The organism is Mycobacterium sp. Panama NTM2, from assembly GCF_054355555.1.
Map to the genome: position 1 here is coordinate 4045297 of NZ_CM135953.1, position 54705 is coordinate 4100001.

The following is a 54705-nucleotide window of genomic DNA, read 5'->3' on the forward strand; positions in this document are numbered from 1 at the left end:
CACAGCACCGCGGATTCGGCATCGACGTCGAAGGTGAACACCGCCGCCGCGAGTTTGCCGCTCGGCCAGGCGAATTCGCTCATGTCACCGGCCCGCCATCAGGGTGATCAGTTCGTAGGCGAGGTTGGCCGCCGCGACAGCGGTCACCTCGGCATGATCGTAGGCCGGCGCGACCTCGACGACGTCGGCCCCCACGATCGGCAGCTCTCGCATCGCTCGCAGAACGGCGACCAGCTCCCTGCTCGTCATTCCGCCGATCTCCGGAGTGCCGGTGCCCGGCGCGAACGCGGGATCGAGGACGTCGATGTCGATCGACACGTACACCGGATGGTCGCCCACCCGCTCCAGGATCCGTTCGATCGTGCCGTCGACGCCGATGCGGTCGATGTCGCGGCAGTGCACGACGGTGAAGCCGAGCTCGGCGTCGTCCAGCAGATCGGCACGATCGTAGAGCGATCCGCGAATACCGACGTGTGCCGATCGGTCTTTGACCAGCAGACCCTGCTCGGCGGCCCGACGGAACGGTGTGCCGTGGGTGCACGGCGCCCCGAAGTAGGTGTCCCAGGTGTCGAGGTGGGCGTCGAAGTGCACGAGCGCGAGCGGTCCGTGCACCGCATGCAGGGCCTGCAATGACGGCAGGGCGATCGTGTGGTCCCCGCCCAGGAGCACCACTCTCTGGCCGTCCTCGACGAGCAGATCGGTCACGCCGGCGCGGATCTGGTCGACTGCGGCGGAGATGTCGAACGGGTTGGCGGCGATGTCGCCGGCGTCGACCACCTGGGCGGCGGTGAACGGAGCGACGTCGAGCGCCGGGTGGTAGGGCTTGAGCAACCGCGACGCCTGCCGAATCGCGGCGGGGCCGAACCGCGCCCCGGGGCGGTAGGTGACCCCGCTGTCGAACGGCACGCCTGCCACCGCGATGTCGTAGCGCTCCACCTCGTGGCGCTGCGGCAGCCGTGCGAACGTGCCCAGGCCCGCGTAGCGGGGCACCTGCTGGGCGTCGACCTGTCCGAGCGTGCCGTTGGCAGTGCGCACATGAGATCCCTGTGCCATGAGATGTTCTCCTTTCACACCCGTGACCGTGTCGACCCGCCGTTGCAGGACAACACCTGGCCGACCACGGCGGACACCTCGAAGTCGGCGAGCAGTTCCACCGCCGCCGCGATCTCATCCGGATCCCCGATGCGGCCCAACGGGATTGCGCCGGCATAACGGGCGTGCACGGTAGCCAGGTCCACCCCCGCGGCGGCGGCGTCGACCTGCAGTTGCGGAGTGTCGGTGACACCGGGCGCCACCCCGTTGACGATGATCCCCTCCGGGGCCAGTTCTCGGCCGAGGGTCTTCACCAGCGAGATCAGGCCCGCCTTGGACGCCGCGTACGCCGTCGCCTCGGGCCAGCCCGTGACACCCCACTCGCTGGTGATCACGACGATGCGCCCCTCTCCCCGGCGACGCATGTGCGGCAGCACCGCTTGGATCAGGAAGAAGGTGCCGCCGAGATTGGTGTCGACGACGTTCCACCAGTCGGCGCCATCGTGGTCGAGCAGCGGTGCCATCGTCATGTAGGCGTGGTTGGCGACGAGCACGTCCAGTCGGCCGCACTTGTCAGCGACGGCGTCGGCGATACGCACACATTCGGCCGGATCGGAGACATCGCCGGGTACTGCGAATCCGCGGATGCTGCGGGCCAATTCGATCAGCTCGGCAGTCTCGTGCAGATCGTTGACGGCCACGGTGGCGCCGGCGGCCGCCAGTCGGCGGGCATGCGCGACCCCCATGCCCTGGCCGGCTCCGGTGATGAGCGCGACGCGCCCGGTCAGAGAGGTCGTCATATCACCGCTCCCGAGTTGACGTTGACCACGTCGCCGACGCTGAATCCCGCGTCGCACACCAGATACTCCACACATCGGGCGACCTCGGCTGGCAACGCCAGCCTGCGCAGCGGCAGCGTGGCAAGGTAATCGGCTGCGCGCCAGGGGGAATCGGCGGCCAGCAGAGGTGTGTCGGTGGGTCCGGGTGCGACGGCGTTGACCCGCACCCCGGTGGGCGCGACCTCGGCGGCGAGGCTGCGCATCGCGCCCAGCAGGGCGCCCTTGGCCGCGGCGTAATGCGCGTCGTGCTCACCTCCCCCGACCGCGAGTTCACTCGCGATGGCCACCAGCGAGCCCTGATTCGCCTCCAGGTCGGGCAGGCACGCCCGCGCGAGGTTGACGAAGCCGCCCAGGTGCACCCGCAGCATGCGGCGCCATGCCGTCGCGGTGATCTCCTCGACCGGCGCCATCGCGTAGTGCCCCGCGACGCTGACGGCTGCGGCCACCGGTCCCAGCCGTGCCCGTACCCCGTCGATGGCCGCCGCGAGTGCCGCGCCGTCGGACACATCGGCACGCACCGCGAGGTCGACACCTGCGGCATCGACGAGGTCGACGCCGGCGACGGCGAACCCGCGTGCCCGCAGGGCGGAGACGACCGCTGCGCCGATGCCGCTTGCCGCCCCGGTGACGACCGCCGTTCGACGGTCACTCACTGCGGGCGCCCCGCCTCGTCGGCGCGCTCGTCGAGGGATTCCGCCTCCTCGATGACGCTGACGGCGACGATGCGGGATCGCACCGCGGCGAAGATCGCGGCACCCAAGAGCGCCAGCGCCAGCACGCCGATCCACACCGACCAGTCGAGGTAGCGCTGTTCGTAGACCGCGCGGGGCCAGGAGATGTTGAGCATCTGCAGCACCGCCCACACCACGGCGACGGCCGCCACGGGGAGCGCCAGCCGGCCGAGGGAGAAGGACGGCGCAGTCCAGGTGCGGCGGACGAGGACGACCAGGAACCCGATGAGCGGGAACAGGAACGCGAGATAGAAGCCGCCGGTGGTGAAGTTGACCATCAGGGAGTAGATGTCTCCGGCAACGATCGACAACCCGAACAGTGCGCCGCCGACGACGGTGGTCACGGCGATGGCGGCCACGGGCATCCGGTTGACCCCGCCGAGACGGGCCAGTGTCCTCGCTGCCGGCAGCGCACCGTCGCGGGCATAGGCCCAGATGACGCGCGACGCTGCGGTCTGCAACGCCAGGAAGCTGGCCAGGAAGCCCACCACGAACAGCACCTCCACCGGTTTCGCGATACCGGCGCCCAGCGCAGTGGTCAGGGTGTCGTACACCGGGTCGGCGACCGAGCCGGCCGTGACGGCAGCCATGTCGGGGATCGCCAGGATGATCGCCAGACTCGAGTACGCGACGACGAGCGCGATGAACGTCAGTGAGAAGAGCACCGCCTTGGGCAGGTCGCGGCGTGGCTCGTGCACCTCTTCGGCGATCGCGCCCGCGCTCTCGAATCCGACGAACGAGAAGCCGATGAACGCGACCGCGATCAGGAACGGCCCGGACAGGTAGGACCCGATGTCGACGCCGCTGCCGCCACCGTCGAACAGCACCGACAGCGAATTGTTGCGATGGAAGACCAGCAGCCACGTACCCAGCCCGATCGAGCCGAGCACCTCGGCGACGATGCTCGCGGTCATGAACACCTTGAGCGCACCACGGCCGATCAGGTTGATCACCGTGCCGCACAACAGGATCACCACCGCGATGCCCGCCCGCAGGCCGCCCGACGGCGCCTCGACACCGGCGATGTTCGCGATGAACCCGGCCGCTCCCAACGCGACCGTCGCCATCGCGATCACCAGCGTCCACATGTAGAACCAGCCGGCGAACCAGCCGTAGCCGGTCCCCATCAGCCGTCGCGACCACTGGTAGATCGAGCCTTCCAGCGGCCATCGGGACACCAGCGTCGCGAACACGAACGCCACGAGCAGCTGTCCGCCGAACACCAGCAGGAAGCCCCACCAGAAGCTGGGGCCCGCAGCGCTCAGCGCCAGCCCGAAGATGCCGTAGAGGGCCACGATCGGAGAGATGAACGCGAACGCGAAGGCGAACGCCGACCAGAGCGAGAACTCGCGCCGCAGCGCGTACGGCGAGTCGACGCTGTCAACCGAAGACGTCATGATTGCTCCCATCCGGTTCCGGGTTGGATGAACTATGGGTCCGCGTTGTCGTGATCACCACCCATCGGACCGAAAACGCTGCGATCGCACCCACCGCGGGGTGTCGCGTTGGACGATCGCACAACGGACGGCGGGCCACGATGTGTCGGCGGCGTTACGCTCAGGGCCATGACCGACCCGCGGGCCCCGGGCGCGGTGGCGCCGACGGTGCGCGACCTGCTGGCCGGTTCCCCGCTGGGCCTGATCGAGCCGCCGGGCGCCCCGCAGGATCTGGACCGCGAGATCAGCTGGGTGCACACGACCGAGATCCCAGATCCGGCCCGCTATCTCCAGGGCGGGGAACTCGTGTGCACCGTCGGTCTGTCGCTGCACACCCGGCAGGATTGCGACGTTTTCGCCGACGCGCTGGCCCGCTCCCGCGCAGCGGGGGTGTGCTTCGGCACCGGTGACGGGCACGACGTCGTGCCGGCCGAGCTGCTGGCCAGGTGCCGAGCGCACGGTCTGCCCGTGCTCATCGCTCCGCGGGACGTCCCTTTCGAGAGCATCAGCCGCTTCGTCGCCGACTATCGACTCGGCACCGAACTCGTCACCGCCCGTGCGACCGCTGCCCTGGTGCCCGAGATGATGGCGGCGCTGCGCAGGCGCGATCCGGTCCGCCTGCTGCTCGACAGGGCGGGCGAATTGCTGGGCTGCTACTTCATCCTCGACGAGGCGCAGAGCCGCCCGCCGATCGACGACGAGCACACCGAGGCCACCGTCACCATCCCCGGCCTGGGTGCGCTCGTGTGGATCGGTCGCGGCACGCCGCCCGACCCGTCGTTGCTCGAGACGATCGGCCGCTTCGTCGCGGCCGCGCAGAACGAGCGCGACATCGAGGCCGCGCTCGCCCGGGAGCGCGTCGGCCAGCTGCTCTCCCTCGTCGAACGCCGGATGCTGCTACCCGATGCGTTGAGTCAACTCCTGCGCTGGCCCAGCGCGCCGTCGGCGACGGTGCGGGTGTCCGCATGGCCCGGCGGAGCCGGCGCCCTGCTGTCCCTGGCGTTTCCCGAGGCCCTGGTCGGCGATGCCTCGGACGTGTGCCTGGTGCTGCACGACGCCGCGCGCGCCGACACGACCGCCGACACGCTCTCCTTGCCCTCCGGCCATTCGGCGGACGTGCCGATCACCGAACTGGGGCCGGCGATCACCCAGTCGCGGATCGCGTTGAGCCTGGCCCATCAGCACGGCGGCAGCATCGGACCCGATCAGCTCAGCACGCTGACCAGCCTGATCGAGCAGCTACCGGTGGCGCAACTGACGCCGTTCGTGACCCAGCTGATCGAGCCGCTGGATCGGCTCGACCGTGAGCGCGGCACCCAGCACGTGCGGACCTTGCGTACCTTCTTGGCGGCCAACGGTTCCCCGTCCGACACCGCGCGCGAGCTGTTCCTGCACACCAACACCGTGCGCCACCGGTTGACGCGGATTCGCGAGATCACCGGCCGCGACCCGCTGCACTTCGACGATCAGACCGCGTTCGCGATCGGGCTGCGCGCCTTCGACCGCGCCACGGGCGGGGTCATCCGCGCGCCGGGATAGGACAGCGCGTCAACAGGCCATCGGGAACAGCGGGGGGTTGATGCGGGCGAAGCCCTCCTGGCGGTGGTACGGAAAGTGGGGATAGGGCTGCTCGCGGTTGCTGACCGCGTCGAGCCGCGCAATGTGGTCGTGGTCCAGCGCCCATCCGACGGCACCGAGGTTCTCCTCGAGCTGTCGCGCATCCCGCGCGCCCACGATGACCGATGCGACGGTCGGACGGCGCAGCAACCAGTTCAGCGCGACCTGGGGAATGGTCTTGCCGATCTCGCCGGCGATGGTGTCGAGTTCGTCGATGACGGCGTGGAGCAGGTCGTCGTCGACCGGCGGTCCGGCATCCGCTGTCGCGTGCAGACGGCTGCGCGTCGGCATCGGCGCGTTGCGACGAATGCGGCCGGTCAGGCGCCCCCAGCCCAGAGGACTCCACACGATCGCGCCGACTCCCTGATCGACGCCCAGCGGCATCAGCTCCCATTCGTAGTCACGCCCGATCAGCGAGTAGTAGACCTGGTGGGCGACATACCGTGGCTTGTGCGCGACATCCGCCGCCGACAGCCCCTTCATCAGTTGCCAGCCCGCGAAATTCGAGACCCCGCTGTAGCGGATCTTTCCCTGCCCGGTCAGCACATCGAGGGTGTCGACGACCTCCTCGACGGGGGTCCGCGCGTCGTACCCGTGCAATTGGAACAGGTCGATGCGGTCGGTGCCCAACCGACGCAACGCCTGCTCGACGGCGGTGATCAGACGTGTCCTGGACGTCCCGGCATCACTCGGTCCGTCCCCTGTCGGGAGCGCGGCCTTGGTCGATATCAGTACGTCGTCGCGTCGGCCCGCCAACGCCTGACCCAACACCTCCTCGGACCGGCCGGCCGAGTACACGTCGGCGGTGTCGAACAACGTGATACCGGCCTCGCGACAGAGGTCGACCAGTCGGCGGGCCTCGTCCACACCCGTGTCGCCCCACGCGCTGAAGTACTCGCCGCCTCCGAAAGTTGCTGCACCGAAGGCCAATTCGGAGACGACGAGGCCCGAGTTTCCCACTCGACGATACTCCATGCTTCTCCTTAACGGGAATTTTGTCTCGATAAGGAACCGTACCAGTTCACGACCCTTAACGCGACATTCGTCGCGTTAAGATGGCTGGATGGCATCCTCGCGACCCGGCGGCAGAACGGCGCAGGTGCGCGCAGCCGTCCTCGAGGCGACAGCCGACCTCCTCGTGGCCGGCGGCCTGGAGGGTGTGGACCTGACCGAAGTGGCCCGACGGTCGGGCGTCAGCAAATCGACGGTGTACCGGCGCTGGGGCACGGTCTCAGCGCTGGTGACCGACGTGCTCTCGGACATGGCCGACACATCCTCGCCGCGCCCGGCCACCGGCAGCGTGTCCGGCGATCTGTCCGCCATCGCACGGCTGATCCAACGCACCCTGGCCGATCCCCGGCAGGGGCGCCTGTTCGCGGCCATCATCGCCGCGGCGACGTGCAACCGCGACACCGCAGCCGCTCTGGCGCGGTTCTACCGGACCCGCACCGACGTGTTCGCCCCCGTGATCACCGAAGCGATCGGCAGAGGGGAGGCCCCCGAGGGCACCGACCCCGGCGACGTGATCAGGCACCTGTCGGCGCCCCTCTACTACCGCATGCTGACGGGCAACGGAGCACCCGACGTCGACGACGCCGACCGCACGACCCGAGCCACGCTCGCAGCCCTCGCCGAAGGCGTGTTCATCCGCGATGCCCATCGCCATGATTAGTGACGCCCGGCCGCAGTAGGGCCGCCAAGTCCGGCAGCCACGCGCGATCGGCAGGCACCCAGTCCAAGGCGTCGAGCTCCCCGGCGCCAACCCAGCGCAGCGCCCGGTGATCGTGCGGATGCAGCACCCCGCCGGTGCGGGTCACCAGGTACGCCCGTAGCGTCGCCGCCTCACCCAGCGCGACGTCGCCTCCGAGGCGGGCACCAACGGTCACCTCGATACCCAACTCCTCCAACAACTCTCGCCGCAAGGCCCCGGCATCGTTCTCGTCTGTGCCCACCTTCCCGCCGGGCAGCTCCCAGCGTCCGGCCAGTTCGGGTGGGCGAGCCCGCTGCGCGACGAGCAGCGTCCCCTGCTCGATCAGCGCTCCGGCGACGACAACCAGGGTGGGCACGGGCGGACACGGTATACCGTCGAGGGCATGGCCGTGTTATCAGACGACGATGTCGATGCTGCCCTGCCCGAACTCGACGGCTGGGAGCGCGCCGACGGCGCCCTACGCCGCAGCGTGACGTTCCCGGCGTTCCTCGACGGCATCGAGGCCGTCCGCCGGGTGGCCGAGCGCGCGGAGGCCGCCGACCATCATCCGGATATCGACATCCGTTGGCGCACGGTCACTTTCGCGCTCGTGACCCACTCCGAGGGCGGTATCACCGACAAGGACGTGGCGATGGCGCGCGAGATCGACGGCCTCCTCGGCTAACGATCCAGCCCAGCGTCGCCAACGTGGCGACGATGTAGATCAGACCTGCCCATGCCAGATACCAGGGCCGGGAGATCTCCCAGATGGTCGGCTGAGCGAAGCTGAGCAGCCACGGCACGCCGATCAGCGTCAGCGCGAGCCACCCCCACCCGAGGATCCGGGCGCCCAAGTGCGCGCGCAGGGGGCCGTGTAGCAGCCAGATCATCAGCGGGATCAGCCACACCCAATGGTGGGTCCACGAGATCGGCGACAGCAGTAGTCCGAACAACGACACGATGACGATGGCGCCGAGCCGGTCGTTCGCACCGCCGATGGCGCGCCAGGCCAGCACCGCCAGCACAGCCGTCACTGCGATGCCGGCGAGCACGGCGGGGCCGTAGCCGGCGTCGTGTCCCAGGATGCGCGAGACGCCGCCGCGCCAGGACTGGTTGAACGACGTGCCGACCGGGCCGACGCGCCTCGCGTCGCCGAGCAGGTCGGTGAAGTAGAACCGGGCCTGCTCGCCGATCACGAGCATCGACAGCCCGATCGTCGCGAAGAACACCGCAGCGGAAAAGGCCACCGTCGCCCAGCGGCGGGCACCGGCGAAGTAGAGGCCCGAAACCGCCGGGGTCAGCTTGATCCCCGCCGCCAGCCCCACCAGCAGCCCGGACAACCACCACCGGCGGCTTCTCACCGCGAGCAGGATGGCCAGCACGAGCACGACGTTGACCTGGCCGTAGTCGAACGTGCTGCGCAGGGGTTCGGTCCAGATGCCGACCGCGGTCCACAGCATGGCGACACGCCGGTCTCCGGCGGTCTCGGTGTCGATCTCGCTGTCGGTCAGCAGACCCTGGCTGATCCGCACGACGCCATAGAGCGCCGCCACGATCCCGATCGTCCACAGAAACGCCACGATGCCGAACGGCAGCAGGTGCAGCGGATAGAACACCACCGCCGCGAACGGCGGATAGGTGAACGGCAGCGGGAAGTCCGGGGTCTGGTCGGCGTAGACGTAGTCGTAGAGGGTGCCGGGCCGGTCCAGCGCGGACGCACCACCGACGTAGACGTGCAGATCGACGAAGTTCGCGCCGTTGGGCAGCAGGTAGGTCCACGCCAGCCGGGCGCCGATGCTCAGGATCAGGAGCGCAGGGGCCGCAGCGGACAGCCGGGCTGCCCACCGTGAGCCCGCGGCCGTCTCGATGGTGTCGATGGCTGCGACTTTAGCGACGAGGGTGCCCGGTCACCGTCTGCCTTCACGTCCGTAACGGTTGAATAAATGCCACTCATGTCACTTGAGTAACTCTAGTAACAGGCTAGCTTCGGGTTCAGGCGTGCCACTACACCGATTGGGAGACCTCATGCACCGCACCCGGAAACTGTTCGCCACCACGATGATTGCTGCGGCAGGAGCGGTGACGGCTGCTGTCGCCCTCAGCGCGGGAGCCGCCGCTCAACCCGCGCCGGCCCCGGCGCCTGCCCCGGCACCCGCCGTGCCCGGACTGCCGTTCCTGCAGCAACTCGCCGCCAACCCGGCGGCCGCGACGCAGCTCATGCAGGGCTTCGCCAACCTGATGGGCGGCGCCCCCGCCGCCGCCAGCGCGACGACGAGTGCCGCCACCGCCCCGCTGGCCCCCGCCCCGGGAGCCACCGCGTCGCTGACACTGCCTCCGAGCGTGAACGCGCTACCCGGCGCCGTCGCCGCGCTGCCGGAGACGCTGCCCGCGGCCATGCCGACGGTGACCGCCACCCCGGGCACCATCCCGGCCGGCAACACCACCACGGTCCCGCCGGTCAACACGCCGGCCGCCGCATCCCCGCTGTCGGGGCTGACCGATGTGCTCGGCGCACCCGGCAGCCTGGCGTCGCTGCTGCCCGGCGGGTCCCCGCTGGCCGGCCTGCTGCCCACCGGCGGCGCTGCCACCACACCGGCTGCCCCCGCGGCACCGGCCGCTCCTGTCGCGGCACCGCTGCTCTCGGCCCTGCCCTGACGCCGCTCGCCCGTTAACCGCCCATCCGACACGAGGGGAACCATGTCAACGATCAGGACGATGCTCACCACCGCCTTGGCGGTGAGTTCATCGACCGCGTTGCTGGCGGTCGGCGTGACCGGCGTCGCTCACGCCGACCCGGCGGCGCCGCTGCCGATCGACGGGCTCACGGCGCCGGGCCTGCCCGCGGTGCAGAGCCTCGGGCCGGTGATCCAGCAGGCCGCCGCGGACCCGTCGAACGCGGCGTCGATGTTGATGGCCGCAGCGGCGGTCTTCGCCGGCGACGCCGCGGCGCCGGCGCCGTCGCGTGACGTGGCATCGGCGGTCAACCAGTTCGTGCAACCCGTCGCGCACGTCCCGGCGGCGGGAGCCGTGCCCGGCGCCGAGGCCCATCTGCCGGCGGGCGTCAACCCCGAGTTCGTCGTGGGCCCGGCTCCGGACACCGCACCCGAGGTGGCACACATGGTGACGCCGCAGGCGGCACTGCCCGGGCCTGCACCCGACGCCGTGCCCGCGCCGGCACCCGATCCGGCGGCCCCGCCCGCGCCCGCGCCGGCACCGGCGCCCGCGCCGGGTCCCGCCGCCACACCCGTCGCGGCGACCAACCCGGGCGGCGGCGCGTTCGGCCCGAACACCCCTGTGACGCAGGACTTCCTGTATCCGTCGATCAGCAACGGCTGCCTCGCCGATGGCGGCAACGTGTTGGCGACCGCCATCTCGGTGGCGGGCCCGGCAGCGATCCCGCTGCCCGGACCCGGGCCCGGCCAGACCGCCTACGTGTTCACCGCCGTCGGTACGCCCGGGCCTGCAGCCGAGCAGAAGCTGCCGCTGAACGCCACGTGGGTGAACCTCACCACGGGCAAGTCGGGCAGCGTCACGCTGAAACCCCGGCCCGACATGAACCCCCAGGGGCCGACGACGCTGACGGCCATCGCCGACACCGGTTCCGGCAGCATCATGTCGACGATCTTCGGCCAGGTCACCACGACCGAGAAGCAGTGCCAGTTCATGCCGACGATCGGCTCGACCGTCGTCCCCTGACCTGGCTCCTCCAACCGCGAAGGTGCATCCTCGGTAGCGGCAACCACGCCGCGACTACCGTGGGTGCACCTTCGCGGCTTTGTCAGTAGGCCATGAACAGGATGGCGTCGCGGTCGTAGTCGCGGCCGGGGTGCACCTCGGACAGATGGGCCTTGGCCTTCTCGACCAGATCGTCCTCGTCCTTGCCCTGGATCGCCTCGCCGCACGGGCAGCTCAAGTGAGTCTTCATGACATCACAATGGCACACGCGGACACCTACGAGGAGATGCGTTCGGCGCGCTCCGACGGCGTGCCCCTCACCGGGGACGGCGCGCCCGTGAGACCGTGACGAGGTGACGGTGACGCTGGGGTACGCGACGGCGAGCGCGCCGTCGGGGGACCTCACGACCCAACTCGCCGACCTGGCCGCCTCGGGCGTCGACTCACGACGCATCTTCACCGATCGGGCAGTGGGCTCCGCGGACAAGATGCGGCTCGGGCTGCTCGCGCTGCTCAGCTATGCCCGCCCAGGAGACGTCGTCGTGGTCGCGGGCCTCGACCGGCTGGGCCGTTCGGCGGCCGAGGTGGCGCACATCGTGGCGGATCTGACCCGCCGCGCCATCACGCTCCGCTGCCTGTCCAACGGCTTGGACACCGCGAGCGCGACGGGGCGCGCGGTGGCCGAGGCGCTCACCGAGCTGGCGGCGTTGGACACCGTCCTCGACGCCGAGACCGCCCACAGATCGTGATTCGGGGCTTTGCCTCGATCTCCCCGCAGTCTCGGCGCGCGCAGGGTCAGGCCTTGGCCGCCTTGGACGTCTTGGCCTCCTTGCTCCTGGCCTTCATTTCCTTTCTGTACGAGCGCACCTTCGCCAGCGTGCCGGCGTCTCTCACGTCGGCCACCGACATGTGCGCGCCGGCCTTGCCGTAGTCACCCGCCGCGGCGCGCCATCCCGAGGGCGTCACGCCGTACTGCTTGCCGAGCAGCGCGAGGAAGATCTTCGCCTTCTGCTCGCCGAAGCCGGGCAACGCCTTGAGCCGGCGCAGCACCGTCGCACCGTCGGCGCCGTCGGACCACAGCGCCGTGACATCACCGCCGTACTCGTCGACGACGACCTGCGCGAGCGCCTGCACCCGTGTGGCCATGGACCCCGGAAACCGGTGTACCGCAGGGGTTTGCGCGCACAGCTCGGCGAACTGCTCGGGGTCGTAGTCGGCGATCGTCGCGGCGTCGAAACCACCGACGCGGTCGGCGATCTTCTTCGGACCGGCGAACGCGACCTCCATCGGTATCTGCTGATCGAGCAGCATGCCCACCAGCAGCGCCAGCGGATTCCCATCGAGCAGGGCGTCGGCGTCTGCGTCCTGCGCCAGGCACAACGTCGTGGTCATGGCAGCAGCTTAAAACGGCAGGCCTTCGTTTGACCGCTCAGGCCTCGGGTAGCAGCCGCGGACACACGAGATTCAAAGGGAGATCATGAAAGCTGTTGTATGGCACGACGTCGGCAAGATCGCGATCGACGACGTCGCCGAACCCAAGATCGAACAACCCACCGACGCCGTCATCCGCATCACCGCGACGGCCATCTGCGGCACCGACCTGCATCTGGTGCGCGGCACGATGCCCGGCATGCAACCGGGCACCGTCCTCGGCCACGAAGCAGTCGGAGTGGTCGAGGAGGTCGGTGACGCGGTCCGGGGGTTCTCCCCCGGCGAGCGGGTGGTGGTGTGCTCGACGGTGGCGTGCGGAACCTGTTCGTACTGCCGCGCGGGCTACTTCTCCCAGTGCGACAACGCAAACCCGAACGGTCCCGCCGCGGGCACCAGCTTCTTCGGCGGACCGCAAGCGACCGGTCCGGTCGACGGGTTGCAGGCCGAGCGGGCCCGTATCCCCTACGCGATGACGACTTTGGTCAAGGTGCCCGATGCGGTCACCGACGACCAGGCCATCATGGTGTCCGACGTGCTGCCGACCGGGTGGTTCGGCGCGCGACTCGCCCAGGTCGGTGAGGGTGACACCGTCGTGGTGTTCGGTGCGGGCGTGGTCGGGCAGTGCGCGATCGCCTCGGCCAAACGACAGGGTGCGGCGCGGGTGCTGGTGGTCGACGGCATCGCCGAGCGTCTGGACATCGCGCGGCGCCAGAACGCCGAGCCGATCGATTTCAACGCCGAGGATCCGATCGCGGCCATCCAGGAGCTGACCGGGGGAATCGGAGCCGATCGTGTGATCGACGCGGTCGGCGTCGATGCGCAGCGCCCCAAGGAAGGCCCGGCGGCCGAGAACCTGCCGGTCGACGAGGAGACTTTCGAGCAGGAGCGCAAAGCTGCTGCGCCGCAGGGCAATACGGACTCCGGGCAGTGGCTGGCAGGAGATGCGCCGAGCCTGGTGGGGCGGTGGGCGGTGAAAGCGGCCGCAAAGGCCGGCAGCGTGGGCGTGATCGGCGTCTACCCGCCCACGTTCTCGGCCTTCCCGCTCGGCGAGGTGATGAACCGGAACCTGACGGTTCAGGCCGGGAACTGCCCGCATCGCCGCTTCATCCCGAAGCTGCTGGCCATGGTCGGCTCGGGAGCGCTGGATCCCACCGAGTTCATCACGCAGCTCAGCGACCCGATGTCGATGGTCGATGCCTACGAGAGGTTCGACCTGCGCCAGCAGGGCTGGCTCAAGACCGTGGTGCCGATCAGCTGAGCGCACGACGTGTGGGCGGCCGCACGTCGGGTAGATGGCCGCCATGGCATATCAAGTGACTGAAGTACAGAAGTGTCTCAAGGGATTCGACTACCCCGGATCGCCCGAACAGCTCGCCGAGCACGCCAAGAGCAACGGCGCAGACGACGACCTCGTGCAAACCCTGAGCGGGTTGTCCAAGGACAGCTTCGACGGGCCCAACGCGGTGATGGAGGCGTTGGGCTCGCAGAACGCGCTCGGCAACGGCTGACCGGCCGCGGCTCGGCCTCCCCACGGTGGTCGAGCCGCGTCCTACCATGAACAACTGAACATCTCGGTGGGCCCATCAGCACGCGAGGAGCGTGAACCATGTCCGGCCAGCTCGCCATCGCCCTCACCGCCGCGCTGATCGTCATCGCGGTGGCGGCGGTGGTGCTGGCGCTACGCACCCGACAGGTGGTCGCGACCCCGACCGAGCGGGCCGTGCACGCCGCCTTGCACACCGCGTCGCTCGCGGCCCGCGCGCTGCGTCAGGGCCTGTCGGCGGACTCCGCCCGGGAGGCCGCGCCGTTCCTCCGGGAGCTCACCGGCACCGACCGTCTCGCCCTGTTCGACGGCACCGGCGAGCTGCTGGCCTGTGATCCCGACGATGCGTGGGACGCCGACGTGCGCGACGCGTGCGCGAGCGCGGCCGGCGATTCACTGTCCGGGCAGCGCCGGGTGATGGGCCACACCCCGACGTCGGCGGTCATCGCCCAACCGCTGCTCGCCGATACCGGCGACGTGCTCGGCGTCCTGGTCGTGGTGACGACGCGCTCCCCCGGACCGGGCCTGCTGGGCGCCGTCGGCGAAGTGGCCCGCTACGCCGCCAGCCAGATCGAACTCGCCGAGCTCGACGCCTCGCGGGCCAGGCTGGACCGCGCCGAGGTGCTGGCGTTGCGCGCTCAGATCAGCCCGCACTTCCTCTACAACTCGCTGAACACCATCGCCTCGTTCGTGCGCACCGACCCGGACCGCGCCCGTGAACTCGTGCTCGAGTTCGCCGACTTCACCCGCTACTCCTTCCGCGCCGCGGGCCAATTCACCACGCTTGCAGAAGAATTGCGCAACATCGACCGCTACCTCACCCTCGAGCGTGCCCGGTTCGGCAACGCGCTGCGGGTCACGCTGCAGGTGGCCCCCGAAGTACTCACCGTCACGGTGCCCTTTCTCGCGCTACAACCGTTGGTGGAGAACGCCGTTCGGCATGGCTTCGCCGGCCGCGGCAGCGGCTCCATCGAGCTGATCGCCCGCGATGAGGGCTCCGACTGCGTCATCTCGGTCGAGGACGACGGGGTCGGCATGGATCCCGAGGCGCTGCGCGCCGGCCCGGGTGACGCACTCTCGGCCGGCGAGGCCGACGGTTCCTCGGCACACGTCGGACTCACCAATGTGGACCATCGACTGCGCGCGGCGTTCGGCAACGATTACGGTCTGGTGGTCGAGACAGGGATCGGTGCAGGCACCAAGGTCATCATGCGGGTGCCCAAGTTCCGGTCCGGCGTGCGGGCCGACGGAGGGACGTTCGGGGTGGGCCGAAGTGGGTAGGACGTGAGCAGAACCCTCACCGTGCTCGCGGTCGACGACGAGGCACCGGCGCTGGACGAGGTGGCGTTCCTGCTGAACCGTCATCCCGACATCGGCGAGGTGGTCCGCGCCGGGGACGCGACGTCGGCGTTGCGGGAGCTCAATCAGCGTCGCATCGACGCGGTCTTCCTCGACATCAACATGCCCGGCCTGTCGGGCATCGAATTGGCCGGGGTGCTCGCGCACTACGCGCAGCGGCCGGCCATCGTGTTCGTGACCGCCCACGACGACAAGGCCGTCGCCGCGTTCGATCTCGGCGCGGTCGACTACCTGCTCAAGCCAATTCGTGAGGACCGCCTCGACGAAGCAATCCGGCGCGTGGTGACCTCCCGGCCCGCCGAGGCGCCGCCGGAGCGCGACGACACCGACTCCGACGTCGTTCCCGCCGAACTGGCCGGCGTCACCCACCTCATCCCCCGGGACAGCATCAGCTGGGTGGAGGCCGAGGGCGACTACGCCCGTCTGCATTCGGCGTCCGGCGCGCACCTGGTGCGCATCCCGCTCAGCACCCTGGAAAACCGTTGGCGCGAGCACGGTTTTCAGCGGGTGCACCGGTCCTACCTCGTCGCGCTGCCGTTCGTGACGGGCCTGCGCAGCGCCGACGGGGCCGTCCTGGTGCGGCTGCGCGACAACGGTGCATCGCCGGCGGTGGAGTTGCCCGTCAGCCGGCGTCAGGCGCGCGAGCTGCGGGACCGGGTGGTGCGCACCCCGATGCGCAGTCTGCGGCCGGGCGGCGCCGATGAGTGAACGCCCGCAACGGCAACGGGTGGTGCTGGCCCACCGCCGCGGTGCGCGCATGGTGCGCACCCGGGTCGAGGTGCAGGAGCAGACGCCGGTGGGCGATGCGTTGGTGCGCGGGCTGGTGCGTGCACAGTTGGGCCTGGCCCTGCGGCTCGGTGCGGTGGTGGTGTGTCTGGTGGGCGCGATCCCGCTGTTGAACGCTCTGTTCCCCGGCCTGGGCGCGGTCACCGTGTTCGGTATCAGGCTGAACTGGCTGGTGCTGGCGGGTCTGGTCTATCCGCTGCTGTACGGCATCGGCTGGGCCTACGTGCGGCTCGCCGAACAGGGGGAGCGGGATTTCGTCGGCGTGGTGGACGCCGAACCGTGACCGGTTCGCCGCTGACCGCCGCCGCGCTGCTGGCCGCGGCCGGTGCCACGATCGCGATCGGCGCCTACGGGGTTCGCTTCTCCCGCACCACCTCCGACTTCCTCGTCGCGTCGCGCACCGTCGGGTCGCAGTGGAACGCCGCCGCGATCTCCGGCGAATACCTCTCCGCGGCATCGTTTCTCGGCGTGGCCGGGCTGATCGCCAAGTACGGCGCCGACGCACTGTGGTACCCGGTCGGTTTCACCGCGGGCTATCTCGGGCTGCTGCTGTTCGTCGCCGCCCCGCTGCGCCGCTCGGGGGCCTACACCGTGCCCGACTTCGCCGAGTTCCGGCTCGGCTCGCAGCGGCTGCGCAAGATCGCGATGCTCGTGGTCGTCGTGATCTGTATCTTCTACCTGGTACCGCAGTACCAGGGCGCGGGCCTGACGCTGAGCACGTTGCTCGGCACGCCGGTGTGGTTGGGGCCGTTGGCCGTCGGCGCGATCGTGCTGACCAACGTCGTGGCCGGCGGTATGCGTTCGATCACGTTCGTGCAGGCGTTCCAGTACTGGCTCAAGCTGACCGCGGTGGCGATCCCCGCGCTCGCCCTGGCGGGACTTTTTCTCGGCGACCGCGGCGGAGAGCTCGGCGGTCCGCTGCCTCCGACCGTCGCGCAGGACACCACCGTGACCATCGACACCGACGTGGTGGTTCAGGTCGTCGCGCCCGCGGGCGTCACCGTCACCGGCACGCTCGACGGACGTCCGGTGGCCGACGCGCCCGTCGGCGCCGCCGGCCGGCACACTCTCGACGCCGGCAGCACGCTGCGGCTGGCCGCCGGCGCGGCGACCCCGGTCGTCGCGGGCACCCCTGCAGCCGGAGCCGATTGGATCGCCTCGGGCGGCGGCTTGGGGGGTGCCCACCCGATGTACCAAGTGGTGTCGATCATGGTGGCGACGTTCCTGGGCACCATGGGGCTGCCGCACGTGCTGGTGCGCTTCTACACCAATCCCGACGGCCGAGCGGCGCGGCGCACAGCCCTTGCGGTCATCGCATTGCTGGCCCTGTTCTATCTGTTCCCAACTCTGCTGGGCGTGTTCTCCCGGCTCTACGTGCCGCAACTGTTGATCACCGGGACCGCCGACGCGGCCGTGCTCCTCGCGCCGGGGTCGGCGGTCGGCGGCGCGGCCGGCCAATTGCTGGCGGCGCTGGTCGCCGCGGGCGCGATCGCGGCGTTCCTGGCCACCTCGTCGGGTCTGCTGGTCAGCTTCGCCGGCGCACTGGCCACCGATGTGCTGGGCGGCCGCGTTCGGGACTTCCGGGTGGCGGCGGTGATCGGCGGGCTCATCCCGATCCCGTTGGCGCTGGCCGCGTCCGGCGGACTCGAGTTGTCCCGCAGCGTGGGGCTGGCGTTCGCCGTGGCCGCCTCGACACTGTGCCCGCTGCTGGTGCTGGGCATCTGGTGGCGGGGGCTGACCGGCGCGGGCGCGGCGTGGGGGCTGGTCGTGGGCGGGTTGCTGTCCGGGGTGGCGGTGACGGTGGCGGTCGCCGGGGGTGTCGACGACGACGTCGCCGGAGGGTGGCCGGCGGTGCTGATCGGATATCCCGCCGCGATCAGCGTGCCCCTGGCGTTCGCGACGATGATCCTGGTCAGCCGGTTCACGCGCGCATCGGTGCCTGTCGATGTGGCGCAGACGTTCGCGCGGATGCATCTGCCGGAGAACCTGGGGATGGTGGTCGACCGCGTGCCGGACACGTAAGCCGTTCGTCGTCGTCGACCGACCGCTCACCGCAGCGCTGACCGACCTCGTCGTGTCAGGGCAATTGTGCCTGTTTCTGTGACCCACATCTCAACTACCGTCGCGTGCACAGCCGGTTCACAGCAGTCAGGAGCGTCATCACCGTGTCCGACACCGATCTACCCATTCGTCCCGACGCGATAAGCGGGGAGCGTTACCTCGAGGTGCAGGCCAGCCCGGAATTCCAGGAGCTGCGAAATCGACTGCGCCGGTTCGTGTTCCCGATGACGGCCATCTTCCTCGTGTGGTATGCCGTCTACGTGCTGCTGGGCGCCTTCGCCCATGACTTCATGGCCACCCGGGTGTGGGGCGACATCAACGTCGGGCTGATCATCGGCCTGGGCCAGTTCCTGTCGACCTTCCTCATCACCGGCCTCTACGTCCGCTTCGCCAACCGCGAGCTCGACCCGCGCGCCCAGGCGATCCGCACCGAACTGGAAGGCGACCTGCGATGACCACCCTCCTGGCGCAATCCGCGACCGTCGGCAACCCGGTCGCCAACATCGGCATCTTCAGCCTGTTCGTCGTTGTCACGATGATCGTGGTGATCCGGGCGAGCAAGCGCAATGCCACCGCCGACGAGTTCTTCACCGGCGGCCGCGGCTTCTCCGGACCGCAGAACGGCATCGCGATCGCCGGTGACTATCTGTCGGCGGCCAGCTTCCTCGGCATCGCCGGCGCGATCGCGGTCTACGGCTACGACGGCTTCCTCTATTCGATCGGCTTCCTCGTGGCGTGGCTCGTGGCGCTGCTGCTCGTCGCCGAATTGCTGCGCAACACCGGCAAGTTCACGATGGCCGACGTGCTGAGCTTCCGGCTCAGACAGCGGCCGGTGCGGTTGGCCGCGGCCACCAACACACTGACGGTGTCGCTGTTCTACCTGCTGGCCCAGATGGCCGGCGCGGGCGGGCTGGTGGCGCTGCTCCTGGACGTCAAGAGTCGCACCGGCCAGTCGGTCGTCATCGCCGTCGTCGGCGTGCTGATGATCGTCTACGTTCTGGTCGGTGGCATGAAGGGCACCACCTGGGTGCAGATCATCAAGGCCGTGTTGCTGATCGCGGGCGCGGGCTTCATGACCGTGATGGTGCTCGCGAAGTTCGGGCTGAACTTCTCAGAGATCCTCGGCTCGGCGCAGTCTGCGATCAGCGGGTCGACGACCACCGGCGTCGCCAGCCGCGACGTGCTCGCCCCCGGCGCGCAGTACGGCGGGTCGCTGACCTCGCAGATCAACTTCATCTCGCTGGCGATCGCGCTGGTGCTCGGCACCGCAGGTCTGCCGCACGTGCTGATGCGCTTCTACACGGTGCCGACCGCCAAGGAAGCCCGGCGCAGCGTGGTGTGGGCGATCGCACTGATCGGCGCGTTCTACCTGTTCACGCTGGTGCTCGGGTACGGCGCGGCCGCCCTGGTCGGCCCCGACCGCATCCTGTCCGCCGCAGGTGGGGTGAACTCGGCGGCGCCGCTGCTGGCGTTCGAGCTCGGTGGCGTGATCCTGCTCGGTGTCATCTCGGCGGTGGCGTTCGCGACCATCCTCGCCGTCGTCGCCGGCCTGACCATCACCGCGTCGGCGTCGTTCGCCCACGACATCTATGCCAGTGTCTTGAAGTCCCACAAGGTGACCGAGGCCGAGCAGGTGCGGGTCTCCCGGATCACCGCGGTGGTGCTGGGCGTGTTCGCGATCGGCCTGGGCATCCTCGCCAACGGCCAGAACGTGGCGTTCCTCGTGGCTCTCGCGTTCGCCGTCGCAGCGGCGGCCAACCTCCCGACGATCGTGTACTCGCTGTACTGGAAGCGGTTCAACACCCGCGGCGCGCTGTGGAGCATGTACGGCGGCCTGATCTCGACGATCGTGCTGATCGTGTTCTCCCCCGCGGTGTCGGGCGCCAAGACCTCGATGATCTCGAGCGCGGATTTCGCCTGGTTCCCGTTGGCCAACCCGGGCATCGTGTCGATTCCGCTGGCGTTCGTGCTGGGCATCGTCGGCACCTTGACCTCCTCGGACCGGGGCAACCCGGAGATCAACGCCGAGATGGAGGTGCGATCGCTGACCGGTATCGGCGCCGAGAAGGCGGTCGCGCACTGACCTGGTCTGCGGAATAGCCTCGGCGGGTATGCCGCTGAGAATGACCGTGCACCGTTACTCGATGGCCATGCTGGCCTACGCGTTCACCGCGATCATGGTCGGCACGACCCTGCCCACGCCGATGTACGCGTTGTTCGCCGAGGAACTCCACTTCCACGTCCTGACGACCACGATCATCTTCGCCGCGTACGCCGGCGGGGTGCTGGCCGCGCTGCTGCTGTTCGGCCGCTGGTCCGATGTGGTGGGCCGGCGGCCCGTGCTGCTGGCCGGGATCGCGATGGCGGCGGCCAGCGCGGTGGTGTTCGTACTGGCCGATTCGGTGCCCGAGCTGCTCGTGGGTCGCGTGCTGTCCGGGTTGTCGGCCGGCCTGTTCACCGGAACGGCCACCGCGGCGGTGATCGAGGCGGCGCCGGAGGCGTGGCGGGGGCGCGCTGCCGCGGTCGCCTCGGTGGTCAACATCGGCGGGCTGGGTCTGGGTCCGGTGCTGGCCGGGGTGCTCGTGCAGTACGCGCCTCGGCCGCTGGATCTGAGTTTCGTCGTGCATCTGGCGTTGACGGTCGCCGCGGCGGTGGCGGTGCTGTGCTCACGGGAGACCTCGCCACGGCAGGGTCGACTCGGACTCCAGCGCCTCGCCGTGCCTGCCGAGGCGCGCTCGGTGTTCGTGGTGGCCGCGCTGGCAGCGTTCGCCGGGTTCGCCGTCACCGGCCTGTTCGCCGCGGTGGCGCCGTCCTTCCTGGCAGAGGTGATCGGCATCGGAAATCACGCTCTCGCGGGACTCATCGCCGGCACCATCTTCCTCACCTCAGCGGTCGCGCAGGTGGTGGCGCGGTCGATGAATCCCGAACGTGCGGTGGCGCTGGGCTGCGCGATCCTCATCGGGGGTATGGCGACGCTCGCGGTGGCCCTGCACGTCGGCTCGCTGCCTGGGTTGATCGCGGCAGCCGTGGTCTCCGGCATCGGCCAGGGCATCAGCTTCAGCCGCGGGCTGGCCGCCGTGTCCGAGCGCACCCCGCCCGACCGTCGTGCCGAGGTCAGCTCCACCTATTTCGTCGTCGCCTACGTCGCGATCGCAGTCCCCGTGATCGGCGAGGGACTGGCCGCCCAGGCGTGGGGACTGCGCACCTCGGGGGTGGCGTTCGCGATCGCGGTCGCCGTCCTGGCCGCCGGCTGCCTGATCGCGATCCTGAGTGCTTCTACTCATTCGAAGGATGCCGCGCCGCAGCTAGTTTCGGAGCATGAGTCTCCGGACGCCGTTTCCCCGCCCCGATGAGGTAGAGGCAGCCACCCCGCCCGAACGGGACCGCGCGATCGACGTCATCCGCATCACCGCGCTGGTGGGCGTCGTGGTGGGCCACACCGTGATGGCGACCAGCACGATTCGCGACGACGTGTTCGTCTGGACCAACCTGCTGTCGGTGTCGCCGGTGTTCCAGGCGTGCACGTGGCTCTTCCAGATCATGCCGCTGTTCTTCTTCGCCGGGGTGGCCGCGTCGGTGCAGACGTGGACACCCGGTACGAGCTGGGGCGACTGGCTGATGCGCCGCTGCACCCGGCTGTACCGGCCGGTGTTCTCCTACCTGGCGTTCTGGGGCGTGACGCTGGTGGTGGCGAAGCAGGCGCTGCCCGTGCACGTGTACGAACCCGTCGCCGGGATCTCCATCCAGCTGCTGTGGTTCCTGGGCGCCTACGTCCTGGTGCTCGCCACGGTGCCGCTGCTCGCGCGCATCACCACCACCGCCCGCTTCGTCGCGACGGTGGCTGTGCTCTACGGCGTGGTCGCCGTGGTCGACCTGGTGCGTGTCGGCCGCGAGGGCTGGACTGGGCTGGGGTATGTGAACTTCGCGATGTGGTTGATCCCCGGCGCGTTCGGGGTCGCCTATCGGCGCGGCCTCCTGAGCGCGCGCGCCGCGCTGACGACGGCGGTCGTCACACTCGGCGTCAACGTGGCGTTGGTGGGCTTCGGCCCGTACGAGCTCAGCCTGGTGGGACTGGAGAGCCAGCAGCTGAAGAACATGACGCCGCCGTCACTGCTGTTGGCCGGACACGCAATCATGATGTGCGCGTTGGCGATCGCGGCCGCGCCCGCGATCGGCCGGTGGGCGCGCCGACCTCGGGTGTGGTGGGCGACGGCGATCGGCAATTCCGGTGCGATGACGCTGTACCTGTGGCACATCCCGCCGCTGCTCGCCATGCACCTGGCGTTCGACTACCTCGGTGTCCCGCGCTTCGATCCTGCTGAGCCCGACTTCCTCGTCGTGTCCGTGCTCCAGGTGGCGATCATGGCGGCGGTGGTGGCCGCGGCGTTCGTCGCGTTGCGACCGCTGGAGAACGGACCGCTCCCCTTCTGGGACGGCGGCCGCGTCGCACGACCCGGGATGCGCAGCGCCGCGGTCGGATCGCTGCTGTGTGTCGCGGGGGCGGCGACGCTGGCCTCGGTCGGGTGGGGTCTGAAGGATCTGGGCCTGCCGCTGGTGGCGGTGATGCTGGCCGCTCTGGTGGCCGCGCGGGCGCTGGCCGACGACGGACGTGCGGTCATCGTGCCGCCGCGTGAAGCCGCCGCCGCGGGCGGGTGAGCTAGCCGCTCTTGCGGCGGAACTCGCGCCGGTTCTCGACCGGGCCGTGCGCCCGGGGTTGTTTCGTCCCGCCGTCGCGGTGGGAGGAGCCGCCGCCCGCCTGGGCCTTCTTGCGCTCCAGCGCCTCACGGAACTTGCGCTTGTTCTCGTCCTCGGGAGTATCCGACGACCCGGCCGACCCTTGGGATGCCATGGCGGAAGCTTAACCGCTCGAGGAGCCGCTCAGCGCTTGCCGGGCGGCATGCCGTAGAGGTGGCTGATGGGCAGGCGCATCAGTACCCGCCGATCGTCGACCATGGCGCGGCGGTAGTCGTCCCAATCGGGATGCTCACCGGCGATCTCGCGGTACAGCTCCACCAACCCGGCCACGGTGTCGTCGTTCGGATCGGCTGCGGGCGGGGTGAGCACGGCGTCGCCTTCGGCCACCGCGTAGGCCCATCCGTCATCGGAGCTGACGTGGATGGCCGCGCGCGGATCACGGCGCAGATTGCGGGTTTTGGCCCGCGGCTCGGTGATCGACACCGAGATCGTCAGTGCGCGCGGGTCGAAGTGGTAGGACACGTTCGACAGCTGCGGTCTGCCGTCGCGTTTGAGAGTGGCCAGCACGCCGAGTGAGTTCCCGGCGATGAGCGCCAGCAGCTTGTCGTCGAACACATCGCGTGTCATCACCTGAGGGTACGTCGGTGTGGGGAGTGGAATGATCGAACAGGTGGACCTCCTGGCAGAGTGCGGCGACTCCGCGATGATCCCCCGATGACTCGATACGTCGCGCTGCTGCGAGGGGTGAACGTGGGCGGTGTGACACTGAAGATGCCCGACGTTGCGCACACCCTCGAGCAGGCCGGCTTCACCGACGTGAGAACGGTGCTCGCGACGGGCAACGTCCTGCTGACCAGCAGAGCTGGAGCCGCCGGCGTGCGCACGAAAGCCGAGAAGGCGCTGCGCGACGAATTCGGTTACGACGCCTGGGTTCTGGTCTACGACATCGACACGCTGGCCGAGATCTCCGCCGCCTACCCGTTCGAGCGCGAGCGCACCGGTCACCAGTCCTACGTGACGTTCGTCAGTGACACAAAGGCCTTCGACGAATTGGCGGGCCTCTCGGCCGGAGCGACGGAGAAGATCGATGCCGGCGACGGCGTCATCTACTGGCAGGTGCCCAAAGGGTCGACTCTGGACAGCACCGTCGGCAAGACCATGGGCGAGAGGCGGTACAAGCCCTCGACCACCACCCGGAACCTGCGCACGATCGACAAGCTGCTGGCCGGCTGACCAAGGAGCACGAAGATGACACGATCACCCAAACACGCCGCCGATCTGACCGGCGTCTCGGAGACCGCGCTGATGACTCTCGCGGTGCGCGCGGCCGAGGCGCGCCGGCCCGACGGGATCATCGACGACCCGATGGCCATCCATCTGATGGACTCGATCCACTTCGACTTCGCGAAGTTCGGCTTCACCCGCCGCCAGGACATGGCGTTGCGCGCCAACCTGTTCGACAGATACACCCGACGCTATCTGCGCGACCACCCGAAGGCGACGGTGGTGGCACTGGCCGAGGGCCTGCAGACGAGCTTCTACCGGCTCGACACCGCAGGCGACGTCGGCCACGACTTCGCGTGGCTCAGCGTCGACCTGCCCCCGATGATCGAGCTGAGGCTCGCCCTCCTGCCGCCGTCGGACCGCATCACCGAATGCGCGCAGTCCGCGCTCGACTTCAGCTGGATGGACCGGGTCGACACCGACGACGGGGTGTTCATCACGGCCGAAGGGCTGCTGATGTACCTGCAGCCCGACGAGGCCATGTCGATCATCACCGAGTGCGCGGCTCGCTTCCCGGGCGGCCAGATGATCTTCGATCTCCCGCCCTCGGGATTCGCCGCGCTGGCCCGCCGCGGGATGCGCACCTCGTTGCGCTACCGCGTTCCGCCGATGCCGTTCTCGCTGACCGTCGCCGAAGCCGCGGATCTGGTCAACACGGTGCCCGGAGTGCGGGCCGTGCACGACCTGCCGGCCGAGTCCGCCCGCGGACGTCTGCTCAACGCGCTGCTGTGGACGTGGCAGCGGTTGCCGCTGCTCGACCCGTTGCGGCCGCTGACCACACTGCTCGAGTTCGGCTGATCAGTCGAACGCCGCCTCCACATAGCGCAGCGCCTGGCCCTTGCCGACCCCCAGCGCCCGGGCCGCCGAGACATAGGTGTGCGCGGCATCGGCCAGCGCGGAGTCCGCGGGATCGGAGCTGGCGACGAAGGTGCCGAACCGGCCGCGGGTCTCCAAGATGCCCGCAGCCTCCAGCTCCCGATACGCGCGAGCGACGGTGTTGACCGCCAAACCGAGCTGTCCGGCCAGTTCGCGCACGGTGGGAAGCCGGGTACCGGGAGTGAGCCTGCCGTCCCGGATGCCTTCGATGATCTGCGTTCTGAGCTGGTCGAACAGCGGCCGGGCCGCCCCCGTGTCGACGTGCACCCAATCCCCCAACTCGGCCACGTGCTCAGTATTGCTCACAGCGACTAGTTTGGTGGAGTGCAGGTGACGGTCTTCAGCGGCGCCGGGATCTCGGCCGAAAGCGGTGTGCCGACGTTCCGGGACGTCGAGACCGGGTTGTGGGCCCAGGTCGATCCCTACGAGATCTCGAGTTCCGAGGGGTGGCAGGCACACCCGGACCGGGTGTGGGCCTGGTACCTGTGGCGCCATCACATGATGGCCGCCGTCGCACCCAACAACGCCCACCGCGCCGTCGCGGCGTGGCAGGACTACGCCGACGTGCACGTCGTCACGCAGAACGTCGACGATCTGCACGAGCGCGCCGGCAGCACGCAGGTGTACCACGTCCACGGCAGTCTCTTCGAATTCCATTGCGACCGTTGCGGAACCGCCTACCCCGACGTGGTGCCGGACATGCCCGAGCCGGTGGAGTCCGTCGAGCCGCCGCGGTGCGGGGTCTGCGGCGGACTGATCCGGCCGAACGTGGTGTGGTTCGGTGAGGCGCTGCCCGACCGGGCATGGCAGCAGTCGGTCGACGCGGTCGTCGGCGCCGACGTCGTCGTGGTGGTGGGGACGTCGTCGGTGGTCTACCCGGCCGCCGGGCTGCCCGAGTTGGCGGTGGCCAGCGGCATCCCGGTGATCGAGGTGAACCCGGAGCCCACGCCGCTGACGCGAAGCGCCACGGTGTCGCTGCGCGAGAAGGCGGGGACGGTACTGCCCGGTCTGCTGCAGCGCCTGCCCGCCCTGATCGGCTAGCTTTCCCTGGCTCCGATCAACGCCTCGGAGATCACTCCCGCCGCCTTCTCCAGGGCAGGAACGGCCCGCGCGATCAGGTCCTTGCCCATCCGTGCGACGGGACCCGAGATGCCGATCGCCATCGGAGTCGGGGCGCCGGGCACGGCCACCGCGACGGAGCGGACGCCGATCTCGAACTCCTCGTCGTCGACGGCGTAGCCGTCGGCGCGCACGCGCTCGACATTGGCGAAGACCGCGGACAGCGTGGCCGCGCTCTTCTCCGTCGGGGCGGGAAGTCCGGACTGCGTCACCAGTTTGAGGATGCGCGCATCGTCCAATTCGGCCAGGACGGCCTTGCCGACGCCGGTGGTGTGCAGCCCCACCCGTTTACCGACCTCGTCGGTGGTCCGCATCATCTGTGTCGACGGAACCTGCCCGGTGTAGATCACCATGTCGCCGTCGAGCACCGCCAGACTCGCCGTCTCGGCCAGCTGATCGACCAACGACTGCAGCACCGGACCTGCCACCGCGCCCAGTTGCCGATTCGCGACCACACCGAGCCGAATCAGCCTGGGGCCCAACGCGTAACGACGATTCGGCAGCTGACGCACATAGCCGAGGCCGACCAGGGTGCGCAGCAACCGGTGGATCGTCGGCGGCGGCAACGGAGACTCGGCGGACAGCTCCGTCAGCGAGCACTCCCCTCCCGCCCGGCCGATCAACTCCATCAGCTCGAACGCGCGCTCGACCGACTGCACGCCACCTGATCTGTCCGCCAATGTGTCCGCTCCTGGCCCGCCGGTCTGCGTCCATTCAACAGTCCGCAATTCCATTCCACAATACGGAAGTTCTCGGCTCCGCTCTTCCGGTGCCGTGTACATTTTCCGGCTGCCGAACTAAACTCCACGATGTGGAATTAGATCTCCGCGTCGCTGCGGGCGTGCACACGTGACACGATCCCTGTCCGATGCGGTGCTGGCCGATGTCGATCGCCGTCTCGCGGTCGCCGACGCCCGATCGGCGGATCGTTATCCCGGCGACGACGGCCGCCGCCAGCCCGTCCACACCGTGTACGTCCCGGGCGACGAGTATTCGGCCACGATGCCCGCCGACTGGGGTTCCGCAGCCCTTGCCGCCGCCGGCGATGCGGGCGGACTCGACGCCGTAGCGGTGCTGGTCGGGGCGAATCGTGAACCCCATTGCGAGCCGGACACTCTCGCGGCTCTGGTCGAGAACAAGCTCGCCGCCGAGCCGATCGAGGACCTCCGCATCGACTTCGAGGACGGCTACGGCACGGTCGACGACGCCGTCGAGGACGCCGATGTCGCGCGCGCGGTCACCGCACTGCGCAGCGCACTCGATGCCGGCACCTCGACGCCGTTCGTCGGAACCCGCTTCAAGTGCCTGGAAGCAGGCACCCGGGCACGCGGACTCCGCACGCTCGACATGTTCGTCAGCGGACTCGTCGACACCGGAGGTCTTCCCGACGGCCTGACACTGACCCTGCCCAAGGTGACCTGCGTCGAGCAGATCGAGGCCATGGTGGCGGTGACCAGTGCCCTCGAAACCGCGAACGGCCTGCCGGACGGGCGGATTCGCTTCGAGATCCAGGTCGAGACGCCGCAGGCGATCCTCGGTGCCGACGGCCGCGCACCCGTCGCCCCATTCATCCACGCCGGTCAGGGCCGGGTCAGCTCGCTGCACTACGGAACCTACGACTACTCGGCCTCCCTCGGTATCGCCGCCGCCTACCAGTCGATGGAGCATCCGGTGGCCGATCACGCCAAGAACGTCATGCAGACCGCCGTCGCCGGCACCGGGGTGCATCTGTCCGACGGTTCGACCAACGTCCTGCCCGTCGGCGACCCCGACAACGTGGCCGCAGCGTGGAAGCTGCACGCGCGCCTCGTCCGGCGTCACCTCGAGCGCGGCATCCACCAGGGCTGGGATCTGCATCCGGCGCAGCTCGTCACGCGGTACCTGGCCACCTATGCCTTCTATCGCGGCGCCTTCGCGGCGGCGGCGACCCGCCTGCGCACCTACGTCCACCGACTCGACTCGACCGTCATGGACGAGCCGGCGACCGCGCGCGCACTGGCCAACGTGATCCATCGCGGCAGCGTGTGCGGCGCACTGACCGCCGATGAGATCGAGACGGCCGTCGATCTCCCCCTGCCCACCGTGCGCGACCTCGCGCTCGGCCGCCGACCGAGGAGCACCCAGTGACCACCAGGCCGACACCAGCCTCGTACTACACGCCCCGAGGCGGTCTGCCCCCGCAGACCGATCTGCTGACCGACCGCGCGATCGTGACCGAGGCCTACACGGTGATCCCCCGCGGCGTCCTCTCCGACATCGTCACCTCGGTGTTCCCGGAATGGACCGATACCCGCGCCTGGATCATCAACCGCCCGGTCGCCGGTGGCGCGACGACGTACTACCAGGCGATCGTTGAGGTCGCGCCGGGTGGCGGTGCGCACCGCCCCGAGCCGCAGTCCGAGGTGCAGAGCTTCTTGTTCGTCACCTCGGGAGCGCTCACCGTGGACGCGGACGGTCAGTCGCAGACCCTCACCGAGGGCGGCTTCGCGTACCTCCCGGCAGGCACCGACTGGTCGGCCGCCAACAACGGCGACGCCACCGCGACGTTCGTGTGGATCCGGAAGCGCTACGAGGCCATCGAGGGCCACGCCCCGTCGGTGCTGTTCGGCAACGAGCAGGACATCGAGCCGTCAGCCATGCCCGGGACCGACGGCAAGTGGCGTACCACGCGCATGCTGGACCCCGAGGATCTGGCCTACGACATGCACGTCAACATCGTCACGTTCGAGCCCGGCGCCACGATCCCGTTCGCCGAGACCCACGTGATGGAACACGGCCTGCTGATGCTCGAAGGCAAGGCCGTCTACCACCTCAACGGAGACTGGGTGGAGGTCCAGGCCGGCGATTTCCTCTCGCTGCGCGCCTTCTGCCCGCAGGCGTGTTACGCGGGCGGGCCGTCGAACTTCCGGTACCTGTTGTACAAGGACGTCAACCGTCAGGTCATGCTCTGAACCGGTTGCGCTACAACCGGAACGGCCAGCCGGTGATCCTCTTCTCCCGAGGGGTCGCGTAGGTACGCACCTTGGATGTGCGCAGGCCCATCCGGACCAGACCCTCGGCGATGGTCACCGCCGCGCGGACCCCGTCGACTATCGGGACGCCGGTGGCGGCCGAGACCTTCGCCTCGAGTTCGGCCATGCCCCCGCAGCCGAGGCAGATCACCTCGGCGTGATCGCTTTCGACCGCCTCGCGCGCCTGCGACACGATCGCCTCGACCGCCCGGTCCGGATCCGATTCGAGTTCGAGGACGCCGAGCCCGGACGCCCGCACCGACGCGCACCGCGCGTCGAGTCCCGCGAGCTTGAGACGGTCCTCGATGAGCGGGACGGTGCGGTCGAGCGTGGTGACGACCGAGTACTTGTGCCCGAGATACATCGCTGTCGACGCGGCGGCCTCGGTGATGTCGACGACCGGGACCTCGAGCAATTCCTGCAGGCCCTCGCGGCCGTGCTCGCCGTAACCGGCCTGGATCACCGCGTCGAACGGTTCCGGATACGACGTGATCGCGTCCATCACCGCGATGGCCGCGAGATAGCTCTCGAAATTGCCCTCACACGAGTCCGCCCCGAAACGCGGTGTGACGCCGATGATCTCGGTACCCGGCGAGGCGACTGCGCGCGCCGAGTCGGCGATCGCGTCGGTCATGGACGTCGTGGTGTTGACGTTGGCCACCAGAATTCTCATGACGGTCCTAGTGCGTGCTCGCCACGGCGATGGGTTCGCCGGAGACGTCGGTGAACGGTCCCCGGCGATCGGCCACCAGCAGGTAGACGATCGCGCCGAGCCCCGCGCCGATGAACCAGGAGAACTCGGAGACGACCTTGAACGCCGGGACGAACGCCATCAACAGCGCCGCGACCGCAGTGATGACGAGTGCGACGACGGCACGCGTGTTGACGCCCTTCGTGTAGTGGTACTCACCGTTGGCGTCGGTGGTGAACAGGTCGAGCACGTTGATCTGCGAACGACGCACCAGCCAGTAGTCGGCCATGATGATGCCGAACAGCGGCCCCAGGATGGCGCCGAGCCCACCGAGGAAGTAATTGATCACAGCGGGCGAGTTGTACAGGTTCCACGGCAGGATCACCAGGCCGATGACGGCCGAGATGAGCGCTGCGCGACGGAAATTCAGGTGCTTCGGGAACAGGTTGTTCAGGGCGTAGATCGGGGCGACGAAGTTCGCCATCAGGTTGACGGCCACGGTCAGGATCAGCAGCGCGAGAGCCGCGAGCACCAGCAGCAGCGTGTTCGGCACTTCCTTGACGATGTCCGCGGGCGCTTCGATGATCCGCCCGTCGATGCGGAACTGGGCGCCGGCCAGCGTCACCACGATGCCGCCGAACACCAGCATGTTGAGCGGGATGCCCCAGAAGTTGCCCGCGATGATGGCGCGCTTCGAGGTGGCATTGCGGGTGAAGTCGCAGAAGTTGAGCACGAACGTGCCGTAGATCGCGACCCACAGGCTGGCGCCGCCGACGATCTGCAACCACATGTCGACACCGGTGAGCGAGTCGGGCGTCGTCCACGCGATGGACCAGTCGGCGCTGCTGAGCATCCAGATCGCCAGCGCGACCATCGTGATGAGGATGACGGGGCCGGCGAACGCCTCGTAGCGGCGGATCATCTCCATGCCGTAGCTGACGATGATCACCTGGACGACCCACAGTGCGACGAACGAGATCCAGCCGAGCGTCGACAGGCCCAGCACGCTGTTGGTGTCGAGCGTCGCGGCCGAGGGCGCGAGCGCGACGATCAGGATGCGCAGCACCACGGAGGCGAGGTAGGTCTGGATGCCGAACCAGGCGATAGCGACCGCACCGCGGATGACGGCGGGGATCTGCGCGCCGCGGATGCCGAACGAGATGCGGCTCATCACCGGGAACGGCACACCGGTCTTCTCGCCCATGAACCCGGACAGGCTCAGCAGCAGGAACAGGAACGCGCCACCGAGGCCCAGCACGAGCAAGATCTGCCAGCCGCCGAGCCCCAGGGCGAAGAGGCCGATGGCGAACGAGTAGTTGCCGAGGCTGTGCACGTCGTTGGCCCACAGGGTGAAGATGTTGTAGGCGCCCCACCGCCGCCCGTCGCGCTTGATGGGTGCGAGATCGGGGTTGTACAGCGTGGGGCTCACCTGGGCGGCCGCGGTGGTGTCGGCAGCAACGCCGCGACCTGAATCGTTGACGAGCCGGGGGGACTCTGTGCTCATGGACATGCCTGTCACGGTCGGAGCGCCGAGGACCGGCGCCGTCGCTGGAATTCCATCTGGTGGAACTTACATTCCACTGTGTCTCAAGTAACCCGCACGCAGGCGCCCCCTGTCAAGCGTCTGACGTGATTGACTGTGCCTCCGCTCACATCTACAGTCGCCCGAAGAGTGGAATAGCAGTTCCACGATGAGGAAGTACTGTCCGTCGGAACGGAGGCCACCCATGACCGCCGACGCCATCACGAACCGAGAAGACTTCGACCTGGTCGTCCGCGGTACGCACACGCTGACGACCGCGGGGATCGTCGCCCGGGAGATCGGCATCCGCGACGGCCGCATCGTTGCGATCGAACCGCTGGGCAGCGGCCTCGCCGGTACAGAGACCGTGGAACTCACCGACGAGCAGGTGATGATCCCCGGCTTGGTCGACACGCACGTTCACGTCAACGAGCCGGGACGCACCGAGTGGGAGGGCTTCGATTCCGCCACCCGCGCCGCGGCGGCCGGCGGTGTCACCACGTTGATCGACATGCCGCTGAACTCGATCCCGCCGACAGTCAACGTCGACGCGCTGAACGCCAAACGCGCAGCGGCGTCGGGCAAGCTGCACATCGACGTCGGCTTCTGGGGCGGCGCGATCCCCGGCAACACCGGCGATCTGCGGGGCCTGCACGACGACGGGGTGTTCGGGTTCAAATGCTTCCTCCTGCACTCCGGCGTCGACGAATTCCCGCACCTCGACGCCGACGAGATGGAGAAGGACATGGCCGTGCTGGCCGGCTTCGACTCCATGATGATCGTGCACGCCGAGGACTCGCGCGCCATCGATCGCGCCCCGACGGCCGAGGGCGACCGCTACAGCCGGTTCCTGGCCTCCCGCCCGCGCGGCGCCGAGAACGTCGCGATCGCCGAGGTGATCGAGCGCGCGCGATGGACCGGCGCCCGCGCGCACATCCTGCACCTGTCGTCGTCGGACGCGTTGCCCATGCTCGCGACCGCCAAGCGCGACGGCGTCCGGATCACCGTCGAGACGTGCCCGCACTACCTGACCCTTCTCGCCGAGGAGATCCCCAACGGCGCAACGGCTTTCAAGTGCTGCCCGCCCATCCGTGAGGCGTCGAACCGGGAACTGCTGTGGCAGGGCCTCCTCGACGGCACCATCGACTGCATCGTCTCCGACCACTCACCGTCGACAGTCGACCTCAAGGACGTCGACAACGGCGACTTCGGCGTGGCGTGGGGCGGCGTCGCATCGCTGCAGCTGGGCCTGTCGTTGATCTGGACCGAAGCCAAACGCCGCGGGATTCCTCTCACCCAGGTCGTCGATTGGATGGCGGCCAAACCCGCCGCGCTCGCCGGGTTGACCACCAAGGGCAAGATCGCACTGGGGCACGACGCCGACTTCGCGATCTTCGAGCCCGAGTCCGCTCAGGTGGTCGACGTCCACAAACTGCACCACAAGAACCCCATCAGCCCGTACGACGGGCGCGCGCTGGCCGGCGTCGTGACCAGTACCTGGCTTCGCGGCAGGAAGGTCGACTTCACGACCCCGCAGGGGCGAATGCTGCGCCGCGGGGGCATCTAGCAGCGGCCGCGCTGATCTGTCAGGCCGGCTTCACCGCCCGGCCGATCGCGACCTCGGAGACCGGCAGTGGCATCCAGCGGGGCATCGTGTACTCCCGGCGCCCTTCGAGCCGGAACCCCGCCGCCGCGATGGTCTCCTCGGTGTGGCGATGCGTGTGACAGTTGCCCGCCAGCCGCGGCCAGATCGTCGCGTCGGCGACCTTCTGCAGGCCACCCCTGGCCCCGGATTCGGCGACGTGCTCCAGGTAGCGCATCTCGCCCCCGGAGTTCAGCAGGGAAAACAGTTGCGCGACAACGTCCTTGGGGGTCTCCACCGAGCACAGAACCAGGGAGCACACCACCGCGTCGAACTGCTCACCGGTGCCGAACCCCTCGACGGTGTCGGTGGTGAGAGTGACCGGCACCGCGGCCAGCGCTGCCGCGTGCTCGGCGACGACGGCCAGCCTGCGCTCGGGTTCCACGGCGACGACCTCGGTGACGGTGGCGGGATAGAACGCGAAGTTCGTCCCGGTGCCGGCGCCCACCTCGAGCACGCGGCCCGTCAGCCCGGCCAGATTCTCCCGGCGCAACCGCCGCACCGATTCCGGCTCTCGGGCCGACATCACGGTCCACATGCGCGCGAAGAAGGGATTATCGACAGTGGTAGCCATCAGCGAACTCCTCAACGCCCGTCAGTTCTCCCGCAATCCTATGCGCTGGTGCAGGCGGGCCAACGGCGCCGGCGCCCACCAGTTCCACCGGCCCAGCACGTGCATGAAGGCCGGCACCAGCAGCATCCGCACCAGCGTTGCGTCCGCGAGAACCGCCAACGTCAGGCCGACACCGAACATCCGCATGAAGGACACCTGCGCGGCGATCAGTGCTGCGAACGAGATCGCCATCAGCAGTGCCGCCGCGGTGACCACCCGGCCGGTGCGGGCCAACCCCAGCGCCACGCTCTCGTCGTTGGCCGCCGCGCTGCGATCCGAGGCCAACCAGTACTCCCGGATACGCGAGACCAGGAACACCTCGTAGTCCATCGACAGCCCGAACGCGATGCAGAACAGCAGGACCGGCATGTTGGCCACCAGCGTGCCGGTGGGCGTCGTGCCCAGGGCCCCGAGATGGCCGTCCTGGAAGATCCACACCAGGGCACCGAATGCCGCCGTCAGAGACAACACGTTAAGCACCAACGCTTTCAACGGCAGCACCACCGACCCGGTGAGCAGGAAGAGCAGCACGAAGGTGATCGCGGCGATGACGCCGAGCACCGCGGGCAGCCGCGACGTGATCGATGCGGAGCTGTCGCGATTGATCTGGGCCAGCCCGGTCAGCATCGCCTCCCGGCCGGCGGGCGGCTCGATGGCGTGCAGCTGGTCGAGTTGGGTCTCCGATGCGTCGGAGAACAGCGGCGCGGTGCTGCCGACGGTGAGAAACGCTCTCCCGTCGGCCATTCCGGCGGCGGCACCCGGCGGCCCCACCTTCGTGCCGTCGACGAACGTGCCGCCGGGTGCCGACACCGTCGTCACGTCACCGACCCGGGACAGCGCCGCCGCGTACCCGTCGAGATCCCCGGGGGTGACGCCACGAGTGTCGGGCAGCACGACGACCACGTTGTTCGACGAGTCGACCGCGAAGTTCTCCCGCATTTCGTCGCCGACCTGCCGCGCCGAGGCGGACTGCGGCAGCACCCGATCGTCGGGGAAGCCCCATTTCGCCCCGAGGAACGGCAGGCCCAACAGAAGCAGAAGTGCCACCACAGCCAGGCCGATCGGAATCGGGCGACGCATCACGAATGTCGTCGACCGATACCAGAACATCTGCTCGATCGGAACGGGTGCGGGCTCGGGTCGCCGCAGAACCCGGCGCACCAGGCGCCGGACGTCGAGCGCATCGAGCCGGTCACCGGCGAGCACGATCGCCGCGGGGGCCACCACGATCGCGGCGAGCGCCGCGAACGCGACCACAGCGATACCTGCGTAGGCGAACGACTTCAGGAAGTACATCGGGAAGATCACCATCGCGACCATCGACAGCGCGACGGTCATCGCCGAGAACAGCACGGTGCGGCCCGCCGTCGTCATCGTGCGGATCAGCGCGCGCTCGCGATCGGCGCCGTCGGCGAGTTCGTCGCGGTAGCGGCTGATGATCAGGAGGGTGTAGTCGATGGACAGCGCCAGCCCCATGGCGATCGACAGGTTCAGCGCGAAGATCGACACATCGGTCACCAGCGTGACGGCCCGCAGCACCGCCATCGACCCGAGGATCGCGAACCCGCCGACGGCCAGCGGCAGACCCGCCGCCAGCAGTCCGCCGAACACCCACACCAGCACCACGAAGCTCAGCGGAATCGCGATCGACTCCATCAGCAGCAGATCCCGTTCGGTCTGCGCGTTGATCTGCACGTAGGTCATCGCGACACCGCCGGCGCGCACGGTCACGCCGTCGCGGTCGTACAGCAGCGCCTCGTCGAGCTCCTCGGCGTGCCGCTGCGCGCCGGTCTCCCCGCCGGTGATGCCCGCGACGATCAACCCGGTCTTGCCGTCGCGACTGACCAACGCCGCCGCTGCCTGCGGCGGCGCCGTCCACGCCGAGCTGACCTGACTGACGTGAGGTGAGGCGGTCAGCCCCGCCACGATCTCGGTGGCGACCGGGCGGGCCGCCTCGATGCCATCGTCGGCGGTGACGCTGACCAGGAGGTCCATGTCGCCCTGATCGAAGTGATCGATGAGGATCTGCGACGCGCGGGCGGACTCGGAGGTGGGATCGCCGAACCCGCCGGCCGACAACTCGCCGGCCACCGGGATACCGAAGACGCCACAGGCCACCATGACCAGGGCCGCGACGGCGAGGATGCGGCGCGGGGCGGCGATGGCCGACGACGCGATCCGCTGCAGCACCTGGGCCTCCTGCGTTGACGCCGCCATCGTAGCGGCGCCTGCGACTGCCGAACCGAACCATGACGACCCCGTAATCACCGCCCGCGAGAGCACCGGGACCGGCAGAACCTACCCGCGGGTAAGAATTGCCACAGTTTTCCGAAACGAGGCTCAAAGATTCCTTAGAGCCCGTGGTTACTGTTCAGTACATGTGGATCGACGACACCAATGCTGATGTCATCAAGGTTGATTTCGACGCCCTCTACCACGGCGATGTTCTCGTCGAGGGGCTGACGTCGGAGCAGCTCGACGACGAGCAGACCCTGCCTACCGCAGTCTGACAAAGAGCGCGCGCCCTCGACAGACGCGCGCTCTTCACCGCTGTACTGCGACTACGTCACGACCCTGCTAGACCGCTGTGGTCTGCGCGACCATCCCGGCCAGCCGGCCGCGGATCAGGTCCTCCGCCTCTGTGACAATGCGCGACACCAGCTCGCCCACCGTCGGAATGTCGTTGATCAGGCCCATGGCCGTGCCGACAGTCCAGATTCCCGCGTCGACGTCGCCGTCGTCGAACACCTTCCGGCCCCGCGAACCGGCCACCAGATCCTTGACGTCGTCGAACTGGCCGCCGCCGGCGAGGATCTGCACGACCTCCCGAGACACCACATTCGATGCCACGCGCGCCGTGTTGTGCAGGCTGCGGAAGATGAGCTCCGTACCCCGCTCGTCACCGGCGACGATCGCCTCTTTGACGTTGTCGTGAATGCACGACTCGACGGTGCACATGAACCGCGATCCCATGTTGATGCCGTCGGCCCCCAGGGCCAGCGCGGCCACCAGGCCCCGCGCATCGGCGAACCCGCCGGAGGCGATCATCGGGATCTCGATCTTGTCCGCGGCCGCCGGGATCAGCACCAAACCGGGGATGTCGTCCTCGCCGGGATGCCCCGCGCATTCGAAGCCGTCGATGCTGATGCCGTCCACGCCGAGGCTCTGAGCCTTGACCGCATGCCGCACCGAGGTGCACTTGTGCAGCACCTTGATGCCGTTGTCGTGGAACATCGGCAGGTGCGGCGCCGGGTTCGACCCCGCCGTCTCGACGATCGTGATGCCGGCGTCGACGATCACCTGGCGGTACTCGTCATAGGGCGGCGGATTGATCGCCGGCAGGATCGTCAGGTTCACCCCGAACGGCTTGTCGGTCAGATCCCGCGTCTTGGCGATCTCGTTGGCCAGATCCGCCGGCGTGGGCTGCGTCAGCGCCGTCAGGAAGCCCAGCGCGCCCGCATTGGCCACGGCCGCAACGAGTTCCGCGCGCCCCACCCACTGCATACCGCCCTGGGCGATCGGGTGCTCGACACCGAAGACCTCGGTGAACTTGGTCTGAATCGTCATCGCTGCCCTCTTCTCTTCGCGCAAGCGCTCATTTGCGGCCTGATGCTCTTCGCGCAAGCGCTCATCTGCGGCCTGATGCTCTTCGCGCAAGCGCTCATCGCGGCGCCATCCGGATCGCCCCGTCCAACCGGATCGTTTCGCCGTTCAGCATCGGGTTCTCGACGATGTGCGTGGCGAGTGCGCCGTACTCGTCGGGGTCGCCGAGGCGCGCCGGATGGGGCACCTGCTTGCCCAGCGAGGCCTGCGCCTCCTCGGGCAGCGAGCCCAGCAGCGGGGTCTTGAACAGGCCCGGCGCGATGGTGACGACACGGATCAGATCACGCGACAGGTCGCGCGCGATCGGCAGCGTCATGCCGACCACGCCGCCCTTCGATGCGGAGTACGCGGCCTGCCCGATCTGCCCGTCGAACGCGGCCACCGACGCGGTGTTGATGATCACGCCACGCTCGCCGCCAATGGGCTCAGTCTTGGCAATGCGTTCTGCCGCAAGGCGAATGACGTTGAACGTGCCGATCAGGTTGACCTCGACCACCTTGCGGAAACCGTCGAGCGGGAAGGGCCCCTCCTTGCCGAGGGTCTTGATCGCATTGCCGATACCGGCACAGTTGACATCGATGCGGACCGGGCCCATCTCCTCGGCCGCGTCCAGCGCCGCGGCCACCTGCTCGGGATCGGTGACGTTGGCCTCGACGAACTTCGCGCGCGGGCCGAGCTCCGCGACCGCCTCGGCGCCCTTGAGGTCGATCACGACGACGGATGCGCCGCGGTCCAGCAGGCGCTTCGTGGTCGCCAGACCGAGACCGGAGGCACCTCCGGTGACGACCGCGACCGCGTCCTTGATCTCCATTGATCGGTTCCTTTCTGTTGGCTAAACCCAGTCCTGCAGAACAGCTTCGGTGTCGGCGCCCGGCACACCCGGCGCCTTCGGGGCGTCGGGCACGGTGCGGGAGAATCGGGGCGCCGGCGCCGGGTACAGGTTTCCGTTCTCGCGGTAGAAGGTGTCGCGCTCGGTGTTGTGCGATTCGGATTCCACCTCGGCGAACGACAACACGGGCGTGACGCAGGCATCGGTGCCGGCGAACACGGCGGCCCAGTGGTCGCGGTCGTGCGCGCCGAACGCGTCAGTCAGCCGCGCGCGCAGCTCAGGCCACCGGCTGACGTCGTTCTGGTCGGGCAGCTCGGCGGCGTCGAGGCCCAGCCCCTTGAGCATCTCGGCGTAGAACTGCGGCTCGATCGCCCCGACCGCGACGTAGCGACCGTCGGCGCAGGTGTAGGTGTCGTAGTAGGGCGCACCGGTGTCGAGCATGTTGGTGCCGCGCTCGTCGCTCCACATGCCGGTGCCGCGGAACGCCCACATCATCGCGGTCAGCACGCTGGAGCCGTCGACCATCGCGGCATCGATGACCTGGCCCTTGCCCGAGGTCTGGCGCTCATAGAGCGCGGCGAGCACCCCGACCAGCAGGAACATCGATCCGCCACCGAAATCACCGACCAGGTTGAGCGGCGGTACCGGACGCTCACCGACCCGCCCGATCGCGTGCAGCGTGCCGTTGAGTGAGATGTAGTTGATGTCGTGGCCGGCCTGCTGAGCTCGCGGACCGTCCTGCCCCCAGCCCGTCATGCGCGCATAGATCAGGCGCTCGTTGACCTTCGCGCAGTCCTCGGGACCCAGGCCGAGACGTTCGGTGACCCCGGGCCGGAAGCCCTCGATAAGCACGTCGGCCTTGGCGATCAGGCCCAGCACCTTCTCGACGTCGGCCGGGTCTTTGAGATTGGCGCCGATGGATCGCCGGTTACGCAGCAGGTAGTCACCGCTCGGCGCCCCGCCACCCTTGCCCGGACGTTCCACGCGCACCACGTCGGCGCCCAGGTCGCCGAGGATCATCGCCGCGTGAGGGCCGGGACCGATGCCCGCCAACTCCACCACGCGCAGTCCCTGCAGAGGTCCAGCCATCTCCACCCGTCCTTCGTCTCGGTCGCTCGGTCGAGCCCGACATAGCTTACTTGTATAACCTTCTCGACCCACCTAGGGTGCCTGACTATGGCGACGACGCAGGAATACGTGGGTATCGACGACCTCCGGGTGAGCCGCGAGGGAGGCATTCTGACTGCGACACTGCATCGCCCGGACAGCCTGAACTCGCTGACCGCCCCCATGCTGAACACGCTGGCCGACGCGCTGGATCGCGCCGCCGGCGACCCCGAGGTGCGGGTGGTGCGCATCGAGGGCGCCGGGCGCGGATTCTCCTCAGGGGCAGGCATCAGCGAGAGCGACCACGCCGATCCGGGTGCGTCGGGCACGCCGGCCGAGGTCCTCGACGCGGCCAACCGGTGCATCCGCGCGATCGTGGCCCTGCCGCAGCCGGCGGTCGCGGTGGTGCAGGGCGCCGCAGCGGGCGTCGGAGCATCGCTGGCACTGGCCTGCGATGTCGTATTGGCTTCGGAGAAGGCGTTTTTCATGCTTGCCTTCACCAAGATCGGGTTGATGCCCGACGGTGGCGCCTCGGCGTTGATCGCCGCGGCGATCGGACGCATCCGCGCGATGCGGATGGCGCTGCTGGCCGAGCGCATTCCCGCCGCTGAGGCCTTCGACTGGGGGCTCGTGAGCGCGGTGTATCCGGCCGACGATTTCGCCACCGAGGTCGACGCGGTGATCGCGCGACTGGCACGCGGACCGGCCGTCGCATTGCGCAAGACCAAGGACGCCGTCAACGCCGCGACGCTGACCGAACTCGAAGGCGCCCTCGAGCGCGAGAAGCAGGGTCAGCTGATCCTGTTGAACGCCAACGACTCTCGCGAAGGGATGCGCGCCTTCCAGCAGCGCCGAGAGCCGAACTTCACCGACTCCTGACCCCCTTCCCGCCCAAACCGACGTTCGGGCGGGAAAGTGCGAGAAGAACGCGCCATTTCGTCGAGTTCGGGCAGGGGCAAGGCTCGAGGCCCGGGCGGTTGCGATACCCGCCGGCTCAGACGCCGAACATCGGCGGCAACGCGAGCACCATCACCAGACCCCAGAAGAAGTGCGTCAGCATCGGGGCGAGCACTCCCCCGGTGGCGCGGCGCTCCAACGCGCACACGGTGCCCAGGATGATCGCCGCGAAGCCCAGCATCGGGTTGCCGGTCGTGACGGCCGTGGCGATCACGTACAGCACCGTCGACACGATCACCGGCTTGTACTTCCACAGCGCGGTGTACAGCGCGCCTCGGAAGAACATCTCCTCGGCCACGCCGTTGATCACCGTGATGAACGCGATCGCCCACAGTGGTGCGGTGTTGACGTACTCCAGCACGCTGGTGATGTAGTCGCGCACCGGGGGAATCTGACGTGCGACCAGCGCGCCGAGGACGAACACCGCGCCGAGACCGAGGCCGACGCCGGTACCGGTGATCACCGGGCGCTGGTTGCGGCCGCGGAAACTCACGTGCCCCCAGTGCAGTGGACCGGAGAGAAACGCCCCGATCGCCCAGACCGCGGCCAGCGCGAGCGTGAGCCACACGAACGAGCTGTCGCCGGGCGGGAGACTGAGCGAATAGCCCAGCAGCGCCGCGCCGATCAGCAAGAACACCCCGACGACGAACTTGCGCCGGGTGACCATCGACGGCGGTTCGTTGAACGCAGGCGCCTTGGTGCGCGCGATCTGCTTGATCTCGCCGGACAGCGGCGTGTGCTCTGAACTGTTCACGCAGTACTCCCCTTGGGCACCAGTCCGATCAGGTGATCGAGACCGGTGCGGACGGCAGCGGCAACGGGTTTGGGCACCAGTCCGATCAGGCCGAGCACCGGCTGGACGACGTGAGGGGTGACGGCGCAGGCGAGTTGGCGCAGCCGCAGCGCGTCCCCGCCCGCCCAGCCCGGATCGGTGTCGGCGAGGTGGTGGGGGTCGGCGAGCTCGTCCACGGGCCGGCGTGCCGGACTGGTAACCGCGGCGCGGATCGCGTCCTCGATGCTCGTGAGGCCGTCCGGCGGATCGGGGACCAGCCCGGAGAGCCCGTCCTGGGTCGCCATCATCGGGAAGTCCAGCGATTCGATGAGGTCGCCCGCCAGGCCGCCGGGTACGGGCAGGATGACGCCGCTGACCATGGACACCAGGCCGGTGTCGATGCCGTACACCGGTACCGGTGTGCGCCAGATCCCGGCGATACGCGCATAGGTGCGCAGCAGGTCCCCGTACGTGGTGGTCTCGGGACCGCGGACGTCGTACGAGCCCGCGGGAACCTTGTCGTCCGCGGCGGCGACGAGGTAGTACACGACGTCGCGGACCGAGATCGGGTCGATGGGGTTGGCCGACCATTCGGGCATCGGCAGCAGCAGGAACCGGTCGGCGACGTAGCGCATCATCTCGAAGGACGTCGACCCGGCTCCGAGCACGATCGCCGCACCGAGCCACACCACGTCCGGCCCGCCGTCGACGTGCAGTGCGTGGGCGACCTCGGCGCGGCTGGCGAGGTGCTCCGAGAGCGGCCCACCGTCGGGTGCTTGCGGCACGAAACCGCCGAGGTAGACGATGCGGCGCACCCCCGCGGCCTTCGCTGCCTCGGCCACGTTGGCTGCGGCCTGATTGTCCGCCTCCCGGAAGCCGGGCTGTCCGATGCCGTGCACCAGGTAGTAGACGACGTCGATCGGTCCGGCCTCATCGAACGCCCGGCGCGCGGAGGCGGCGTCACCTGCGTCCAACTCGACCGTCGAAACCCGGTCGTACCAACCGAATTCGCTCAGCCTCTCCGGGTGACGGCTGACGGCGACGACGTCGTCCCCGTTTTCCAGAAGCGCCGCGACCAGTCGCGAGCCGATGTAGCCACTCGCGCCGGTGACCAGAGTCCGATTACCCACGGTAGGTCTTTACCCCAACGACCCCGATGTCAGACGTTGCCTGTGTCACGGTGCAGTTTGACCAGCTCCTGGTACAGAAGAGCGTTCGTCTTGATGCCTTCCTTCTCCGCGTCGGCGAGCTCGCGGCGCACTTTCGCGGGCACCCCGGCCACCATGTGCCCGGGCGGGATCTCCGTGCCTTGGGACACCACCGCCCCGGCCGCGATCAGACACCCCGCACCGATGCTGGCTCCGTTGAGGACCACCGCCCCCATCCCGATCAGCGTGTCGTCGCCGATGGTGCACCCGTGCAGCACCGCGTTGTGTCCGACCGTCACGCCGGCGCCGATGCGCGCAGGGAAACCCGGGTCGACGTGGATGGTCACGTTGTCCTGGATGTTGCTGCCCGCCCCGATCTCGATGTCCTCGGTCTCGGCGCGCAGGGTGGCGCCGTACCAGACGCTCGCCCCCTCGGCCAGGATGATCCGGCCGACGAGGGTGGAGTTCGGCGCGGCCCAGCTCTGCGGATGCAGCTGCGGTGCGTGCCCGGCGATGGGAAGGATCAGTGGCTCCGGCATGGCGCCATCGTAGGGTCGGCTGCGACGTCGTCGGCGGGCGCGTGCGATCCTCTCGTCGTGAGCGCCTCCGATTCGACGACGATGTCGACCCCCACCGCCCTGCAGATCGTCGAGGACGTCGATCTGACCGGTAAGACCGTCGTGATCACCGGCGCGACGTCGGGACTGGGCCGCGAGTCGGCCCGATGCCTGGCACGCACGGGTGCGCGGGTGATCCTGACGGGTCGGGACGCGGCGGCGCTCGCCGAGACCGAGTCATGGGTTCGCGACCAGGAGCCGAAGGCACTGACCGCGACGGTGCGGTTGGACCTCACCTCGCTGGAGTCGGTGAGTGCGGCCGCGGCGGAGATCAGCGACCTCACCCCGGCCGTGCACGTCCTGATGAACAACGCCGGGGTGATGTTCACGCCGTTCGAGCGCACCGTCGACGGATTCGAGCTGCAGTTCGGCACCAATCATCTGGGCCACTTCGAACTGACCCGATCGCTGCTGCCCGCCCTGGTCGCCGCTGACGGCGCGCGGGTGGTGAACCTCTCCTCGGAGGGCCATCGGCTCGGCGACGTCGACCTCGACGATCCCAATTGGGAACGACGCGACTACGACAAGTTCACCGCGTACGGCGCCTCGAAGACGGCCAACGTGTTGCACGCCGTCGAACTGGACCGTCGCCTGCGCGACAGCGGTGTGCACGCCTACGCGGTACATCCCGGCATCGTCGCCACCTCGCTCGCCCGGCACATGGACGAGCAGGACTTCGCCGACTTGAACCAGCGGGGCCGCACCAACCGGCAGTTCACCACGCCGGAGTACGGCGCGGCGACACAGGTGTGGGCCGCCGTCAGCGACGAGGTGGCCGCTGCCGGGGGGGTCTATCTGTCCGACTGCGCAGTCACCGTGGCGGCGCCGTATGCCATGGACGAGGCGCGCGCACTGGAGTTGTGGCAGCTCTCGGAGCAGCTCTGCACACCCGCTGAGGGCGCGCGATAAGCCCTGGTCAGGGGCTCTCCTGTAACACGTCGTGGCCCAACCGCGACACATTCTCGACTTGGTCGTGACCCGAGCGTGCGCTTAGCATGCCAAGCGACCTGACGAGCATGAGGAGCAGAACGTGAAGACCCGCCCCAGCAAGGCCATCGGCATCGCTGCGAGTGCCGCCGCGATCGCCCTGTCGGTTCCGCTGGCTGTCACCGCATCCGCCCAGCCGACGACCACGACCGTGACGGCCGAGATTCCCGACCCGCAGGGTCCGCAGTGCGATCCGTTCAAAAAAGCGGTGCCGAACTGGAAGAGCCTGAACAACGTCCCGGTGAGCAAGGCGCTGGCCGCCATCCCGGACATCAGTTCGTTCAACGCCGCGGTGTCGGGTCAGCTGAACCCGGCGGTCAACATCGCCCCGGTGCTCGACAACGGCCCGTTCGTGGTGTTCGCCCCCACCAACGAGGCGTTCGCCGAGCTGCCGCCCGAGCAGCAGGAGGTGCTGCGCACCGATCCGGCCGCGCTGACCAGCCTGCTCTACTACCACGTGTTCCTCGGCCTGCTGGGCCCCGATGACGTGAAGGGCCAGCGGCCCACCCAGGAGGGCACCGAGATCGAGGTGACCGGCTCCGGTGGTGACCTGAAGGTCAACGAGACCACCAAGGTGCTGTGCGGCGGCATCCAGGCGGAAAACGCACGGATCTACCTGGTCGACCACGTGCTGAACCCGGCGGAGGCACCGGCCCCCACGACGCCGACGTCCACGAGCACCTCGGCCGAACCGACCAGCACGTCGGCGACTCCGACGAGCACGCCGGCTACGCCGCTGCCCGCCGAGACGTCGACCACTCCGGCCGCAGAAGCCCCGATCGGTTAGTGACTTCGGCGTGGTTGTCGTCGCTCAGCGATGACAACCACGCCGAAATCGCTGTTTACAGGCCGAGATCGCGGCCGATGATCTCTTTCATGATCTCGGTGGTGCCACCGAAGATCGTCATGATGCGACCGTCGACGTAGTCACGGCAGACGCGGTACTCCATCATCCAGCCGTAGCCGCCGTGCAGCTGCACGCACTGGTCGACGACCTTCTTGGCGACCTCGGTCGCCCACCACTTCGCCTTTGCCGCTTCGACCGCGGTCAGCTCGCCGTCGACGATGGCCTGCAGGCACCGGTCCACGTACTGCTCGGTGACGTCGAGCTCGGTGTCCATCTCCGCGAGCAGGAACCGGTTGTGCTGGAAGCTGCCGATCGGCTGGCCGAACGCCTTGCGATCCTTGGCGTATTGCAGTGTCTGGCGCCAGGTTTCGCGCGCCCCGGCGATCGCGGAGATCGCGATCGAGAGCCGCTCCGAGGGCAGGTTCTGCATCAGGTGGTAGAAGCCGCGGCCCTCCTTGCCCAGCACATTGTCGTTCGGCACCCGGACGTTCTCGAAGTGCAGCTCGGCGGTGTCCTGGGCGTGCATCCCCATCTTGTCGAGCTTGCGGCCGCGGGTGAACCCGGGCATGTCCCGCTCGACCACCAGCAACGAAAAGCCTTTGTGGCCGGCCTCGGGATCGGTGCGCGCCACGACGACGACGAGGTCGCTGTTGATGCCCGAGGAGATGAACGTCTTGGACCCGTTGAGGATCCAGTCGTCCCCGTCGCGTACGGCCGAGGTGCGGATGCCCGCGAGGTCGCTGCCAGCGCCCGGCTCGGTCATCGCGACGGCGATGATCGTCTCGCCGCTGGCGATCCCCGGGAGCCACCGTGCCTTCTGCTCATCGGTGGTGAGGTCCTTGAAATACGGTGCGACGACGTCGTTGTGCAGGCTCAGCCCGGGTCCCGGCACACCGGCCTTGGCGATCTCCTCGTCGATGATCGCGTTGAACCGGAAGTCGTCCGAACCGCCGCCGCCGTATTCCTCGGGCATGTTGAACCCGATCAGGCCGTGCTTGCCCGCCGCGACATAGGCCGACCGGTCGACGATGCGATCGGCTTCCCACTTCTCGGCGTTGGGCACCAGCTCGCTCTCGATGTATCCGCGTACGGTGTCGCGGAACGCCTCGTGCTCGGCTTCGTAGATGGTGCGCTTCATATCGACTCCCTTACTTGGCTTTCCAGACCGGCTGGCGCTTCTGAGCGAACGCGAGCGGGCCTTCCTGTGCGTCCTCGGAGCTGAACACCACGACGGCTTCGCGCATCGTGCGGGTCCAGCCGGCTTCCTCGTCGACGACGACGCCGTCATCGGCGCCGCGGGCGACTCGCTTGCTCGCCTGCACGGCCAGCGGAGCGTTGACGGTGATGCGTTCGCCCAGGGCGAGTGCGGCGTCGAGCGCCGTCCCGTCCGGCACCACCTCGTTGACCAGTCCCCAGCGCTGCGCGTCGGCCGCGCTGATCGGCTCTCCGGTGAGCATCATCTGCATCGCGACCTTGCGCGGGATCTGCTCGACGATCCGGAACACTCCGCCCGCGCCGGCGATCAGGCCCCGCTTCACCTCGGGCAGACCGAATGTCGCGCTCTCCTGCGCGACGACGAGGTCACTGGCCAGCGCCAGCTCGGTGCCGCCGCCCAGCGCGGTGCCGTTGACCGCCGCGATGGTCGGCTTGTCGATGAAGTGCCTTACGTAGCCGGCGAACCCCCACTTGGGACGGTCGGGGTGGCCGATGTTCTCACCGCGCGAAAGCGCCTTGAGATCGGCTCCGGCGCAGAAGGATTTGTCCCCCGACCCGGTGAGCACGACGGCCCACACGTCGGGATCGTTCTGCGCTTCGTCGAGGGCGTCACCGAGGGCGATCGAGACCGCGGAGTTGATGGCGTTGCGGGCCTCGGGCCGGTTGATCGTGATGACCATGACGTTGCCGCGCCGCTCGACCAGTGCGCCGGGCTGGGGCTGGGACGCCTCGGTCACAGCAGCTCCAGGATGGTCGCGTTGGCCTGTCCGCCGCCCTCGCACATGGTCTGCAGTCCGTACTGAATCCCGTTGTCGCGCATGTGATGGAGCAACGTGGTCATGATCCGGGCGCCCGAGCCGCCGAGCGGGTGGCCGAGTGCGATCGCCCCGCCGTTGGGGTTGAGTTTCTTCTCGTCGGCGCCGATGTCCTTGAGCCACGCCATCGGAACGGGCGCGAACGCCTCGTTCACCTCGAAGGCGCCGATCTGATCGATCGACAGCCCGGACCGCTTGAGCGCCTTCTGTGTCGCCGGGATCGGCGCGGTCAGCATGATCACCGGGTCGGCGCCTGCCAGCACCGCGGTGTGCACCTTCGCCAGCGGCTTGAGGCCGAGCTCCTTGGCCTTCTCGGCCGACATGAACAGCAGCGCCGCCGAGCCGTCGGAGATCTGAGAGCTGTTGCCGGCGTGGATCACCCCGTCCTCACGGAACGCGGGCTTGAGCTGACCCATCTTCTCCAGCGTCGTGCCGCGCCGGATGCCCTCGTCGGTGAGGACCGGATTACCGTCCTGGTCTTTGATCGCCACGATCTGACCCTCGAACGCGCCGGCATCCTGTGCCGCAGCGGCCTTTTCGTGCGAGTCGAGGGAGTACTGGTCGAGATCGGTGCGGCTGAACCCCCACTGCTCGGCGATCATCTCGGCACCGATGCCCTGGTTCGGCGTCTTGCTGTAGCGGTCCTTGAACCCGGCGGGGTACGGGTTTCCGCCACCGGCCAGCGATGAACCCATCGGGGTCCGCGACATCGACTCGACGCCACCGGCGACGACGACGTCGTAGTGTCCGGCGACCACGCCGGCCGCGGCGAAGTGCACCGACTGCTGGCTCGATCCGCACTGCCGGTCCACGGTCACCCCGGGCACCGACTCCGGCCAGCGGGCCGTCAGCAGCGCGGTGCGGGCGATGTCGAGCGCCTGCTCACCCGCTTGCATGACGCACCCCCAGATGACGTCGTCGACCAGTGCCGGGTCGACCCCGGCTCGCTCGACCAGACCGTTGAGCACCTGTGCGGACAGCTCGGCCGGATGCACTCCGGAGAGGCCTCCGTTGCGCTTGCCGACGGGTGACCGCACTGCCTCGACGATGACGGCTTCAGGCATGGAAGACACTCCTTCATTGGATGGATTCTTCGAAGTTAAACGAACAAGGTTTACTAGGTCAACTTGCTCATTGGCGGCGCGCGGCACGGTCCGCCGCGTCGATCAACTCGTCCCGGAACAGCGGATGCGCGATCGCGGCCAACGCGTGCCCGCGCTCGCGCACGGTGAGCCCTTCGAGCTCCGCGGCGCCGTATTCGGTGACGATGACGTCGACGTGGTGGCGGGGTGTCGTGACGACCGTGCCGGGAGCGAATTGCGCCACGATGCGCGAGTGAGTGACGCCGTCGCGTTCGAACGTCGACGGCAGGCAGATCAGCGACCGGTCGCTCAACTCTAGGCCGACTCCGGCCACGAAGTCCTCGGCCCCGCCGATCCCGCTGAATTGTTCGTCGCCGATGGTGTCGGCCACGACCTGGCCGTGCACGTCGACCGCGAGCGCGCCGTTGATCGAGATCATGTCGGTGTTGGCCGCGATGACCTCGGGGGCGTTGACCACCTCGACGGGAAGGAACGCGACGTCACGGTTGCCGTCGAGCCAGGTGTAGAGATCGGAGGAGCCCAACGCGAACGTCGTCACGCTCACGCCGTCGTACTGACCCTTGCGCGCGTTGGTGACCTTGCCCGCCTGATGCAGCCGCATGCAGCCGTCGGTGAACATCTCGCTGTGTACACCGAAGTCACCGACGTCCCCGTCGGCGAGCATCGTCGCGATCTGGCTCGGGATGGCGCCGATCCCGGTCTGCAGCGTGGCCCCGGAGCCGATGAACCCGACCGCGTGCCGGGCGATCGCGACGTCGGTGTCGGTGGGCGCCGCAGCAGGGAGCGCGAGCGGTGGCTCGGCCGACGGGATCAGCACATCGATCTCGTCGACGTGCACCGCGTGGCGGTATTGCTCACCCCAGCCGCCGGTGCGCGGAAACGCTTCGGAGGCTTCGACGATCAGCAGCCGGTCCGGATCGGCGCCGGCCCGGTGCAGTTCGGCGACGGTGGCACCGGCGTGCAGCGACAGCGAGCACCACCCGTCGGAATCAGGGGGTGTCGCGACAGTGGCCATCACGCGGGGTCGCTGACGTTCCAGCAGCGGCCCGAACCGACGGAAGTCCGCGGGCATGAAATCGACGTCTGCGCCGGAGTCGCGCAGGGCCCGCTCCAGGGGACCGTAGAACCCCGACACGTAACGGACCCCCGCGCGGGAGAAGAGTTCGGTCCCCACCGCCAGCAGCGCGCCGTACACCCGCAGGTCCGTCCAGCCGGTGCGCTCGCCGAGGGCGCGCAGGAAAGCCGGCGGCTGCCCGGGCCCGAGCGGAATTCCCAGCGTGTCGACGGGGTGCAACCGCTCGGCGGCTCGCTCGACCGTCACTTCCTCCGGCATGCCGATACCCTGCCACGCAGATCACTGCGCCCGACGGACAAACGCGGAAGGATTCCGGCCGGCCGACATGGTTTACTGAGTTGCACAGCTCACCGCACCCGCGGTGGCCCGACCCAGTTGACGTGGAGACATCGTGACGCGGAGTACCCGGTTGGCGCCGATGATCGACGCTGCCGGTTCGCGGTCAGGTGTGCGGTCGCCCAAGACCGCCGAACTGGTCGCGGGCACGCTGCGGCGCATGGTGGTCGATGGTCAGCTGACCGACGGTGACTTCCTGCCCAACGAGGCCGAACTGATGGCCCACTTCGGCGTGAGCCGACCGACGCTGCGCGAAGCCGTCCGCGTGCTGGAGTCCGAGCGTCTGGTCGAGGTGCGCCGCGGATCTCGCACCGGGGCGCGGGTGCGGGTGCCGGGTCCCGAGGTGGTTGCGCGGCCCGCGGGATTGCTACTGGAACTGTCCGGCGCCACGATCGCCGATCTGCTGACCGCCAAGGCAGGCATCGAACCCTTGGCGGCGCGGCTGCTCGCCGAGTCCGGTTCGGAAGAGTCGTTCGCCGAACTCGACACGCTGCTCGAGGATCTGGTGGCCCAGGGCTGCGAGTCCGACCGGCTGGCCGAGAACACCGGCGCGTTCCATCTGCGCGTGGTGCAGCTGTCGGGAAACGCGACGCTGTCCATCGTCGCCGGCATGCTGCACGAGATCACGGTGCGGCACACCGCCTTCGTGTTCAACGAACGCAGGCCCGTCTCGAAAGCCGACTACGACAAGCTGATGCGGTCCTACCGCAAGTTGATGACCTACCTGCGGGCCGGTGACGCCGCCGGTGCCGAGCAGCATTGGCGCAAGCACCTCGACGTGTCGCGAGAGCTCCTGCTCACCGGCCTGGAGAGCGTGCCGATCCGCGACGTGATGGGCTGAGTCACGGAGCGTCCGCCCCGTCGCGCTGCCACGTCACGTGCACCGGCACCGTGTCGTCCCATGGTTGGCGGGTCACCATGTCCGCGACCAGGATGTAGCCGCGCTCGAACTCCCCCGTCGCCGCGTCGACGAGACGGTACTGCTGACGCTGCCGGTGGATGGGTTGCGCGTCGAGCAGCAACACCCGCACCTCCCCCGGTTCGAAATGACAGCGCTTCTGCAGCGCGGCGATCAGCTGCTCGTTGTGCATGTGGCCGTCGCCGAAATTCCATCCGATCGCGGTGCTGCAGATGCGTTCTCCGTCGGTCAGCACATAGTCGGCTTCGTCGTGACCCGCCATCAGCCGGTGCGCGAGCGTGAACATCGCGCGGCCGTGAGTGTTGAACGAGCGGAAGGCATATCCCATGTACTGGTACATCTCGGCGGTCTCGCGGCTGCCGTAGAACTTCTCCATCTGCGCCGCGGGCATGCTCGCGATCGCGACGATGCCGGCCGCGATCTTGGCGTCGGCCGAGGGCTTGATGCACCACAGCGACGTGTCCCAGTTACCCGCGTAGTACCGCATGCCGGGCAGGAAAGACACCTTGCGCGGGAACAGGTTTCCGATCGCGACGGTGCCCGCGGAGACTGCGAAGAGCACCAGCGGCCACGGGCTCTGCAGATCGCTCAGCCCGATGCCGGCGTTGCCGACGAACAGCGCCAGCACGGAGAACATCATGAAGACGTTCCACTCCAGCGGCACCCCCATCGGGATGGCCGAGAGGATGCCGAAGTGGAAGCACAGCATCACGAACGCCGCGATCGCGGTCACCCAGCCGCCGTGGGAGAAAAACAGTGCCAGCGGCACGAGCATCTCGATCGCCGTCGAGATGTGGGCGAGCCAGCGCGACGCCCGGCCGGGCCGCAGATCATCGGGGAAGTGCTCGAAGAACTTGCGTTTGATCCAGCGCGGGCGGATCACGGGGTTGTTGCTCATCATCGTCGAGATGACGAACGGGAAGTGCTTGTTCAGCTTCGAGGTCGCCGCACCCATCCAGATCACCACGCACACCAGCTTGGCCGCGATCACGATGTCGGCGCCGCTGAACAGGAAGCAGACCGCCAGCGCGCCGTACACCTCGCCGCGTGCGGCCAGGAACAGCACCTTGTCGCGCAGCCCGGCGAGCCCGAGCAGCACGAGGATCGTCGCGGTCTGCCACACCGGCAGCACACCGATCTCGGACCCGAGCTCCGGGATGGGTCCGGTGCCGTCGGAGAACAAGGCGACCAGCAGCATCACCAGCAGAGCGGCGTAGAGCACCACATCGACGGGCGTGCGGGAGTCACCCGTGGTCAGTGGGATGCGGTTGGGCCACGGGGGCAGCCGAATGGTGCTGGGCCGCAACCAGTACAGGATCGAGCCCATCGGCGGGAAGAAGCGGTTGTTCAGCGGGCCGAAGCCGCAGCCCAGCCCGACGATCTCGAACAGCATCGTGTAGAAGACGACCTTCTGGTACACGATCGGCTCGTGATACCAGGCGGCGACGTTGGTGAACCCGTCGACGCCTGTGGTGGTCAGCACCACCAGCCACGCGACGAGCACGTAGAGCAGGATCTTGACGACGTAGAACAGGTGCATCACCACCGGCGTGCCGAAGCCCACCTCGGCCCAGTGTCTGGCCATCGGGACGATCCGCTCCGCGCGGGTTCCCTTGCTCCATTCGGCGTAGTCGACGACGGGTGCGTCTTGCTTGAGAAACCCCATGGCTCCCCAGACTAGAACGTGTTCCAGTTCCGGTGAACGCGAATGTGCGGTTTCATCCCCGACACGCCGCTGCGGGCGTATCAGCATTCACACTCGCGCACTCGGCTACGCGGGCACCCAGTTGCCGTGGAACCCGGCGGGCACGCGGTGCGGCAGCTTGACCGCGGCGACGTCGTCGAGGGTCTGCGCGTCGAGGATCATCAGCTCGCTGCTGTCGGTGGCCCGGTCGTACACGTATCCCATCAGCACGCCGTCGTCCTCGTCGGCGTCGGCGGCAGTGGGTTCGAACACGAACTCGCCGACGGCCTTCCCCGGCCCGAACGAGCGGGCGGCCGAATTGTGTCCCACGAGATCGTGTTTGAACAGCGTCTCGTCACCGCCGGCAGTGAACCCGGCCGCGTAGCCGTAGCGGTGCCGCTTGCCGACGAGCCGCTCGTCGACGCGGGGGAACTCCTGCGGGCGGTCGTCGATGCGGGACTCGCGCACCTTGCCGTCGGCCAGATCCACGGTCCAGCGCTCCAGCGTGGGCGGGCCTTCTGCGGGGCCGAGGTGGTCGGTGTCGAACATCTTGGGATGCCGGATCACGTCGAGCACGATGGTGTCACCGGAGTCGTAGGCGTTCATCGGGTGGAACACGTAGCAGGGCTCGACGTCGAACCAGCGGACGTCGGCGTTGCCGCCGTCGCGTGGCATGACCCCGATGCGTGCGGGATAGCGCGGATTCCACGAATACGGGAAGCGACGGTCGGCCGACGGCGCGGCCGGCATGCGCGCCGCGATCGGGTCGGGGATGCGCACGCGGCCGATCAACGCCGAGAGCATCAGGCGGGCGGGCAGCCGCAGCGCCCGGGGCACCGTCATCTCGACGGCCTGCTCGACGTCGAAGGTGACGGGCAGGTCGTAGAACACCACATACCGCTCGGTCAGCGAGAAGTCGTGCATCATCGGGCTCCCCGTGACGTCGATGTCGACGGTGCGACGCGCACGCCCGTCGGCTCCGATCACCGAGTACTGCACGGTGTTCTTCTGCGCCAGGCGGTAGGACACCGCGTGGAGCTCGCCGGTGTCGGGGTCGCGTTTGGGGTGGGCGGTGTAGCCGCCGGGCAGGGTGCCGTCGAAGTCGCACAGCCCCACGGTGTCCAGCTCATCGGTGAGCTCGTAGGCGGGCACACCCGCCTCGATGAGCGCCAGCGTCTTGCCGGCGTGGCCGATGACGTTGGTGTTCGCGCCGATCGGCGACACCGTGGCTCGCTGGTCGGGCACCGCCTCCCCCAGCGCGCGCGCCGTGCCGGGGCCGCGAACCCAGCGATTGCGGTACCACTCGGCGCGGCCGTCGCGCAGCCGGATGCCGTGAACCATGCCATCGCCGACGAACCAGTGGTAGAGCTGCGGGTCGATCTCGCCGATCGGATTCGGGCCGTTGCGCAGGTACCGGCCGTCGAGATGCTCGGGAATCGATCCGGTCACCTCCAGATCGGTGAGCGTGACTTCCTCCGACAGCGGCGCGTAGACGCCCTCGAGATAGCGATTGGCCATGTCCGTCTCCTATAACAGCGTTATCGTGGGTCTTGTATAACACCGTTATGGCACGATGGCAACCGTGAATTCCATGCCGGAAGCCGTGATCGACGCAGGAGTCCGCCTCCTCGAGCGCGATGGTGTCGCCGCATTGCGGGCGCGTGCCGTCGCTGCCGAGGCGGGCACGTCGACGATGGCGGTGTACACCCACTTCGGCGGGATGACGGGACTCCTCGACGCGATCGCCCGCGAGGTCTTCGACCGGTTCACCGCCGCCCTCACCGAGATGCCGCCGACCGAGGACCCGGTGGCCGACTTCCTGGCGATGGGTCTGGCCTACCACCGGTTCGCGATGGCCAATCCGCAGCGCTACCAGCTGATGTTCGGCACCTCGGCGCCCGCGTCGATCGCCGCGCACCGGGTCGACCTGACGTCGACAGGCAGCGGCACCGACCGCAGGGAATGGGCCGCATCCTTCGGCGCCCTGCGCCAGGCCGTGCACCGCATGATGGCCGCCGGGCGCATCCGCCCGGACGACGAGCTCGCGGCGGCGGCCCGGTTGTGGAGTGTCGTTCACGGCGTCGTGATGCTCGAGACCGCCGGGTTCTTCGGCCACGACGGGCACGGATTGTCGCTCATCCTGGGCCCGCTCATCATCGACGCCCTCGTCGGCATGGGCGACGACCGCGAGGCCGCACAGCGGTCGCTGCAGGCGGTCGTCGCGCGCACCGGGACGGTTGCTCAGCCGAGCTCGCCGGCCAGCCGCTCCACGTAGGCGTCGACGTCGTCGATCGCCGATTCGGCGGCGTGCACGCTGATCGCGACGGTGTCGCCGATGCCGTGCACCCCGTGTGTGACGCCCATCATCGGCGACAGCGCAGGGAAGCCGGCCGTGAGCTCGACGGGGGCGCCACCGAAGGACAGATCCGCCCGGCCCCTGTTCACGCTGGAGACGACGGTGTTGCCGGCGACCGTCGACGAGCGCTGATCCGGATCGAATTGCCCCATCCCCCAACGCAACAGCGAAGCCGGGACCGCGGCGAACGCCGCGTCCTGCGCGGCCACCGCCGAATGTGCTACGCGACGGCGGCGCCGGTGCAGATCCTGGGCGATCGCCTGCGCACGCCGCTCGGACGGCAGGTCCGGGTAGAGCCCGACCCCGACGTTGCCGAAGTGGTTGCTGGCATGACGCACACCGGGTTTGGCCATCGGGAGCTCTGCACCGAGCCGCGCCGGATCATCACCGCGCTCCCGCAGATGCGTGGACAGCGCCGCCGAGATCGCCGTCAGCGCAGCGACGGTGACGGTCGGGCCGGACAGCTGATCGCGGTGCCGGACGACGGTACGGAGGTGCACCGGGCCGGCCGGCCGAGTGTTGCTGCGCAGCACCGGACACGACACTGCCGGTGCCGGAACGAGACCCGCGTCGGTGTCGCGGACCAGACGGCGGTGCGCCCGGGCCGCTGCCGCCGACCGACGCACGAAGCCACGGGTCGGCCGGGGTCGCACCCGCTCCAGTGAACCGGCGCGCCCGAACA

Annotated in this window: 59 protein-coding genes (2 of these 59 cut by a window edge); 28 read left to right on the forward strand and 31 right to left on the reverse strand. The window is 68.9% G+C overall.

Annotated features, from left to right (window positions below; all coding sequences use genetic code 11):
• The 5 genes in view from ACXYX3_RS19170 to ACXYX3_RS19190 are tightly spaced (at most 14 nt apart) and all read right to left on the reverse strand, a layout consistent with a single transcriptional unit that may run on beyond the window.
• Positions 1 to 83, reverse strand: the beginning of a protein-coding gene (locus ACXYX3_RS19170) for a polysaccharide deacetylase family protein (protein ID WP_458608629.1). Its footprint begins 787 nt before the window's first position; 83 of the gene's 870 nt are visible here — the first part of the coding sequence; its start codon is at positions 81 to 83; its stop codon lies off the left edge, out of view.
• 1 nt (position 84) lies between these two features.
• Positions 85 to 1053 carry an agmatinase gene (gene speB, locus ACXYX3_RS19175; protein WP_241206917.1) on the reverse strand — a complete coding sequence of 323 codons (969 nt, stop codon included), beginning with the start codon at positions 1051 to 1053 and terminating at the stop codon, positions 85 to 87.
• Between the two features lie 14 nt (positions 1054 to 1067).
• Positions 1068 to 1832: an SDR family NAD(P)-dependent oxidoreductase gene (locus ACXYX3_RS19180; RefSeq protein ID WP_458608630.1), complete on the reverse strand. Its 765-nt coding sequence runs from the start codon at positions 1830 to 1832 to the stop codon at positions 1068 to 1070.
• Positions 1829 to 2524, reverse strand: a complete 696-nt coding sequence (locus ACXYX3_RS19185; protein ID WP_458608631.1) for an SDR family NAD(P)-dependent oxidoreductase — start codon at positions 2522 to 2524, stop codon at positions 1829 to 1831. Before ACXYX3_RS19185 ends, ACXYX3_RS19180 begins: the two co-directional genes overlap by 4 nt.
• Positions 2521 to 3999 carry an APC family permease gene (locus ACXYX3_RS19190; protein ID WP_458608632.1) on the reverse strand — a complete coding sequence of 493 codons (1479 nt, stop codon included), beginning with the start codon at positions 3997 to 3999 and terminating at the stop codon, positions 2521 to 2523. Before ACXYX3_RS19190 ends, ACXYX3_RS19185 begins: the two co-directional genes overlap by 4 nt.
• Before the next feature lie 168 nt (positions 4000 to 4167).
• On the opposite strand from ACXYX3_RS19190, the gene ACXYX3_RS19195 reads away from it, so the two are divergent.
• Positions 4168 to 5577 (forward strand): PucR family transcriptional regulator, encoded by a 1410-nt coding sequence (locus ACXYX3_RS19195; protein ID WP_458608633.1) that lies wholly within the window; start codon positions 4168 to 4170, stop codon positions 5575 to 5577.
• Between the two features lie 9 nt (positions 5578 to 5586).
• On the opposite strand, the gene ACXYX3_RS19200 is transcribed toward ACXYX3_RS19195, so the two are convergent.
• Positions 5587 to 6630 (reverse strand): aldo/keto reductase, encoded by a 1044-nt coding sequence (locus ACXYX3_RS19200; RefSeq protein WP_458608634.1) that lies wholly within the window; start codon positions 6628 to 6630, stop codon positions 5587 to 5589.
• Between the two features lie 88 nt (positions 6631 to 6718).
• Here ACXYX3_RS19200 and ACXYX3_RS19205 point away from each other — a divergent pair, with 88 nt between their 5' ends.
• A complete protein-coding gene (locus tag ACXYX3_RS19205) occupies positions 6719 to 7327 on the forward strand; it encodes a TetR/AcrR family transcriptional regulator (protein WP_458608635.1) in 609 nt (202 codons plus the stop codon).
• On the opposite strand, the gene ACXYX3_RS19210 is transcribed toward ACXYX3_RS19205, so the two are convergent.
• The gene (locus ACXYX3_RS19210; protein WP_458608636.1) at positions 7299 to 7721 is read right to left on the reverse strand and encodes a (deoxy)nucleoside triphosphate pyrophosphohydrolase; all 423 of its coding nucleotides are present in this window, start codon (positions 7719 to 7721) and stop codon (positions 7299 to 7301) included. The two genes, ACXYX3_RS19205 and ACXYX3_RS19210, sit on opposite strands and share 29 nt — an antisense overlap.
• 27 nt (positions 7722 to 7748) lie before the next feature.
• Here ACXYX3_RS19210 and ACXYX3_RS19215 point away from each other — a divergent pair, with 27 nt between their 5' ends.
• Positions 7749 to 8030: a 4a-hydroxytetrahydrobiopterin dehydratase gene (locus ACXYX3_RS19215; RefSeq protein WP_241206909.1), complete on the forward strand. Its 282-nt coding sequence runs from the start codon at positions 7749 to 7751 to the stop codon at positions 8028 to 8030.
• Here ACXYX3_RS19215 and ACXYX3_RS19220 read toward each other — a convergent pair.
• On the reverse strand, positions 7978 to 9213 hold the full coding sequence (locus ACXYX3_RS19220) for a mannosyltransferase (RefSeq protein ID WP_458612146.1): 1236 nt from the start codon (positions 9211 to 9213) through the stop codon (positions 7978 to 7980). The genes ACXYX3_RS19215 and ACXYX3_RS19220 overlap by 53 nt on opposite strands.
• Positions 9214 to 9370: 157 nt before the next feature.
• Here ACXYX3_RS19220 and ACXYX3_RS19225 point away from each other — a divergent pair, with 157 nt between their 5' ends.
• Together ACXYX3_RS19225 and ACXYX3_RS19230 are read left to right on the forward strand one after the other, a co-directional pair.
• Positions 9371 to 10000 (forward strand): hypothetical protein, encoded by a 630-nt coding sequence (locus ACXYX3_RS19225; protein WP_241206908.1) that lies wholly within the window; start codon positions 9371 to 9373, stop codon positions 9998 to 10000.
• Positions 10001 to 10042: 42 nt separating this feature from the next.
• The gene (locus ACXYX3_RS19230) at positions 10043 to 11041 is read left to right on the forward strand and encodes an Rv1157c family protein (protein ID WP_458608637.1); all 999 of its coding nucleotides are present in this window, start codon (positions 10043 to 10045) and stop codon (positions 11039 to 11041) included.
• A gap of 82 nt (positions 11042 to 11123) precedes the next feature.
• Here the strand turns inward: ACXYX3_RS19230 and ACXYX3_RS19235 are convergent, their stop codons facing one another.
• Positions 11124 to 11270 carry a DUF1059 domain-containing protein gene (locus ACXYX3_RS19235; protein ID WP_241207105.1) on the reverse strand — a complete coding sequence of 49 codons (147 nt, stop codon included), beginning with the start codon at positions 11268 to 11270 and terminating at the stop codon, positions 11124 to 11126.
• Between the two features lie 103 nt (positions 11271 to 11373).
• Here ACXYX3_RS19235 and ACXYX3_RS19240 point away from each other — a divergent pair, with 103 nt between their 5' ends.
• On the forward strand, positions 11374 to 11769 hold the full coding sequence (locus tag ACXYX3_RS19240; RefSeq protein ID WP_458608638.1) for a recombinase family protein: 396 nt from the start codon (positions 11374 to 11376) through the stop codon (positions 11767 to 11769).
• A 46-nt stretch (positions 11770 to 11815) separates the two neighbouring features.
• On the opposite strand, the gene ACXYX3_RS19245 is transcribed toward ACXYX3_RS19240, so the two are convergent.
• Complete coding sequence (locus ACXYX3_RS19245) at positions 11816 to 12412, reverse strand: HhH-GPD-type base excision DNA repair protein (RefSeq protein ID WP_458608639.1); 597 nt, start codon at positions 12410 to 12412, stop codon at positions 11816 to 11818.
• 85 nt (positions 12413 to 12497) lie between these two features.
• Between ACXYX3_RS19245 and ACXYX3_RS19250 the strand changes: the two genes are divergently transcribed.
• From ACXYX3_RS19250 to ACXYX3_RS19295, 10 genes are all read left to right on the forward strand, one after another.
• Positions 12498 to 13709, forward strand: a complete 1212-nt coding sequence (locus ACXYX3_RS19250) for an alcohol dehydrogenase catalytic domain-containing protein (RefSeq protein ID WP_458608640.1) — start codon at positions 12498 to 12500, stop codon at positions 13707 to 13709.
• A 55-nt stretch (positions 13710 to 13764) separates the two neighbouring features.
• Positions 13765 to 13959, forward strand: a complete 195-nt coding sequence (locus tag ACXYX3_RS19255) for a DUF2795 domain-containing protein (protein WP_458608641.1) — start codon at positions 13765 to 13767, stop codon at positions 13957 to 13959.
• A gap of 98 nt (positions 13960 to 14057) precedes the next feature.
• Complete coding sequence (locus tag ACXYX3_RS19260; RefSeq protein ID WP_458608642.1) at positions 14058 to 15275, forward strand: sensor histidine kinase; 1218 nt, start codon at positions 14058 to 14060, stop codon at positions 15273 to 15275.
• 3 nt (positions 15276 to 15278) lie between these two features.
• Positions 15279 to 16061, forward strand: coding sequence for a LytR/AlgR family response regulator transcription factor (locus ACXYX3_RS19265; protein WP_241207087.1), 783 nt, complete (start codon positions 15279 to 15281; stop codon positions 16059 to 16061).
• Positions 16054 to 16422 (forward strand): DUF485 domain-containing protein, encoded by a 369-nt coding sequence (locus ACXYX3_RS19270; protein ID WP_241207086.1) that lies wholly within the window; start codon positions 16054 to 16056, stop codon positions 16420 to 16422. The genes ACXYX3_RS19265 and ACXYX3_RS19270 overlap by 8 nt, the downstream gene beginning before the upstream one ends.
• A complete protein-coding gene (locus ACXYX3_RS19275) occupies positions 16419 to 18161 on the forward strand; it encodes a sodium/solute symporter (RefSeq protein ID WP_458608643.1) in 1743 nt (580 codons plus the stop codon). The genes ACXYX3_RS19270 and ACXYX3_RS19275 overlap by 4 nt, the downstream gene beginning before the upstream one ends.
• A gap of 143 nt (positions 18162 to 18304) precedes the next feature.
• Positions 18305 to 18655: a DUF485 domain-containing protein gene (locus ACXYX3_RS19280; protein WP_241207084.1), complete on the forward strand. Its 351-nt coding sequence runs from the start codon at positions 18305 to 18307 to the stop codon at positions 18653 to 18655.
• Entirely contained in the window at positions 18652 to 20283 is a 1632-nt protein-coding gene (locus ACXYX3_RS19285) for a solute symporter family protein (RefSeq protein ID WP_458608644.1), read from the forward strand. Before ACXYX3_RS19280 ends, ACXYX3_RS19285 begins: the two co-directional genes overlap by 4 nt.
• 28 nt (positions 20284 to 20311) lie before the next feature.
• The gene (locus ACXYX3_RS19290) at positions 20312 to 21553 is read left to right on the forward strand and encodes an MFS transporter (RefSeq protein WP_458608645.1); all 1242 of its coding nucleotides are present in this window, start codon (positions 20312 to 20314) and stop codon (positions 21551 to 21553) included.
• Positions 21519 to 22856, forward strand: a complete 1338-nt coding sequence (locus ACXYX3_RS19295) for an acyltransferase family protein (protein ID WP_458608646.1) — start codon at positions 21519 to 21521, stop codon at positions 22854 to 22856. Before ACXYX3_RS19290 ends, ACXYX3_RS19295 begins: the two co-directional genes overlap by 35 nt.
• 1 nt (position 22857) lies before the next feature.
• Here ACXYX3_RS19295 and ACXYX3_RS19300 read toward each other — a convergent pair whose 3' ends face one another.
• Positions 22858 to 23049 (reverse strand): DUF5302 domain-containing protein, encoded by a 192-nt coding sequence (locus ACXYX3_RS19300; protein ID WP_458608647.1) that lies wholly within the window; start codon positions 23047 to 23049, stop codon positions 22858 to 22860.
• 29 nt (positions 23050 to 23078) lie between these two features.
• On the reverse strand, positions 23079 to 23522 hold the full coding sequence (locus tag ACXYX3_RS19305) for a PPOX class F420-dependent oxidoreductase (RefSeq protein ID WP_241207080.1): 444 nt from the start codon (positions 23520 to 23522) through the stop codon (positions 23079 to 23081).
• A gap of 87 nt (positions 23523 to 23609) precedes the next feature.
• On the opposite strand from ACXYX3_RS19305, the gene ACXYX3_RS19310 reads away from it, so the two are divergent.
• Together ACXYX3_RS19310 and ACXYX3_RS19315 are read left to right on the forward strand one after the other, a co-directional pair.
• The gene (locus ACXYX3_RS19310) at positions 23610 to 24128 is read left to right on the forward strand and encodes a DUF1697 domain-containing protein (RefSeq protein ID WP_458608648.1); all 519 of its coding nucleotides are present in this window, start codon (positions 23610 to 23612) and stop codon (positions 24126 to 24128) included.
• A gap of 15 nt (positions 24129 to 24143) precedes the next feature.
• Positions 24144 to 24977, forward strand: a complete 834-nt coding sequence (locus ACXYX3_RS19315; protein ID WP_458608649.1) for a class I SAM-dependent methyltransferase — start codon at positions 24144 to 24146, stop codon at positions 24975 to 24977.
• Here ACXYX3_RS19315 and ACXYX3_RS19320 read toward each other — a convergent pair whose 3' ends face one another.
• Positions 24978 to 25343, reverse strand: coding sequence for a GntR family transcriptional regulator (locus tag ACXYX3_RS19320; protein ID WP_241207115.1), 366 nt, complete (start codon positions 25341 to 25343; stop codon positions 24978 to 24980). It abuts the gene before it with no gap.
• 36 nt (positions 25344 to 25379) lie between these two features.
• On the opposite strand from ACXYX3_RS19320, the gene ACXYX3_RS19325 reads away from it, so the two are divergent.
• Positions 25380 to 26096, forward strand: coding sequence for an NAD-dependent deacylase (locus ACXYX3_RS19325; protein WP_241207077.1), 717 nt, complete (start codon positions 25380 to 25382; stop codon positions 26094 to 26096).
• Here ACXYX3_RS19325 and ACXYX3_RS19330 read toward each other — a convergent pair.
• Complete coding sequence (locus tag ACXYX3_RS19330) at positions 26093 to 26854, reverse strand: IclR family transcriptional regulator (RefSeq protein WP_255730881.1); 762 nt, start codon at positions 26852 to 26854, stop codon at positions 26093 to 26095. The genes ACXYX3_RS19325 and ACXYX3_RS19330 overlap by 4 nt on opposite strands.
• Before the next feature lie 169 nt (positions 26855 to 27023).
• On the opposite strand from ACXYX3_RS19330, the gene ACXYX3_RS19335 reads away from it, so the two are divergent.
• Complete coding sequence (locus ACXYX3_RS19335) at positions 27024 to 28301, forward strand: DUF6986 family protein (RefSeq protein ID WP_458608650.1); 1278 nt, start codon at positions 27024 to 27026, stop codon at positions 28299 to 28301.
• Complete coding sequence (locus ACXYX3_RS19340; protein WP_458608651.1) at positions 28298 to 29125, forward strand: bifunctional allantoicase/(S)-ureidoglycine aminohydrolase; 828 nt, start codon at positions 28298 to 28300, stop codon at positions 29123 to 29125. Before ACXYX3_RS19335 ends, ACXYX3_RS19340 begins: the two co-directional genes overlap by 4 nt.
• Before the next feature lie 10 nt (positions 29126 to 29135).
• Here the strand turns inward: ACXYX3_RS19340 and ACXYX3_RS19345 are convergent, their stop codons facing one another.
• On the reverse strand, positions 29136 to 29858 hold the full coding sequence (locus tag ACXYX3_RS19345; protein ID WP_241207074.1) for an aspartate/glutamate racemase family protein: 723 nt from the start codon (positions 29856 to 29858) through the stop codon (positions 29136 to 29138).
• A 7-nt stretch (positions 29859 to 29865) separates the two neighbouring features.
• The gene (locus ACXYX3_RS19350; RefSeq protein ID WP_458608652.1) at positions 29866 to 31380 is read right to left on the reverse strand and encodes an NCS1 family nucleobase:cation symporter-1; all 1515 of its coding nucleotides are present in this window, start codon (positions 31378 to 31380) and stop codon (positions 29866 to 29868) included.
• Positions 31381 to 31603: 223 nt separating this feature from the next.
• On the opposite strand from ACXYX3_RS19350, the gene allB reads away from it, so the two are divergent.
• Positions 31604 to 32965, forward strand: a complete 1362-nt coding sequence (allB, locus tag ACXYX3_RS19355; protein ID WP_458608653.1) for an allantoinase AllB — start codon at positions 31604 to 31606, stop codon at positions 32963 to 32965.
• Positions 32966 to 32984: 19 nt separating this feature from the next.
• Here the strand turns inward: allB and ACXYX3_RS19360 are convergent, their stop codons facing one another.
• Complete coding sequence (locus ACXYX3_RS19360) at positions 32985 to 33614, reverse strand: methyltransferase domain-containing protein (RefSeq protein ID WP_458608654.1); 630 nt, start codon at positions 33612 to 33614, stop codon at positions 32985 to 32987.
• Between the two features lie 21 nt (positions 33615 to 33635).
• Entirely contained in the window at positions 33636 to 35843 is a 2208-nt protein-coding gene (locus tag ACXYX3_RS19365) for an MMPL family transporter (protein WP_458612147.1), read from the reverse strand.
• A gap of 188 nt (positions 35844 to 36031) precedes the next feature.
• On the opposite strand from ACXYX3_RS19365, the gene ACXYX3_RS19370 reads away from it, so the two are divergent.
• Positions 36032 to 36163, forward strand: coding sequence for a hypothetical protein (locus ACXYX3_RS19370; RefSeq protein WP_110797964.1), 132 nt, complete (start codon positions 36032 to 36034; stop codon positions 36161 to 36163).
• 67 nt (positions 36164 to 36230) lie between these two features.
• Here ACXYX3_RS19370 and ACXYX3_RS19375 read toward each other — a convergent pair whose 3' ends face one another.
• From ACXYX3_RS19375 to ACXYX3_RS19385, 3 genes are all read right to left on the reverse strand, one after another.
• Entirely contained in the window at positions 36231 to 37220 is a 990-nt protein-coding gene (locus tag ACXYX3_RS19375; protein WP_458608655.1) for an NAD(P)H-dependent flavin oxidoreductase, read from the reverse strand.
• Positions 37221 to 37314: 94 nt separating this feature from the next.
• Entirely contained in the window at positions 37315 to 38067 is a 753-nt protein-coding gene (locus ACXYX3_RS19380; protein ID WP_046364338.1) for a 3-hydroxyacyl-CoA dehydrogenase, read from the reverse strand.
• A 21-nt stretch (positions 38068 to 38088) separates the two neighbouring features.
• Positions 38089 to 39174, reverse strand: a complete 1086-nt coding sequence (locus ACXYX3_RS19385) for a CaiB/BaiF CoA transferase family protein (protein ID WP_241207068.1) — start codon at positions 39172 to 39174, stop codon at positions 38089 to 38091.
• Between the two features lie 87 nt (positions 39175 to 39261).
• On the opposite strand from ACXYX3_RS19385, the gene ACXYX3_RS19390 reads away from it, so the two are divergent.
• On the forward strand, positions 39262 to 40071 hold the full coding sequence (locus ACXYX3_RS19390; protein ID WP_241207067.1) for an enoyl-CoA hydratase: 810 nt from the start codon (positions 39262 to 39264) through the stop codon (positions 40069 to 40071).
• A 115-nt stretch (positions 40072 to 40186) separates the two neighbouring features.
• On the opposite strand, the gene ACXYX3_RS19395 is transcribed toward ACXYX3_RS19390, so the two are convergent.
• From ACXYX3_RS19395 to ACXYX3_RS19405, 3 genes are read right to left on the reverse strand one after another with little or no spacing between them, the layout of a single operon-like run.
• Positions 40187 to 40903 carry a CPBP family intramembrane glutamic endopeptidase gene (locus ACXYX3_RS19395; protein ID WP_374238418.1) on the reverse strand — a complete coding sequence of 239 codons (717 nt, stop codon included), beginning with the start codon at positions 40901 to 40903 and terminating at the stop codon, positions 40187 to 40189.
• A complete protein-coding gene (locus tag ACXYX3_RS19400) occupies positions 40900 to 42051 on the reverse strand; it encodes an NAD(P)H-binding protein (protein WP_458608656.1) in 1152 nt (383 codons plus the stop codon). Before ACXYX3_RS19400 ends, ACXYX3_RS19395 begins: the two co-directional genes overlap by 4 nt.
• A gap of 29 nt (positions 42052 to 42080) precedes the next feature.
• Entirely contained in the window at positions 42081 to 42608 is a 528-nt protein-coding gene (locus ACXYX3_RS19405; protein ID WP_458608657.1) for a gamma carbonic anhydrase family protein, read from the reverse strand.
• 81 nt (positions 42609 to 42689) lie between these two features.
• Here ACXYX3_RS19405 and ACXYX3_RS19410 point away from each other — a divergent pair, with 81 nt between their 5' ends.
• Positions 42690 to 43595 (forward strand): SDR family NAD(P)-dependent oxidoreductase, encoded by a 906-nt coding sequence (locus ACXYX3_RS19410; protein ID WP_458612148.1) that lies wholly within the window; start codon positions 42690 to 42692, stop codon positions 43593 to 43595.
• 121 nt (positions 43596 to 43716) lie between these two features.
• Positions 43717 to 44460, forward strand: coding sequence for a fasciclin domain-containing protein (locus tag ACXYX3_RS19415; RefSeq protein WP_458608658.1), 744 nt, complete (start codon positions 43717 to 43719; stop codon positions 44458 to 44460).
• 55 nt (positions 44461 to 44515) lie between these two features.
• Here the strand turns inward: ACXYX3_RS19415 and ACXYX3_RS19420 are convergent, their stop codons facing one another.
• From ACXYX3_RS19420 to ACXYX3_RS19435, 4 genes are all read right to left on the reverse strand, one after another.
• Entirely contained in the window at positions 44516 to 45658 is a 1143-nt protein-coding gene (locus ACXYX3_RS19420; protein WP_458608659.1) for an acyl-CoA dehydrogenase family protein, read from the reverse strand.
• A 10-nt stretch (positions 45659 to 45668) separates the two neighbouring features.
• On the reverse strand, positions 45669 to 46415 hold the full coding sequence (locus ACXYX3_RS19425) for a crotonase/enoyl-CoA hydratase family protein (protein WP_458612149.1): 747 nt from the start codon (positions 46413 to 46415) through the stop codon (positions 45669 to 45671).
• A 53-nt stretch (positions 46416 to 46468) separates the two neighbouring features.
• On the reverse strand, positions 46469 to 47614 hold the full coding sequence (locus ACXYX3_RS19430) for a thiolase family protein (RefSeq protein ID WP_241207062.1): 1146 nt from the start codon (positions 47612 to 47614) through the stop codon (positions 46469 to 46471).
• A 67-nt stretch (positions 47615 to 47681) separates the two neighbouring features.
• Complete coding sequence (locus ACXYX3_RS19435) at positions 47682 to 48986, reverse strand: acetyl-CoA hydrolase/transferase family protein (RefSeq protein ID WP_458608660.1); 1305 nt, start codon at positions 48984 to 48986, stop codon at positions 47682 to 47684.
• A gap of 133 nt (positions 48987 to 49119) precedes the next feature.
• Between ACXYX3_RS19435 and ACXYX3_RS19440 the strand changes: the two genes are divergently transcribed.
• Complete coding sequence (locus ACXYX3_RS19440; RefSeq protein ID WP_458608661.1) at positions 49120 to 49905, forward strand: FadR/GntR family transcriptional regulator; 786 nt, start codon at positions 49120 to 49122, stop codon at positions 49903 to 49905.
• Between the two features lies 1 nt (position 49906).
• Here ACXYX3_RS19440 and ACXYX3_RS19445 read toward each other — a convergent pair whose 3' ends face one another.
• On the reverse strand, positions 49907 to 51649 hold the full coding sequence (locus tag ACXYX3_RS19445; protein WP_458608662.1) for a DUF3556 domain-containing protein: 1743 nt from the start codon (positions 51647 to 51649) through the stop codon (positions 49907 to 49909).
• Between the two features lie 105 nt (positions 51650 to 51754).
• Complete coding sequence (locus ACXYX3_RS19450; RefSeq protein WP_241207058.1) at positions 51755 to 53185, reverse strand: carotenoid oxygenase family protein; 1431 nt, start codon at positions 53183 to 53185, stop codon at positions 51755 to 51757.
• 73 nt (positions 53186 to 53258) lie between these two features.
• On the opposite strand from ACXYX3_RS19450, the gene ACXYX3_RS19455 reads away from it, so the two are divergent.
• Positions 53259 to 53942, forward strand: coding sequence for a TetR-like C-terminal domain-containing protein (locus tag ACXYX3_RS19455; protein WP_374238420.1), 684 nt, complete (start codon positions 53259 to 53261; stop codon positions 53940 to 53942).
• On the opposite strand, the gene ACXYX3_RS19460 is transcribed toward ACXYX3_RS19455, so the two are convergent.
• Positions 53909 to 54705 carry the 3' portion of a WS/DGAT domain-containing protein gene (locus ACXYX3_RS19460; RefSeq protein WP_458608663.1) on the reverse strand. 445 nt of this gene lie beyond the right edge of the window, so 797 of the gene's 1242 nt are visible here — the last part of the coding sequence; its start codon lies beyond the right edge, outside the window; it ends in the stop codon at positions 53909 to 53911. The genes ACXYX3_RS19455 and ACXYX3_RS19460 overlap by 34 nt on opposite strands.

Excerpts from the sequence above, each read along its gene's own strand:
- speB (WP_241206917.1), bottom strand. The coding sequence starts at position 1,053 with ATGGCACAGGGATCTCATGTGCGCACTGCCAACGGCACGCTCGGACAG.
- ACXYX3_RS19180 (WP_458608630.1), bottom strand. The coding sequence starts at position 1,832 with ATGACGACCTCTCTGACCGGGCGCGTCGCGCTCATCACCGGAGCCGGC.
- ACXYX3_RS19190 (WP_458608632.1), bottom strand. The coding sequence starts at position 3,999 with ATGACGTCTTCGGTTGACAGCGTCGACTCGCCGTACGCGCTGCGGCGC.
- ACXYX3_RS19195 (WP_458608633.1), top strand. The coding sequence starts at position 4,168 with ATGACCGACCCGCGGGCCCCGGGCGCGGTGGCGCCGACGGTGCGCGAC.
- ACXYX3_RS19200 (WP_458608634.1), bottom strand. The coding sequence starts at position 6,630 with ATGGAGTATCGTCGAGTGGGAAACTCGGGCCTCGTCGTCTCCGAATTG.
- ACXYX3_RS19205 (WP_458608635.1), top strand. The coding sequence starts at position 6,719 with ATGGCATCCTCGCGACCCGGCGGCAGAACGGCGCAGGTGCGCGCAGCC.
- ACXYX3_RS19215 (WP_241206909.1), top strand. The coding sequence starts at position 7,749 with ATGGCCGTGTTATCAGACGACGATGTCGATGCTGCCCTGCCCGAACTC.
- ACXYX3_RS19225 (WP_241206908.1), top strand. The coding sequence starts at position 9,371 with ATGCACCGCACCCGGAAACTGTTCGCCACCACGATGATTGCTGCGGCA.
- ACXYX3_RS19230 (WP_458608637.1), top strand. The coding sequence starts at position 10,043 with ATGTCAACGATCAGGACGATGCTCACCACCGCCTTGGCGGTGAGTTCA.
- ACXYX3_RS19235 (WP_241207105.1), bottom strand. The coding sequence starts at position 11,270 with ATGAAGACTCACTTGAGCTGCCCGTGCGGCGAGGCGATCCAGGGCAAG.
- ACXYX3_RS19245 (WP_458608639.1), bottom strand. The coding sequence starts at position 12,412 with ATGACCACGACGTTGTGCCTGGCGCAGGACGCAGACGCCGACGCCCTG.
- ACXYX3_RS19250 (WP_458608640.1), top strand. The coding sequence starts at position 12,498 with ATGAAAGCTGTTGTATGGCACGACGTCGGCAAGATCGCGATCGACGAC.
- ACXYX3_RS19260 (WP_458608642.1), top strand. The coding sequence starts at position 14,058 with ATGTCCGGCCAGCTCGCCATCGCCCTCACCGCCGCGCTGATCGTCATC.
- ACXYX3_RS19270 (WP_241207086.1), top strand. The coding sequence starts at position 16,054 with ATGAGTGAACGCCCGCAACGGCAACGGGTGGTGCTGGCCCACCGCCGC.
- ACXYX3_RS19285 (WP_458608644.1), top strand. The coding sequence starts at position 18,652 with ATGACCACCCTCCTGGCGCAATCCGCGACCGTCGGCAACCCGGTCGCC.
- ACXYX3_RS19290 (WP_458608645.1), top strand. The coding sequence starts at position 20,312 with ATGCCGCTGAGAATGACCGTGCACCGTTACTCGATGGCCATGCTGGCC.
- ACXYX3_RS19295 (WP_458608646.1), top strand. The coding sequence starts at position 21,519 with ATGAGTCTCCGGACGCCGTTTCCCCGCCCCGATGAGGTAGAGGCAGCC.
- ACXYX3_RS19300 (WP_458608647.1), bottom strand. The coding sequence starts at position 23,049 with ATGGCATCCCAAGGGTCGGCCGGGTCGTCGGATACTCCCGAGGACGAG.
- ACXYX3_RS19305 (WP_241207080.1), bottom strand. The coding sequence starts at position 23,522 with ATGACACGCGATGTGTTCGACGACAAGCTGCTGGCGCTCATCGCCGGG.
- ACXYX3_RS19310 (WP_458608648.1), top strand. The coding sequence starts at position 23,610 with ATGACTCGATACGTCGCGCTGCTGCGAGGGGTGAACGTGGGCGGTGTG.
- ACXYX3_RS19315 (WP_458608649.1), top strand. The coding sequence starts at position 24,144 with ATGACACGATCACCCAAACACGCCGCCGATCTGACCGGCGTCTCGGAG.
- ACXYX3_RS19345 (WP_241207074.1), bottom strand. The coding sequence starts at position 29,858 with ATGAGAATTCTGGTGGCCAACGTCAACACCACGACGTCCATGACCGAC.
- ACXYX3_RS19350 (WP_458608652.1), bottom strand. The coding sequence starts at position 31,380 with ATGAGCACAGAGTCCCCCCGGCTCGTCAACGATTCAGGTCGCGGCGTT.
- allB (WP_458608653.1), top strand. The coding sequence starts at position 31,604 with ATGACCGCCGACGCCATCACGAACCGAGAAGACTTCGACCTGGTCGTC.
- ACXYX3_RS19360 (WP_458608654.1), bottom strand. The coding sequence starts at position 33,614 with ATGGCTACCACTGTCGATAATCCCTTCTTCGCGCGCATGTGGACCGTG.
- ACXYX3_RS19370 (WP_110797964.1), top strand. The coding sequence starts at position 36,032 with ATGTGGATCGACGACACCAATGCTGATGTCATCAAGGTTGATTTCGAC.
- ACXYX3_RS19375 (WP_458608655.1), bottom strand. The coding sequence starts at position 37,220 with ATGACGATTCAGACCAAGTTCACCGAGGTCTTCGGTGTCGAGCACCCG.
- ACXYX3_RS19380 (WP_046364338.1), bottom strand. The coding sequence starts at position 38,067 with ATGGAGATCAAGGACGCGGTCGCGGTCGTCACCGGAGGTGCCTCCGGT.
- ACXYX3_RS19385 (WP_241207068.1), bottom strand. The coding sequence starts at position 39,174 with ATGGCTGGACCTCTGCAGGGACTGCGCGTGGTGGAGTTGGCGGGCATC.
- ACXYX3_RS19390 (WP_241207067.1), top strand. The coding sequence starts at position 39,262 with ATGGCGACGACGCAGGAATACGTGGGTATCGACGACCTCCGGGTGAGC.
- ACXYX3_RS19405 (WP_458608657.1), bottom strand. The coding sequence starts at position 42,608 with ATGCCGGAGCCACTGATCCTTCCCATCGCCGGGCACGCACCGCAGCTG.
- ACXYX3_RS19410 (WP_458612148.1), top strand. The coding sequence starts at position 42,690 with ATGTCGACCCCCACCGCCCTGCAGATCGTCGAGGACGTCGATCTGACC.
- ACXYX3_RS19420 (WP_458608659.1), bottom strand. The coding sequence starts at position 45,658 with ATGAAGCGCACCATCTACGAAGCCGAGCACGAGGCGTTCCGCGACACC.
- ACXYX3_RS19425 (WP_458612149.1), bottom strand. The coding sequence starts at position 46,415 with ATGGTCATCACGATCAACCGGCCCGAGGCCCGCAACGCCATCAACTCC.
- ACXYX3_RS19430 (WP_241207062.1), bottom strand. The coding sequence starts at position 47,614 with ATGCCTGAAGCCGTCATCGTCGAGGCAGTGCGGTCACCCGTCGGCAAG.
- ACXYX3_RS19435 (WP_458608660.1), bottom strand. The coding sequence starts at position 48,986 with ATGCCGGAGGAAGTGACGGTCGAGCGAGCCGCCGAGCGGTTGCACCCC.
- ACXYX3_RS19445 (WP_458608662.1), bottom strand. The coding sequence starts at position 51,649 with ATGGGGTTTCTCAAGCAAGACGCACCCGTCGTCGACTACGCCGAATGG.
- ACXYX3_RS19450 (WP_241207058.1), bottom strand. The coding sequence starts at position 53,185 with ATGGCCAATCGCTATCTCGAGGGCGTCTACGCGCCGCTGTCGGAGGAA.
- ACXYX3_RS19455 (WP_374238420.1), top strand. The coding sequence starts at position 53,259 with ATGCCGGAAGCCGTGATCGACGCAGGAGTCCGCCTCCTCGAGCGCGAT.